Raw genomic sequence first — 57671 nt, 5'->3', positions numbered from 1 at the left:
AAACTCCTAATGGGAAGGTGATTTTAAAAAACAATGCATCGATCTGCATGGGCTTTTTTATTAGGGACACAAATAGATTGAAATTATTGTTATATTATGGATATCGTATAAAAAAGGTGAAAAAAGATGAATGATCATTATGCGCGTGAACTGAAGAATATCAGGATTACACTGATTTTCTTGACTATTATCGTTGCTTTTGTTTCAGGTGGATCCGGGAATGTGACGATTGATCCTATGAATGATGGAGGGTATAATGTGTATCCTCAGGCCAGTTATTCCAATATGGTCGATGGGAAATGGACTTTTTGGCGTGTTGACTGGCAGTACAGATTTAAGCGGAGATGAAACATTCAAAATCTATTATTATGATAGGGAAAAAGATGAGTTGATCTTCAAAAAAGCAAAGATGCTAAGTGATCTTGAATAAGGGTTATTAGTAAGGCAATGAAGTATTATATTATATAATGATAGTAAATAAAAGGAGGGTGTTCAGATGGTATTTAATTCGGCAGCGGAACTTTGTGATGGGATTGAGGTAATGTACCCTTCCTTTCACGTCCAAATGACGATAGAAATCGTCGATAAGAGATTTGGGCCTGTAAGGGCGGAAGCAGAGATTGCCATCAAGCCTGTCAAGTCAAAGGAATATCTAGAAGTATTTGTGGAAGAACTGGAATCGGAGCATATTTTTGCTGATGAAAATGGCAGTATATATGGCAGCTTCGGCATCGATCAAAGCATCCAGATTTATGATGAAGTCCTAACTACCATTCCATTCGAAGAGTTAATCGGAAAAGAAAACTGGAAAGATGTGGTGGGTGTATCCATCACGGAGGATATGCTAAAAGAACAGCTGGAAAAAGCCCTCAATGATTATCAATTCAGTGATTTGAGCGGAAAATATAAATTCAGGAAAAGATGCACGATTACTGAACTCCAATTTTTGAAGTAAAAAAAAATGGAGAAGGTAAAAAGCCTTCTCTATTTTCATTATTCTTGGATCATATTAAAGCTGTTTTGGTTAGCATAACAAGCCTTCTTTCTTCGTATTCGGTCCCATCTATCCATATCAGGTAAACCCTATACACTCCTTATTCTCGTCCTTTAACTAAGAACATCTTCGCATTATGTTTACATCAGATAAAAGTAAGTTCGGCATTGGTTAAAAACATATTCCCATCAAATATCTATTATTAAAAAAATCCACTTTTTTGAATGCGATGGTAAGTATGAATGAAATCGCATCAGACTGTGAAATATGGTTCTATATTTTTCATCATTTGTTAGATATATTGAATGTAAGGCACTAAAAAAGCACAGGAGTTAGCCCCTGTGCCACGAAATTATTTATAAACCTTACTTGGGATTTTTACTGCAGGGCGGCCAAATGCATAAGGAGCTACTTCATATTCCTGGAATACGAGATAGATCCCCCCATTTGTATAATAGAACTGTGAATCCTTATTGACGGGAACATCGCTCTGTTTTTTAACATAAAAACTATCTCTTTTCCTCATGTAGTCAAAAGCATATTTCTGCACCTTCGTATATTTCACTTTGGATGTGAGGATTTCACTGATTTTCACCTGTTTACCGGAAGACACTTTAAAATTATAGGATGTTGTGTATCCCATTCCATGAGCTCCACCGCTATAGGAGTAATCGTCAATAAGAATGCTTAGCTTTTCATCCTGGTTGAATTTCACTTTATACGAAATACTGTAACTATACTGGCAAGTGTATGGGGATTCTTTGCACCATTCCTCATTTTTATCTTTTTCCCTATCCTTTTTTGCTTGCAGATAAAAGGAATAGGCATCCTTGGCATGCTTAGTTAACACCTGATTAATTTTATCCTGAGCTGCTTTATTTTTTAGTCCTGATACTTGCGGATACGACAAGTCACTAATATTTTTATACTTTTTCTTGGTTATCTTCACATTGCTAAATTTTAAATATTTAGTAGATACATAGGCTTTTTTTCCATTGTACCGAATTTCCGACCAGCCGGATTTTGTTTTCGAATAAACGGTTACGGCTTTCCCTTTCTCCAACGATCCTACTTTTTTATAGCTGGTGCCGGGACCACTTCTAACAGATAAAGGGGAATTCTTCGTGTTTACCGTTGCGTTTTCTGTAGTGGCTGCGGAGACAAAGTCGATTTTTATCAGTAAAAAAGAGATGCATGTAAAAGTTAATGCGACAGCAAGGAAAATCTTAGTGAAATTCTTGGATAGCATTCAATTACCACCTTTGTATAATTTTTACATTACCTATTATATAAGTTGGTGGATCAAATAGAAAGTTAATTTTATAATTCAAAAGCTAAAGAGGAGAAAGAAATGAAAATTGGTTTAGTACGGCATTTTAAGGTGGCACATGAATTCCCTACTGGGAAATCTGTGACGGCGGATGATATGAAGCAATGGTTTGTGGACTATGATGCAGCGGATATTATTTATGGAACGACTTTACTTGGCGTGGAGGAATGGCAGGAATGTTATTGCAGTGATATGTCGAGAGCTGTCAAGACAGCGGAACATATTTATCCAGGTACGGTTCATCGGATGGAGGAGCTGCGGGAAATACCTTCTCCCCCTCTCAAAGGGAAGGTGAAGCTGCCGTTCATCCTTTGGGCCATCTGGATTCGCTGCTGCTCGCTGTTCAACAAGGAGACAAGGGCGGAAATTAAGATCGCCGAACGAAGGATCAATAAAGTATTGGATGAAGTTTTTGCAAAGGGGGAAAGGGATGTTCTGATCGTGAGTCATGCCGCCCTAATGGTTTATATGAGGAAAGAGCTGATCCGACGGGGGTTCACCGGTCCAAAATTCAAGATTGCCGGTAATGGAAAGCTGTATGTATTCGAAAGATGATAAGTCAAAAATATAGGGTTTCCCGCCATAGAAGGTAAGTCTGGTATATTGAACATTTTGCTTAAGAAAGATGCAGGCCTTTTCCGATTAGTTATTCTTTTTCCGTTGGTTGTGGTTTATTATTGTAATAGTGTAATTTTTACGAATTCAATAATAGGGAAAGAGGTTGGACAATTTGGTGAAGGCAGTTTTTTTTGATTTAGATGATACATTACTATGGGATCAGAAAAGTGTAAAAGAGGCTTTTGTGGCCACATGTGAAGTGGCTAAGGAGAAATATGATTTAAATGTCGACGAGTTTGAAGAAGCGGTTCGGAAGGAAGCGCGTGAGCTTTATTCTTCTTACGATACCTATGGATTTACACAAATGATCGGAATCAACCCATTTGAAGGACTGTGGGGAAATTTTCAGGATGATCATGATGAATTCCGGAAGATGGCCGTGATTGCACCAAATTATCGGAAAGAAGCATGGACGAGAGGCTTGAAGGCATTAGGGATCGATGACCCGGCATTTGGGCTCGAACTGGCAGAACGTTTCCCTGCAGAGAGACGTAAAAAGCCATTTATTTATGAAGAATCATTCCGTGTGTTAGATGAATTAAAAGGGAAGTACAAAATGCTATTGTTGACAAACGGTTCTCCTGAACTCCAAAATACTAAACTTGAAATTACACCTGAACTAGTTCCTTATTTCGATCAAATCGTCATTTCTGGAGCTTTTGGACGAGGTAAACCGGATGCCTCCATTTTTGAGCATGCTTTGGAGATCATGGAACTTGATAAGGATGAAGTATTGATGGTCGGCGATAATTTAATGACGGATATCCTTGGAGCATCACGGGTAGGTATAAAGTCGGTTTGGATAAATCGCCATGATAAGGAACGGAATGAAGTGCTTCCAACCTATGAAATCAAGCATTTAGAGGAGCTTTTCCCAATCCTTGAGAGCCTGGAAAATTAATTGGTGATCCTTCTCCAAGTAACGAATTTGGAGAGAGTGACCTAAAGTATTAGGACTTTCAAATTATATACAGAATGAAAAGGGTGATATATAGTTACCCTGTAATCAATTAAATTATTCAGACTAGGGGTGTCCAATAACAGTTGGGCTGAGAGAGAAGCGCTTATGCTTCTTAACCCTCAGGACCTGATCTGGTTCATACCAGCGTGGGGAAGTTAGAATCTACTAAACAATGACATTTCATTTGGTCATTTCTGTAGTCATACTAACGTTAGCCGGGTCTTAAATATGAGATCCGGTTTTTTCGTGCGAAATGGATTGGATTTTGTCCTTTTTAAATGAACTTAAAAAGGAGAAATGAAATCATGATGAGTAATTCAGTAAATGACATGAACGTTTCAATTATGTCCAGTTTTGCCGGGAGTAAAAAAGTGTATGTTGAGGGATCGAGACCTGATATTAAAGTACCTATGCGTGAAATTAAACTAAGTCCCACTACAGGTGCATTCGGCGAAGAGGAGAATCCGCCTTTGCGGGTTTATGACACAAGCGGTTCATATACGGATTCAGAATATCCCATTGATATTCATAAAGGCCTTGCCCCGATTAGACGCAATTGGGTCTTGGAACGTGAAGACGTTGAAGAGTATGAAGGACGTGAAATAAAACCCGAAGATAATGGGTATAAAAAAGTGGAGTCACAATCCAAAGCTGAAATTTTTCCGGGATTGAAAAGAAAGCCATTGCGCGCAATGAAAGGGAAAAACGTAACCCAGCTTCATTATGCCCGTAAAGGTATCATCACCCCAGAAATGGAGTTCATTTCAATCAGGGAAAATGTTGCCCCTGAGTTTGTAAGAGAAGAGGTAGCTAGCGGTAGGGCGATCATTCCGGCAAATATTAACCATCCTGAAAGTGAGCCAATGATCATCGGACGTAATTTTCATGTGAAAATAAATGCGAATATAGGAAACTCAGCTGTTAGTTCATCGATCGAAGATGAAGTGGAGAAAATGACTTGGGCTACACGTTGGGGAGCCGACAACATAATGGATTTATCCACCGGAAAGAATATTCACACGACCCGGGAATGGATTATCAGGAATTCACCAGTGCCAGTTGGGACGGTTCCAATATATCAAGCATTGGAAAAAGTGAATGGAGTCGCGGAAGATTTAAATTGGGAAGTTTTTCGGGATACATTAATCGAGCAGGCCGAGCAAGGTGTCGATTACTTCACCATACACGCTGGTGTGCTTTTGCGGTACATCCCTTTAACAGCAAAGCGAGTTACGGGAATTGTTTCACGAGGGGGGTCCATCATGGCACAATGGTGCTTGGCCCACCACCAAGAAAGCTTCCTCTATACTCACTTTGAAGAGATTTGTGAAATCATGAAGGCATATGATGTTTCTTTCTCATTAGGTGACGGCCTCCGTCCTGGATCCATTGCAGATGCAAACGATGAGGCGCAATTTGCTGAATTGGAAACACTGGGGGAACTGACGAAGATTGCTTGGAAGCACGATGTTCAAGTCATGGTGGAAGGACCCGGTCACGTACCGATGCATTTGATTAAAGAAAATATGGATAAGCAGCTGGAAGTCTGTCAAGAAGCTCCATTCTATACCTTAGGACCTTTAACAACGGATATAGCTCCTGGATACGATCATATTACTTCTGCGATTGGTGCTGCAATGATTGGATGGTTTGGAACTGCCATGTTATGTTATGTGACACCGAAAGAGCATTTGGGACTTCCGAATAAAGAGGATGTTCGAGTAGGGGTCATTACTTATAAAATTGCAGCCCACGCAGCTGACCTTGCAAAGGGCCATAAGGATGCACAAAAACGGGATGATGCCCTTTCGAAGGCTAGATTCGAATTTCGTTGGAGAGATCAGTTCAATCTTTCTCTCGACCCTGAAAGGGCGGTTGAATATCACGACGAAACTCTTCCGGCTGAAGGTGCCAAAACAGCCCATTTCTGTTCAATGTGCGGACCTAAATTCTGCAGTATGAGAATCTCCCAGGACATCCGTGATTTGGCAAAAGAAAAGGGCCTGGGTTTTGAGTCGGTAATCGATGAAGGGCTTAAAGAAAAAGCGAATGAATTTAGGAAAACGGACGGAGAAATCTATCAATGATTCGGACGAAAGGGAGAATTCGATGAATCGGGTAATCCAGATAAAAGTTGAAATGAAACAGTTGGAAACTCAATTGGAACAGCTAAAAAGAGAGCTGAACATTTTTCGGGAGAATTGTAATCATGAATTTGTAAAAAATGATTATAGTCAACAATGTACAAAGTGCTACTTAATCGAAAGTCTGCAATGGTAGTGATTCCTTAATCGTCCTTTCGTTATCGGAATTAATCCCTTAATCATGTGGGGCATTCAATCATAAAGTCAACATGATTAAGGGGATATTTCATTACAAAATTTAATCTTAGGAAATGAGCACCCAATGCTGCTTTTTTTGCATTGAATTGTGCGAACATCACTGCGATATCTTCGCGGATGCATTGACCCATGATCTGGCTGCAAGCAACTAATCCTGCATTAATATCGATTGATACTGAAGCAGAGATTTCAGGATCTTGAAGACGTGCCCCAACGGGAATATCCTCTAAATTAGCTTTAGGCCTTTCAGGTGGTGATGGAGGCAGTCCTACGTTATTTTCTTTTAATAATAATTCAATTTGGTCATTTTCCTGTTTCCCTTGATTTATCACTTCTACAAGTAATTTATGCAGGTCCTTGTCACCAGTGTGATTGAGCATTGTTTGATGACATGCAATTAACCCTTTTGTTGTTGTTAGAAATGCCCATGTACCAAATACCTCTCCGTAATGCATAGGCTCTTCTTTTGGGTTTCCGCTTAAAATTCCCATAACCATCCTCCTTGAACTATTTTACGCATTTAAGTTACCCTGTACTAATCCTGAATCCATGAGTTAATGTTTGGAAATGTTAGAGGGTAATTTAGCCTTTTATTCCTTGTAGCCATTCTTGATAACATTCATCACAGAGCATTTCATTTCTATCCGTGTCAGTAACTTGAAATGTTACGACATGGATTTTTTTTTCTTCCGTGTCATCAGTACAATAGAAGCATTTATGAGTCATTTGAAATCCTCCCATACATATAAAGTGTTTATAGTTTAGAACATCAGGCTTTTTTTATACAGACAACATGATGTAGGGCGGAAGAGTTTAAATTGAATAATCCTGTTGGTTTTTAACATACTAAGCTTGTTCACATCATTGATGAAACGAGGAGGGAAATAAAATGCAAAATCAAAATCAACAAGGTCAAGTACACCAGAACATGCAAACGGGTGCTATTCCCCCACAAATGAATCACGGTGGTCACGAAGTATTCGATGTACATGAAGTGTTGTCGGGAACGATTGGAACTTTAAACACTTACATGCTTTTGCGTCAGCATGCTCAGGATCAGGAATTGATGGACATTCTGGATCGTCAATATCAGTTCATCCAAGATGAATATAATATTTCATTGGAGTGCTTCCAAACGGGTCAAGATCCTTCTAAACCAACCCAGAGCTACAAAATGAATCAAGGTAATGATTTTATATATGGATTGACACCAACCCAGCCAAAGAAACCTTTGCAATCCGTGTCGGAAATTACAGATGAGTGCATTGCAGGCTTGATGCTTGGAGCTGTTAAGTCTGCAGCATCCATGAAAGCGATGGCAGCGCTTGAAATAACGAATCCGGTGGTTCGCCGTGTGTTTGCAGATTCCGTTCCGAACTGCATTGAAATGGCATATGAGATTTCGTTATATCAAAACAAACATCATTACTACCAAGTTCCACAGCTTGCACAGCAGGATATGCAACAAATGATGAATTCATATGCACCCGCACAAGGAAATAACAACATAAGTCATTAAATGACATGGTTTTTGGATTCCTTTGTCAAACAGAAAGAAGGGGTAGGACAAATTGTCCTATCCCTTCTTTATCATTGTTTCATCTGATTTATTTCCTGAATGCATTCCTGGACGAGGGTTACAGCCTGACTCATGGTGGCTCCTCCGCCAAATGCTGCGGTCACACCAATGGCTTCAAGAATGTCTTGTTCGGAACAGCCTTGATCAAGACATCCTTTAGTATGATAGATAATACAATATTCATCTTGCGAATATAAGCTTATTCCTAGTGCGATAAGCTGTTTTTCTTTCTTGGATAATTGTCCTTCTTTAAAGCACTCTTCCGTAAACGAATTGAATTTCTCAGCTAAATCAGGCATTTTATGCGTAAAGGCACCGATTCCAGCTTTATAATCACGAAGAGCATTTTCAGTAGAATTGTTAGCTTCAAATTCCATTTTCCATTCAGCTCCATCCTAAATTTTTTTCATCAAAAATTAGTATGAGCTAAACAATGAACGATTAAACAGAAACACAGGAGTTTACCGAAGTAATCATAGAACCGTCCTTCCTACAAGGCAAGTGATCCATTAGGCCGGGTGGCTTTGAACCATTGATAGCATAGGATGCAGATAAGTGTAACGTCGATGGCATCACCGGCATAGTACATTAACATTCCTCCATTTTCCGCTTGGAGGATGGGCAAAAATATATTTAGAAAGGATATCATGGCCGGCCAGTGAAATTGTAAATACGATAGCTCGAAACATGAAGCTGAACCTGTGGGGCGCAGGGTCCATATAAATCATAGACGCAGTGAATAGATAACCCGCTATGAACACGTGAAAATGCACTAATGCATGTAGAAGGGCACTTTGATGCATCAACCCATATAACCCAGTCGTATAAAGTATCCAGAGTCCCCCAATATTTAGCGCGGAAGCAATGGTTGGATTACTTAAAATGCGCAGCGGCCAACTTTTCAACAACTTTGAAAGGCGTCTTGCTGATTGTACATCAAGTGTTCGCAGTGCAAGAGTAATGGGAGCAGCAAGCACGAGTAGGATGGGTGCAATCATTCCAAGCAGTAAATGACCAACCATATGCGCAGTGAAGTCCATATGCGCGCGATTGTCTATGGGGCCAATGATTGCAGAAGCTGCACAGATGATGCCAAGGATCCATAAGAACGTACGGTATAAGGGCCATTTTTGATAGCGGCGGCTCGAAATTACGACAGCTGCAATATAGATCACTATAATAAGCGCGGGTAGAATTAATAAAATCGATTCAAAGAGAGCTCCATTATCATTTTGAATATGACCATTACTGTGCATAGCGGCCTTCTGCTTTCATTTTAAGTAAGCTGCGCCGAGTTCGAATGATAAGGGAAATGCCGATCAAAATCATGACAGTGGCTGCAATGTTCCAAATCAAGTCGTATGGGAGAATATCGACATTGTAACGGATCTGATGAAGACGCATGAGCTTGTGCTGGATGGTACCGTCATCTAACTGAAAAGAACCTGCCCCTAGCAATACTCCCCCTGTCCACCTTTTCAGCCATAAACCCTTTCGGCGGCGAAGGTCAGCGAACATGAACAAAGACCCGACAGTCGCGAACCAGCTTAGAGCATGAAATAAACCATCCGAGACAAGCCCAATATTGGATGTGGACTTGTCATAGAAGTGATGCCAATGCAATAGCTGATGAAAGATGGCCTCATCGATGAATGCAACCAGTCCGATCCCGAATAGAAAACCTGACCATAGATTACGAGCGGAATAAGTATAGCGGATTTTTGAAATAGATTGATCTTTTTGATTTCTGGGCTTGAAATCCATTTTCCTTCCTCCTTTTAGTTTTCTTAGATATAGTATTTTTTCCTTTATTTGGTTCTTTGTACTTTACCCAGTATTGTAAGGTTATAGACAGGGGAAATGGACCTTTAATAACACTTATTTATTGAGACGGTCATGAATTTAGATATTCCTTAGCTTTCAGTTCAGTTATCTTTTTTAACCACATAACAATTTTTTCTAATTCCTGTTCGTTATAACTGAAATCATGTTTCAAGGATGGGCAAGCGGGTAAAAAAAACCGTATTATATAAAAAACCTACTACAATAAAAGGAGGAGTTAATATGTTTCGTCATCAAAAAGAATTGCAATTTGAAGTTAAGGTAGATCGACCAGATCCGATGCTGGCCCGTCAAATCCAGGAAGTTTTAGGTGGACAGTTTGGGGAAATGACTGTCATGATGCAATATCTTTTCCAAGGTTTTAACTGTCGGGGAGAAGAAAAATATAAAGATATGCTGATGGATATTGGTACAGAGGAAATTGGACATGTAGAAATGCTTTGTACGCTCATTAGTCAATTGCTTGATGGCGCTTCTCCGGAAGATCAGGCAGAAGCCGCAAAAGACCCTGCTATAGCAGCGATCATGGGTGGAATCAATCCCCAGCATTTGCTCGTAAGCGGTCTAGGCGGACTGCCAACCAACTCGAATGGGGTTCCCTGGAACGGATCTTATATTGTAGCGAGCGGAAATTTATTAGCGGACATGCGGTCGAATCTGCATGCTGAAAGTCAAGGACGCCTTCAAGTGGCCCGTTTATATCATATGACAAAAGATGAAGGGGTCCGTGCTACGTTCCGTAAAATGTTAGCCCGTGACCGTTACCACCAATATCAATGGATGGCGGCCATTGCAGAACTTGAAGAGAAAAACGGCGTAGTCGTTCCTGCGTCATTCCCTCCTGAAGCGGAAATGGAATCTCAACCGGAAGCGTACGAATTCTGGAACTTGTCAGAAGGCAATGAATCAGGAGACGGCCTGTGGGCAACAGGAAGTGCCCCAGATGGAACAGGAGATTTTGTTTATGTAGCAGAACCAGTTGCAAAAGGGCAGATTCCTAACCCAAAGGTTCCGGCTGCAGAATTGCATAATGACCTTGATAGAAATCAATCGCTTAATAGATAAAGAGATAAAAACTCATCAAGAAAAGGTTGATGGACCTAAAGGGACATCGGCTTTTTTTATTCTACCAGGGTTACGGTTTCATGATGGACATATTTCATTATCTGTATATAGTTGCTCAAAACTTTAATAGTTGCTTGTGAAATTTTTTGGAGTAGCATAGTTTCCAACTTCAAGACAATCCATATCAAAGGCGGTCTCTATTTATATAATAAGGAGTGGGATAGATGAAAGCTGTAGTAGTTAAAGAACCGGGTGGTGCAGAACAATTACTATTCAAAAATTTTTCTAAGCCCATGCCGGAAAAGGGGGAATTTTAATTAAGGTGAAAACCTCTGCAATAAATAGAACGGATATTGTTTCACGAGAAGGAAAATCCGGTTATATGGCCAATCCTATATTAGGGATTGAAGTTTCTGGGGATGTGGGGGAAACAGGGGAAGGAGCAAATATAGAATTGGGTTAGGCTGAATATGCTGTGATGCCAGCTGATAGAGCGATGAATATCCCGGATAGCTTGTTATTCTGGATTTCATCGGTGCTTCTTACTGGGAGAAAAACCTTAAAAGCATAAGGACTGATGGAAGATGATACTGATAGGCATTCTAGGTGGAACTGTAGTCGAGAAGGTGAATTTGATGGAACTTCTCTTAAAACGAGTTCAATTAAAAGGGACTCTATTAACTCCCCGAAGTGATGAATATAAAAAAGAGTTAACGGAATTCGCTACAAAGGCCATGCCGTTGTTCTTCCAAAATGAAATCAGGGCAATCGTAGGTCATGTCTTTCCTTTTGAAGAAATAAAAAGGGCGCATGAACATATGGAAGCCAATAAGAACTTAGGTAAAATCATCTTAAAGGTGAATGAATGAAGAAAGAGAGCTGCTTGGTGTGTGAATGGAGGAGGTTGCCAAAGAAAACAACATTATGGGGCGAATGAAATAAGGCCAAAGTATAATGAATATATACAGAGTCAGGATACTTTTCATCGGTGTCGGACTTAAGGGGGAATCGTAATGAATGAATTGAATGCATTATTCAGGAAAAGAATTGGGCTTCAGAACGATGAGAAGCTGACATTTGATGAATTAGATGAAATTCTTGATAAGACAGCGAAAACCATTCCTTTTGAAAACTTATCAATCATGGCATCCCATTTGAGTGATATCAATAAAGAGAATATCATGAAGAAAGTCCTCGTGAGGAATGAGGGTGGATTATGCTATGAATTGAATACAGCCCTTTATTTTTTCCTGTTGGAAAATGACTTTGATGTATTCTTGGTTCGGGGTGTCATCTATAAACAAGGGTGGATGACCATAGGAAGGACACATGTCACTATTCTTTTGAAACATGAGGGCCAAATATATTTAATCGATACTGGATTTGGTGGGAACCTGCCTTTAAAACCAGTTCCGTTGAACGGAGAAACCGTCATTTCCCAAAATGGTGAATTCAGGATAAAAAAAGAAAATACCGACCATGGGAATCATATCCTTGAATTAAAGCTGAAATATAAAGATCCCGATTGGAAAATTGGGTATGCATTCGATTCTTTAAAACCCGTAGAAAATGTAGTGGAACTTAATGAGATCCAAACGATCATCAGTGAAAATCCCCAATCGCCATTTAATAAGCATCCATTAATCACCCGTCTTACAAACGGTGGTAACATCACTTTAACTGATACATCCTTTACACAGTGGGACGATGGGAAAGTGACGAAAGAAGAAATAGATGGAACACGATTTAAAGAATTAATGAAACAACACTTCGATTGATAAGAGAAACGGTCTGAATATCAAAGGCGTGCTTGACAGTCTTTTTATGATTAGTATGTTCACTTTCGGGACTTCATTGATGTGAAAGACAATCTAATTTTGCTGAAAGCAGGACAAGTGTCAGTCCTTGTTGAATTAGTAGTTGAAAAGAGGCTGATGAAAATGAGTAATGCAAAATATAAATTTTATTATGTGAACGGTGAGACAGAAGAGTTAGAGACGAATGAACAATATTCTGATGAAGCGAATAGTATCCTGAAATTGCAATTAATCCAAAATGCGACGTGGCTGCAAGCCGGTGGCAAACATATCAACTTGGCTAATGTAATTAGTATTGAATATACAGGAGAAAAAGGTAATCGTAAATCGGAGTCGATCAAGTTCAGACCTAATAAGTAAAAACATCCATTATGGATGTTTTTCCTATTTTAGATTCGAATTCAGAGGGGTGAAAAGGGTATGGATAGGAAGAATCGGTTGGTTTTTACTAGATCAAATGCTGGTACTAAACGAAAATTCGATGAAGCGATCACCATTTTGGAATATAGCGTAATGCTAGTTGAATTCTTTGAATTAGAAGAATTCAACAATATAATTGCAGGTCAGTTAATGCTGATTCTATGTGAGACGAAAAATACTCGTATAAAACGGGAAAAAGTCACCATTGACCATTCCTTAATAAAGAAAATCAATCCTTACCCGAAATTGTATCCCATAAAAGATTCCATTCAAATAAGCAATGCTGATATTCCCGAAGACCTCTTCGATTACTCTAAACAGAGGATTGAGCTAAAGCTTTGGAGAAATCAAATTATCTATAAAACCATTATCGAAGGGAAAATCCATGAAATAAAAATCATTGATTTTATAAAGGAAACAGCTAATAGGATTGGTGGGGCGCAAGCTGAATCAAGTCTCCCTAATAATTCCATTATCCCGGATGGGCATACCAAAATCTTATTAAGGAGTATAGCGAAAGGGTTATTCAAATCCATCGGCAGGGATTATAAAGAGCAAACTTCTATGAACCTCTCACATATCATACAAAAAATCGAGGAATCAAAAGGGGGCTCGTGATTAATCCTACTGATGATGGAATTGTCCCGAGTCAGCCATTTAAGTTGTGCGTTTGCGGATAAATAAAACCCTAAGCAATTTAGCTTAATAAAATGAAAGACGATTTTTCTATTTGCGATAGAAAAGTTCGTCTTTTTTTTATTTCCTTTAATTTTCCATCTCATAAGATATGTAGGATCAACGCTATCAGATCACATTCATATAAGGGGAAGACTAATTATAAATTATGTCTGGCTCCATTTCTTTGATCTCGAGTGTTCTCCACAATTTCTGCATATTTAATTGGTAAGGTGGGTTTAACTCGAAAAGGAGGTTTTATCCATGTTGAAAAAAAGAACAAAAATGCCAATCATTTTATCATTATTAACAGCCCTACTTTTAGCCCTCGGCGCTTGTTCCAACAGCGGTGATCAAAACAAAGATAATAAAGTAGAAAAGCAACATGGTGAAATGGACATGAACCATTCTGGCTCAGGAGATGTTCCTAAAGGATTAAAAGCTGCAGAAAATCCAACCTATGAGGTTGGAAGTCAAGCAATTATCGAATCAGGTCATATGGAAAGCATGAAGGGGGCAAAAGCAACAATAGTGGGTGCCTATGATACGACTGCTTATGCAATTTCGTATACGCCTACAACTGGCGGAGAAAAAGTGGAAAATCATAAATGGATCATTCACGAGGAGATCAAAGATGCAGGTGAAAAAGCGTATGAACCCGGAGCGGAGGTTACAGTAAATGCCTCTCATATGAAAGGGATGAACGGGGCAGTCGCTGAAATTGAATCTGCTGAAAAAACGACTGTTTACATGGTTGATTTCACTCCGACTACAGGAGGAGAAAAAGTGAAGAATCATAAATGGGTAACGGAAAGTGAATTATCAGCGTCTGAATGATCTAGCATCATATTTGCACTTGCTTTCAATTCAGAAGAAGAAAAAAGGAATGGCAAACAAATCCATTCCTTTTTTTGAATATGTGTTCTTGAAAATTATTGTTTGGCAGGGATTGTGAATTTGTACCTGTTAATATAGAATTATAAGTTCTTAAAAAATGGTGGTGTAGGTATGGTTACTGGATTAAATATTAGACCTTTTATGGAAAATGATTATACAGCACTGATCAACTATTCTTTACCTATAGAACAAGCAATCTATACTTCTTTACCCTTGAAAGTTATCGAAGACTTCAGGAAGGATAAATATAACCTCCCCATGGTCATATATTTAAATGAGGATTTGATTGGTTGTTTTGCCTTATATACGGATAAAGCGGGAAATCAGTTTACAAGTAATGAGAATGCCATTCTTCTAAAATCATTCTCCTTGGATTCACGCCATCAGAAAAAGGGGCTAGCTTTTAAGGCTTTAAAAGTTTTACCTGAAATGATCAAACTAAGTCATCCAGATAAAAATGAGATTATTCTAACGGTGCATCATTCGAATATTCCAGCGATAAATTTATATAAAAAAGCTGGATTTGTTGACAAAGGATACAGATTTAACGGGGAAGATGGGGAGGAATTTATTTTCCATTTTTCTCTGGATTAAGGGAGCTTTAGATAACTTCCGGTAGGTATCATTAACCTATTGTCATGAAATAGGTTTGTTATGCTTCACATAAGTTCACCAAGCTATGTAAAGCCACTCCCCCAACGAAGTGACATCAATAGCCGTCGGGAAAATCCATGTGGTTCATCAAATAACCAAAATTCCATAAATTTCTTCAGACGGTATATGGATAAAAGATGAAAGTTTCGTAGAGATATCATGAACATAAATCCCGCAATCTAGCAATATGTTCGTATGTTTTTTTAATATAACCGGTATTGTCTACTCACTTTGGCCAATAAACATCGTTTGATTTCTAACTGCCAAACCGCGAGTATAACCAAGGCTTTTAAAAATATCTTCCTCATTTCTTTTTACTATGAAATCACCTGAAACACAATAATACATTTTATCATCATAATGAAGTACACTGTGAGGTTGAAGTAATTTATCATAACAAATCTTAACCACTTTTCTTTCCTGTAAAGAATATTCTAGAATCACACCTTTGTGGATTGTTTTATTAGGGAAATGCAAAAGAGAGCAAATTTTTCCTTGGAGGATTTGAAAACATTGATACATATAACTTATCATTTACGATATACAAATCGTTGACGTGGCAAACATCGTCATGTTCAGGTGAAAATCTAATTTCATCAATTCTTTCCAAATTGTTTTCCAAATTATAAACACCAATTGAGTTAGTTTTGGTTTCAATAATATAAGCTTTATCATTGTCTATTGCTATACCATGTAAATCTAATTCTGTAGATAAAGTTTTATTCTTTATAACCTTTAAGTTTTCATCCAAAATAAAGATTCCATGAGAATTTGAAAGTACGACAAAAGAGCTGCCGTATTTTGTAATACCTGTGCATCCAACATTTAAAACCTTTTTTATTTCATATTCTTGGTTTTTAAATTGGACTAAATAAAGAGCACCTTTATGATTGCAGCATGAAATTAATAATTTACAATCATCTATGGGTATCATGTAATGTCGCACCTCCTTTTTTGGACAATTCCTTTTCTTATAAAGTATGAATTTTTTAAAAAATGGTATAGACAAGCTATAGATTTTTTTAATAGCACCATATATATAAATGTAGTTTGGAAAACATAATAGTGTTGTGTAAACCATTATTCTTTTTATACAAGTTTATAAAGGTGTATTCGTTTTGAAATAGGCTTTATGCTCTACACTCCCAAGTTAATATTTGCATAAGTATCATTGGCCAATGTTCTCTAATGTCATTAATCTTAAGTGATTTCCTCATTGATAGCTTCAGAATACTACCTACTGTAATCACAAAAAATACAATAGTTTATATGTATGAGGGACGATTCTGGTAAATGAATCGTTCTTCTTTATTTTTGCTGGTTTACAATGTTTCCTTTACAAAAACATATAAAAGTTCATGAAAACTTTACTTTTATTTACAGATTTCTTATATTGATGTCAATATTCAGTAATACATGCTTGGTATAATCGATTAACGGTTTTAAAAAGATATTGGAAAAGAGTCTTCTAAAAATCTTTCATTTGCAGATGAGTAAGCAGGCTGATTGGAGATGACTGACTAGTAGGAGTGAACAAAAATGGAGCAATCTATAAATCTAAATGAGCTTACATTTAGTGAAAAAGATAGATATATGATCATTACGAATGCTTATCCACATGAAGAGCAGTTATATCGGAATGGGTTCATCCATCGAAGAGTCAAGGCTTATCTGGATGAGGGTTTGAAGGTTGATGTCTTTGTTTTGCATCCTGCCTATAAAAAAGCAGAAAAGTATACGTATGAAGATGTGCCAGTTTATCGAGGAACTGAACAGCATCTGCGCATTTTCTTAAATCATAAAGTACATAAAAAAGCACTCATTCATTTTGTTAATCCAAAAATGGTACAAGCGATAAAAGAAACAAGCTCAGAATTACCGATTATCACATGGATACATGGATTTGAAACCGAGGCATGGCATAGAAGATGGTTTAATTTTCTTGAAAGCCCTGAAAGCTTACGGAAGATACTTGAAATGTCGGACGACTATTATGTAGAACAGCTTACTTTTATGAATTGGTTTTATCAAACGAATGAATTGGATACTACCTTTGTTCATATTTCCAAATGGTTCAAAGAACATATAGCGGAATGTGACGCGAGAGCGGACTCGAAAAATTCTGTAATCATTCCCAATGTAATAGATGACAATCTGTTCGCCTTTGTAGAAAAACCAGTTGAAATGCGGACAAAAGTCCTTTCAATCAGGCCATACGCTTCACGAAAATATGCAAATGATTTATCGGTGAAAGCAGTGCTGGAACTATCAAAGAGACCATGCTTCGATAAGTTGGAATTTGCTTTTTATGGTGATGGAAAATTGTTCGACCAAACCGTTGAGCCAATCCGGAATTTTGAGAATGTAACTATCCATAAAGGCTTCATATCTCAAGAGCGAATCGCTGCATTACATAAGGAGTATGGAATTTTCCTTTGCCCAACCCGTTTGGACTCTCAAGGTGTTTCAATGTGCGAGGCCATGTCCAGTGGGCTAGTGCCGATTTCAACAGATATCACTGCAATTCCGGAATTCGTTAAACACGACGTTTCTGGCCTTCTTACAAAACCTGAGTCCCCTATCGATATTGCGGATGCAATAGAGCGTTTATATTACAACTCGGACGTATTTTTAAGAGTGTCAAAACAAGCATCGCAGTCGATTCGGGATAAATGCGCCGTAGATGTTGTTATTAAAAGAGAATTGGAGCTTATCCAAGGTTAATGGAGGGGAGTTTTTTCAATATGGACGGACGAAACGAATATTGGAAAACTATGTATGAAGAACTTGAATTGCAAATGAAAGACATGATGTCGATGACATTGGAGCTCATAGAGAGCAATAACACGGAAAAACAAAACATTATTGAGAACGTTACAAAAGAAAATAATATGTTGCGAGTAGAATTAGAAAAAAGTAAGGTAGCCCAAAAAGAAAATATTAAACTTAACAAAGAGATACGGAGACTTAAGTTATTAGAACACAAATTCAACGTTACATATGCAGGGAAATTCACGTTAAAATATCTTGCACTTAAATCATCTATTAAAGAACAAATAAAAAAATAAAATTTTCATATCAGATTTCAGTCATTGGAGTGAAAACTTTGAATTCATATGAACTAGTGGAAAAAGGAAAATTGAAGGTACTTCTATTTGGCTTTATTGACATGAATTCAATGGATGGATCTGCAGTATTTTTATCTTCCTTAGCATCGACCATTGCGTTAGACTCTAACATCGAGGTTGATTTACTATTAGCAAGCCCGGTCAAACGCGATATCTTGATTCAACCTCTTGAGAAATTTGATAATATAACCATTAAAAATCCTTTTGTTGATCCTTTTTTTACTGCCACCGATGCTGAATGGGTAAAAAAAGGGGTCATTGATTTTGATATAGCTGAAATGCTCATTTCTCATTATTGGAGTCAAAAGGAATATGATTGGCTATTTGTTAGAAGTATTGAGACTGTTGAAAAAATAGTAAAACATAAGCATATCATAAAGAATACATTAGTTTATGCTACAGGCTTGACTCATATAGGTCAGGATGTTAATGAAGAAAAATTTGAGAGCATTAAAAATATATATGATCAATGTGCGTATTTCTTATGTCAAACAGAGGAAATGTGCGAATTTGTAATTGAGATTCTTAATTTGAATAAAGACAAAAACAAAGTTTCCCTGCTTACCCCGATGATACCAAATGTTGAATCAGCAGGAGGGGAGACCCGTTTAAAACACAAACTTGTGTATACAGGCAAGTTCGACCCTGATTGGAAGACCATTCCTATCATTACTGCCTTTAAAGAATTAAAACGCGAGATTCCGAATCTTTCACTTGATATCGCAGGGGATAAATTCAAATGGGTTAAAGGTGATTCACAGTTTAAGGAAGAAGCGGAATACCTGCTTAAAAATACAGAAGGGCTTACATGGTATGGGGCATTGACAAGGGAGAATGCCCAACAGTTAATAGTGAACGGTGATATTGGGATAACCTGGAGAAGTGAGGAAATGGACAGCAGTCTGGAACTGTCTACAAAGTTATTGGAGTATGGAATATTAAGAAAGGCTGTAATAATGAATCCAACAAAAATGCATATAAAGCTTTTTGGCGAAGATTACCCGTTATATGCTGTTACAGAGAAGGATTTCCGTAACGCAGTCAAATTAGCTTTATGCAATAAGGATATATATGAGTTTGCGGCAAAACGAATGTATCAAGTTAGCAGGCAGTTTTTGTTTTCGGAAGCATTAAAAAAATTGCAAGGGCTATTATGGAGTAGACGTATAACTGATTATGTAAATCAAAGCGGAAATGTGTATTTTTATATTGATGAAGATGACTTTGATGAACTGAATAAGCATGTACCATCAAATCAGATAAAAAAATTGCCGGCAGATTTTAATGTTGAGGAAGTTTTTACCTATATAGTGAAAAACATACCTGAAGAAGTAAAACGGGGCGAAAAACTTTTTAAACTATCAGGGTATGGTCAAATCATTTCAGCAGAAAAAGCAGGGTGTTTTACCTTCCTCCAAATCCATAAAAGTATTGGAAGCTTTGAACAAGATTTTCAAAATAACTTGCCATATCTAAAAACTATAGGATATGAAACCAATGGCACTCCTAAATTAAAAGCAAAAGACATGGAAATTCCAATAAAAGACCTGATCATTGTTGAAAATAAAAACAATGATTTGAAAGTGAAAAATAAAGAATTTGTTAAACAAGTAAAGCAATTAAAAAAACTGAACGAAGCTCAACTTAAAAAAATTACCAAGTTAGAAAAACAAAACCTGACACTTGGACGTAAATACGATTCACTTTCGAAGTCGAAAATGGGTAAAATGACATTTAAGTATTGGGATTTAAGAAAAAGGCTTAACTTTTAAAAATGCAATGGCAGACACTTCTTAACATATATTAGTCAAAGGAAAGCTCCTGAATGCTGCAAGCATACAGGGGCCTTTGCATTTATATCGAGTAAAGGAGCAAGGAATCCTTGCAAACTTTTTATGTATGTTGTCGATTTCCACAGTATATATAAAGCTGCGTCAGTTTACTATTGCATGAAAATTAAAACTTGGACGTAAGCTTAATAAAGATTCATGGAATGACAAAAAAACTATCTTTCAGCAATTATCCAAATAGACCGATTATCCTTTAATGATGTTATAATATTCTGAAAAAGGGGGAGAGTTGATGGAGGAGAATGTGCTAAAAGCGATTCAAGATGAATATCCAGATGCATTTGCATGGTGTTATGGATGTGGTCGCTTAAACAAAGATGGTCATCATTTTCGAACGGGTTGGCAAGGCGAGCAAACAAGGACAATTTATACACCACGTCCAGAGCATATCGCAATTCCAGGGTTTGTTTATGGCGGCTTGATTGCATCTTTAATTGATTGTCATGGAACAGGTTCCGCTGCTATTGCATTGCATCGTAAAAATGGTCATGAAGCTGGAGATGGAGTGGAGCCTCCCAGGTTCGTGACAGCTTCACTGAAAGTGGAGTTCGTAAAGCCAACCCCAAATGATGTGCCATTAATGGCAGTTGGGACGGTTCATGAAATTCATCCTAAGAAATGGAGAATCGAAACAGAGGTTTTTGCCATCGATAAACTTTGCGCCCGAGGCGAGGTTGTCGCCGTGGTGATGCCAAGTACTTTTATAAGCAAAGAGTGATCGAACTCTTGGAAAAGGCCATTAAATAAGCTAATTAATATGAACGCATTCAAAAGGGAATTAAGATTTTGCAAAGGGCCGTCCAACTAGTTGGACGGTTATTTAGTGTATCTGAGTATCCATTTCAAGCATATCCATAACCATGAATGGAATCAGAAGTGCAGGAACAGATGGAGCGCTTTAAGGATAAGAAAAGACCGTGTTTTGTTGGCAGGAAAGAAGAAAGCAGCATGTCTTCCAGGTAATCAGTTTGTGCGATTTTCCTACTTAGTGATTTTCAACCTTGGATGAGTTAAGCTGATCCGGGGCATCTTTCAACGGAATTGATAAAAGAAGAAATTGAGAGGACACAATGGATTGTTCAATTAGATTAAATGTTTATTTACTAAAGAGACACCGCTTCCTGCTGTATCGGTGCCTCTTTATAATTTATCAATTTTGTATCATTAACATTTCATCATAGATTAAGTTTTGTCTAAGCTCAGTCGCTGTTTGCATGGATATTTGCTCCTCTTCAACCATTTGCTGAATGATATCACGTTCGATTTGCATCGCATTCAACTGAAAATGACTCACCATCTCTTTAAAGCGATTTGCTTCTTTTTCACTTAATGTTCCGAATGGACTCAAATAACGATTATATCTTTGAATGACAAGCATGACTTCATGACGGTTCTCAGTTGTAGTTTGTTGTTTGATCAATGAAATAGCTTCCTTTGAAGCTTCTTTTTGTGCTTTACGGAACTCCCGGATCAGGTCAGCATTTTTAACGATGGAGTTCTCTAATTTCGCTTTCCATTTCTTATCCCATTTGACATTGAGCTTTTTCTTGAAAAGGATTGCCTGCAAATTAATCCAAGCTCTTTGCAATGATGATTTTTGCATATAATTTAACGTTCTTGAAATATACACTTTATAAAGCTCAAAGGCTGTTTCAGATATAATCCCTTTTTCGACTAATCCAGAAACGACTTCCAATTCCTCATTGGCCCCTAGCTCCACTAATTCCAGTATGGTTCGATTATCCGGTCTATTTGTTATTCCCCGCTCCAAATCTATCAGTTGATCATTTAAATCTTCCATCACTTGATGGACAGCTTTCTGATTATCGATGGTTGCTTCTTTGCTCAGCTGATTGATCGTTTTATTTAAAACAATTTTATAAGCCTCCTCAGGGGTTAGGCGTTCATCTTTGAATTCAATCGGTGTCTTCACCAGTAATGGCAAGAGAACCGTAGCCAATATGACGCTTAACAATATAACGCAAGCTGCGATAAACAAGACAGTATTACGCATCGGGAATAAAGTGTCATCCGGCATAAAATATGGTATGGATAAAGCTGTAGCTAATGTAATGGTTCCATGAATGCCGCTAACGGATGTCAAGAAGGCAAATCGTGATCTTGAAACATTCTCCTCATCGGTGTCATGGCTATCTTCTGGATGAACCCTTGACATGATGAATTGCTCTAATGGATTCACTCTGTTTTTCGTAAAAGTATCATGCAGAATGTATACCCAAATAAAACGGATCACCAATAATAAAAGAACAATCAAAACACTTATCCCAAAAAGATTACCCCTATTTAAGCCGGACTCAATTTCCTGATAAACAATCGGCAACATGAATCCTAACAAGGCAAATACAAGTCCATTCAAAACATAACCTAATACAGACCATGTATTAGTTGATACAATTTGCAATTTAGTTGTGGAACTCTGAAGGCGGTCCCGCTCGATGCCATGAATTACACCTGCAGCAACCACTGCCAAGATGCCGGATACATGGAATTCTTCAGCTACCATATATATGGCAAAAGGCGTAATCAGTTCAATAACAATGGACATGGAGACTTCTTCAAGTCCATGAACCCGTAAAAATAATCGTAATTTAACGATTAAATAACCTAATAGGATACCTATAAAGATACCCCCTAAAGCTACGAATATAAAATTAAGCGAAGCATCTTTTATAGAAAATACTCCAGTTAAGGCAGCTGCCAAGGCAACTTTAAAAGCAACGATTCCAGCAGCATCATTGAAAAGTGATTCACCTTCAAGGATGGGCATCATATTTCCGGGCAATTTCAATCCTTTTGTAATCGATTGTACCGCTACGGCATCCGTAGGGGTAATCGTGGCTGCTAAAGCAAAAGCAACAGCCATGGGCATATCGGGTATTACCCAGTGGATGAAAAAACCTCCTGCAAAAACGGTCACGAATACTAACCCAAAGGCCAATAACAGAATAGGCTTACGCAATTCAAGCATTTCTTTACGGGACGTATTTTTTCCTTCTGTAAAGAGCAGCGGAGCAATGACACAGATCATGAATAATTCTGAATGAAAATCCAACGATAATTGAAATGGCAATAATGAAAGCACTGCTCCCATGACTATCTGATATATTGGAAGCGGAATACGAGGCCATATGGCATTCAAGATGGTTGCAATTATTGTGGCAACCAATAATCCGAGCAAAGCGATTAAGAATGACATAGAATCCCCTATCTTCTAATGTTTTACTCTGAGTGTCCATGAAACTACTATAAAAAGATAAAAATGCAGAGGTATTTTAAAGCGAATATCCATCCTTTAAAAAGTATCTTCTTTATGGTCTTGCATATCTTGGTCAAAATCCATACTTAAACAGAGACAGTATTTTTCACTAATATGTAGTCTCGGTTTTTGATATACCCCTTAGTCATTAATTACAAACAGGATATCACAAGAGTTTACGGTTTATTCAATATCAGCTTATAACATAGCTTTTTAATTCTTCTAAATATAAGTTCATGCTGGAATCAGGATTTTCTGTATAAAATACCCTTAATGAAGAAACATAGAAAAATGGAGTTAGAGCGACCTGCAAAAAAATGGGGGTAACCAGCTTGATTCGTAATGTTGGCAAATTGTTAAGAAAAAAGAAAGAAAAAAAATCCCTGGTGCAAAATGATTACCTAGATTCCAAGCCTGCAGATTCACTTGATGCGAATTTCAGTCAAAATGTAGAAACACTTCGTTCTGTTTATGATAATTGCTCGGATGTCATGTTTCGCTCTTTCTTACTTTTCGGAAAAACGCGGGCGATGCTCATTTACATTGCGGGACTCTCAGACATAGAGGCGATAGAGCAATATGTGCTATCTCCACTCATGCAGGAGTCATCAAAAGAATCACAACCATTAAATGATTTTATTGAACATAAATTGCCCGTTCCTAAAGTGGTAAAAGTGAGTATGCTGGCAAATTGCATTGAATCGATTTCCTCTGGAAACCCGATCCTTCTATATGAAGGGGGAAGCGATGGATTTTCTTTAGGATTGTCCAAATGGGAAAAGCGAGCGATTGAAGAACCTGTGGCAGAGAGTGGAGTTAGGGGGTCGCGAGAGGGATTTATTGAATCGCTAGAGGTAAATACGTCCCAATTGCGACGCATTATTAAAAGTCCTGCCCTTAAAATACAATCGATGAAGATCGGAACTCTTACCAGGACGAATGTTTCAATTGCTTATATTGATGGACTTGCGGATAAAACACTGATTGAGGAGATTACAACTCGGTTGGAACGAATTAAAATAGACGGTATTTTAGAAAGCGAGTACATCGAGGAAATGATTGAGGACAATCCGTTTTCACCTTTCCCTCAGATCATGTCGACAGAACGGCCGGATGTAGCCTGTTCTAGTTTGCTGGAGGGACGAGCTGTCATTCTTGTAGAAGGGACCCCTTTTACTTTAATTGCACCAATATCCTTCTTTTCTTTGATTCAATCACAAGAGGATTATGCTCAACGTTTTATGGCAGGCACTTTTATCCGTTGGTTGCGTTATTTTTTTATGGGATTATCTCTTTTGCTTCCTTCACTTTATGTTGCCATTTTGACGTTCCATCATGAGGCGGTCCCAACCGCCCTCCTGCTAAGCGTAGCAGCATCACGGGAATCGGTCCCTTTTCCTGCAATAGTAGAGGCATTGGCTATGGAAATTACGTTTGAAGCACTAAGAGAGGCAGGGGTTCGATTGCCGAAGCAGGTAGGTTCTGCCGTCAGCATTGTTGGAGCGCTAGTGATTGGTCAAGCTTCCGTACAAGCGGGCTTGGTTTCAGCGCCAATGGTCATTGTGGTTGCAATTACGGGGATCGCTTCTTTTATGATGCCTCGTTATATTGCCGGAATTGCTTTCCGGATGCTGCGTTTTCCAATGATGCTGCTTGCCGGTACCTTAGGACTGCTTGGCATCATGATGGGGATCATCGCCATAGTAATTCACTTATGCAGCTTACGTTCCTTTGGCGTTCCATACTTGGCGCCACTGGCACCGTTAAAAGGTAAAGAGCTGAAAGATGTGCTGTGGAGAGCCCCTTGGTGGATGATGGATTCACGCCCGCGTCTCACAGGGGATTCTAATGTATACCGTCAAGCCCCGGAACTGAAACCAAATCCAAAAAGGGGGAGTGAAACGGAGTGAATAATAGCTGGAGGCGAAAAAGGATATTGGAGAAAGGAAAAAGGCGTCATTTCATGAAAAGCGTCCTTCTTTTGCTCGGTATTTGTGGAACGACCCCTTTTCTAAGCGGTTGTTGGGATCGAGTGGAAATCACTGATTTGGCGGTTGTCACAGCCGCCGCCATCGATAAGAAGGATGATAATCAAATCGAACTATCAGTCCAAATCTTTATTCCAAGTTCAATAAGTAGCGGAGGAGGTCAAGGAGGGTCCAGTCAAGGAGGGGGTGCGGTTACGACATTGGTGAGATCTGAAAAAGGCTCCAATATTTCAGATGCATTGTCTAGGCTTCAAAGCAAGCTTCCGCGAAAAGTATTTTGGGGACATTGTAAAGTATTTGTATTCGGTGAAAAGTTAGCGAAGGAAGGAGTTCAAGAGCAGCTGGATTTTTTGCTGCGCCATCCGCAGCCAAGAGAGAAAGCAAATGTGTATGTAAGCAAAGGGAAAGCAAAGCCTATCCTTGAATCTTTGCCGCCCCTGGAAAACTATTCAGGGGAAGTGCTTAGAGAACTATCTGATTTACATATCGGGATGCTGGTCACACTACAGGATTTAGATGAAATGTTAACGGGTACGCCTCAAGCGGCCGTAATTCCATTCATTAAAATATTACCTCCAGGGAAAGGGCAAACGAAATTACAGGGGATTCCTTACATTGTCGGATCAGCCGTGTTCAAAAAAGATAAAATGACTGGAACGATGACTGAAAAGGAAACTAGAGGGCTATTGTGGTTAAGGGATGAAATAGAATCATATACCGTGACATTACAACCAAAAGGTGTGAAAGGGGAGATTTCTTTAAATCCAGTGACAGCCAAAGTCAAGATCATTCCGCAAATTATCAATGACAAATGGAAATTGTTGGTGAAGGTAAATACAGAAGGAGCTGTTATACAAAATGGAACGAATTTAGACCTTTCAAGTCCAAAATCTTTAAAAATGGCAGAACGAGCCTTTCAAAAAGATATAGAAAAACGCATCGAGCTGGCTTTTCTGAATACTCAGCATAAGAAATCGGACATTTTAGGGTTAGGTAAAGATTTCTATAGGAAATATCCTAAACAGTTTAATAAGGTCAAAAACCACTGGGATGAGGTATTCGCGGAAATGGAAGTGGAAATCGATGTTATGGCCTATATTCGAAGACAGGGCTATATTATCAAACCGGCAGGTTTGTCTGAAAATGAGGTGAAGGACAAGTGAGATGGGGGACTTTTTTGTGTACAACCGTGATTGTAATTCTAATCATTTTGTATGAATGGCCGAAAATGAAAAAAAATCCTAAAAAAGATAAAGTGGCATTTGTTACACTGCTCCTCACTGGCTTGGTTCTGTCCATGTTCAATCTCCCACAGATGTCAGGGCCCACTCAATGGGTGGAGACTCTTTTCAGGCCATTTGCAGAGTTTATGGAAAAGTGAGTCTATTAGTGGGTGTTGCGGGATTAATTTCATTCTATTAAGAAAGGAGGAAGCAGATGGAGAAAGGGAAAATTTCATCTCTGCAGATGGCATTCATGTTGTATCCGGCGATTGTGGCAACGGCTATTCTCGGTGTTCCAAGCATCACAGCGAAATATGCCAAAACTGATTTATGGATTTCCCCCATTTTTGCTGCGCTTATAGGGTATCTGACGGTGTATATCGCTTATAAACTGCACCAACTTTATCCAAAACAAACGGTGATCCAATTCACTGAAAAGATCATTGGTCGGATTCTGGGGAAAATTTTCGGTTTTTTACTCTTGCTTTTTTATATCCAGAACACGGGGCTAATCCTTAGATCCTACGCAGAATTTGTTGTCGGCTCTTTTCTGGTACGTACCCCGATTAGTGTGATCATGATATCGATGGTGATTCTGTGTGCGTTCATCGTACGCGGGGGAATAGAAGTGTTGGGGAGAGCTGCTGAATTGTTTGTACCTGTTTTCATTTTTCCAATCTTTGTCTTAATCCTCTTGCTGATTCCTGATCTCGAATTTAAGAATATATTCCCGGTATTGGGGGATGGTATAATGCCCCCAATCAAGGGTGCGATTGTACCGGGTGGATGGTTCAGCGAGTTTTTCCTGATCATTTTTCTTTTCCCTTTCTTGGCAGATATGAAAAAAGGGATGAAATCAGGGATGATGACTGTTTTTACCGTGATGATGACGTTAATTGTGGTGAATCTTATGGTTCTATTTGTACTTGGGTCAACCACATCCACAAAACTTTACCCCTTGATGAATGTATCTCGATACATCAGTTTGGCCGACTTTTTTGAACATGTAGAGTCCGCCGTCATGGCGGTATGGATAGTGGGGGCGTTTGTGAAAATTTCCGTTTTTTATTATGTATCTGCTTTAGGTACAGCGCAGTGGCTGAATCTCTCCGACTATCGGCCTGTTGTATGGCCGATAGGGATTTTGATAGTGGAATTCGGTTTTTGGTCGTTTCCTAGCTCTATGGATGTCAGTCGTAATGATACCAACGTCTTCCCTTTTCAAGGAATTTTAATGCAGACGATCATTCCGCTTTTATTATTGGTGATAGCTGTTGTAAGGAAAAGAAAGCGTAAAGGAACCGAAACCAGCTGACTGGGCATTTTTTATGCTAAATATCCTATCAAAAAGGTGCTATCTATGTTCGTACTCGCGCAGAGGGCAGGACTAACTGAATGGATTGCATCTCTTTTTTTAGCCGTTTGAAGAGTTTATGAAAAAGTAAATCTATCAGTGGGCTACGTGATTCCAAATTTACATACCATCACAGAAAGGAGGAAGATGATGGAGAAAGGTAAAATTTCATCACTACAGATGGCATTCTTGATGTATCCAACGATTGTGGCAACGGCTATTCTCGGTGTTCCAAGCATCACAGCGAAATATGCCAAAACTGATTTATGGCTTTCCCCCATTTTGGCGTCTCTCATCGGGTATGCGACGGTATATATCACTTATAAACTGCACAAACTTTATCCGAAACAAACGGTTATCCAATTCAGTGAACATATCATAGGTCGGATTCCTGGGAAAATTCTCGGTTTTTTATTCTTGTTTTTTTATATCCCGATAACAGGGCAAATCCTAAGAAGTTACGGAGAATTTATTGTCGACTCTTTTCTGGTCAAAACCCCGATTAGCGTGATCATGGCATCGATGGTACTCCTCTGTGCCTTTATGGTACGCGGAGGGATAGAGGTGATGGGGAGAGCTGCCCAATTGTTGGTTCCTGTTTTTATCTTTCCAATCCTCATTTTAATTGTCCTACTGGGCCCAGATCTTGAATTTAAGAATATATTCCCGGTATTGGGAAATGGAATTATGCCTCCAATCAAGGGTTCAATTGTACCGGGGGGATGGTTCAGCGAGTTTTTCCTGATCATTTTTCTCCTCCCTTTTGTAGCTGATATGAAAAAAGGAATGAAATCCGGGATGATGACTGTTTTTGCCGTGATGATGACGTTAATTGTGGTGAATCTTACGGTTCTTTTCGTACTCGGGTCAACAACAGCCACCAAGGTTTATCCCCTGATGAATGTAACTCGATACATCAGCATCGGCGACTTTTTTGAACATTTGGAGTCAGCCGTCATGGCCATATGGATAGTAGGAGCGTTAATCAAAATTTCCGTATTTTATTATGCGGCTGTATTGGGTACTGCCCAGTGGCTGAATCTCTCCGGCTATCGTCCGGTTGTATGGCCAATAGGGATTTTGATTGTAGAATTCAGCTTTTGGTCGTATCCTAGCTCTATGGATGTCAGTCGATATGATATCATCGCCTTCCCTTATCAAGGAGTTTTGATGCAAACGATTATACCTCTGTTATTGTTGGTGATTGCTGTGATTGGGAAAAGAAAAATACAGAAAAAGGGAAGCAATTCAAGCTAACCTTTTCTTCCAATTCTTTGATTTAAGATGATTGAAAAAAGTATGGGCAAGAAAATAGGCAAAAGGAGCTCTATCTTAATGTTAAAACAAAGTTGATTGGAACGAAAGGTTCGAGACTCCTGCTTAGAAAAGCGCTTCCATGGGAGAACCCGCAGGCGCATGGCGCCGAGGGCTCTATGTTCCAATCAACGGCAAAATTTTAAAAATCTTATAAAAATTATAGAAAGACTCAATCATTATGGAGTTTGTCTACAGTCTGCAACCATTCCGTTTTCGAATGGTTTTTTTGTTGAGTGAAAAACTTAAAAACTGGAGATCATCAGATGTACTTTGCAGCAAGTTAAAAATAATTAACAATCTTTTTCAAACCGTTTTGAGGTTTGTCCCGTTATCTATAGTACAAAGTTTTTTTTAGAAAGGAGAGAAGAAAGAAGTGAAGAAAAAGGTCATTTTTGTTGGGTGGATATCATTGATGTTAGTCCTTGTAGGATTTTCACCGGAAATGAATTCGAAACCGGGGCAAGCAGTCAACGATGTCGTAAAAGTATACGGTCCAGGTGGCCCTCTTGGACCAATCAAGGAAGTAGCGAAGCAATTCACCAAAGAAACGGGAATAAAAGTTGAGGTAACAGCGGGACCCGAAGAAAAATGGATTGATCAAGCCAAGCAAGATGCCGATATCATTTACGGAGGTTCCGAGTATATGCTAACTGATTTCATGCTTAACCATCCAGGTATCATTAATGAAAAAAGCCGTACTGAATTGTACTCGAGGGCAGCTGGAATTCTGGTTAGAAGAGGAAACCCAAAGAATATACAGTCATTGGAGGATTTAACGAAGAAGGGCGTAAAGATTGTGGATGTTAATGGAGCCGGGCAACTGGGGCTATGGGAAGATTTGGCGGGAAGAAAAGGACTTATTCCTGGAATTAGCAGGAATATTGCCATTTCAGTGAAGTCCAGTGCAGAAGCTATCGAGCTATGGAAGGCAAATTCTAAATTCGATGCTTGGATAACATATGAATCCTGGCATTACCGTCTATCGGATGTGACAGACCTGGTTCAACTCCCTGAGGAAGACAAGCTATATAGGGGAACTCCGGTAAGCATAACAAGTAAGAGCGAAAACAAGAAAAAAGCAAAACAATTCATTGACTATCTTAAAACGGAAGAATCCCATCAAGTATTTCAAAAATGGGGATGGAAGTAAAAATTATGAGGAGTGAGAGTATATGAAAAAGTGGTTGGTATTTTCAGTTTTTATGATGGTCCTAGTTTTGACGGCGTGTGGAAATGAAGCTGATGATTCACCCAAAAAGGATCAAGTTGTTAGTGGTACTGCCGATGAAAAAGCAGTAACCCTAAAATTATTGGAAAGTGAAACAACAGGCGAATACTTGGCTGATTCCAAGGGAATGACACTTTATTTTTTCAAGAATGATAAATCCGGTAAAAGCAATTGCGCGGATGAATGTCTGGAGAAATGGCCGCCGTTCATGGAAAGGGATTTTGCTGTTCCAAAAGGATTTGAGGAAAAAAACTTTGGAACCATTAAAAGGGAAGATACAGGAGAAGAACAGGTAACGTACAAAGGATTTCCACTCTACTATTTTGTGAATGATAAGGCAGCGGGAGATGTCAATGGTGAAGGAGTGAAAAATGTTTGGTATATTGTAAATAATGAGACGGTTTTTCCAAAATAAGAAAAAAAGGGACGATCACTGGTGGTCGTTCCTGTTGTTCGTTTTCCAAATTTACATGGTGAGGAGTTGCAGGTGCGATTGAAAGAAAAACTTGATAAGGAATTGATGGCATTAGTAATGAAAAAGCATCGTCCTGCCCTTGAAGAACTTTATGACCGGCATATTAAATTAATCTATGGTTTTATTTTTAAATTCACAAATGGAAATGCTGAAAAAACTAAGGAGATTGTGCAGTTGGTCTTTTTAAAGCTCTGGACCACAAAAAGCAGCTACAATTCCGAAAAGGGGCACTTTTTAAGCTGGCTTTTGACGGTTACACGAAATGTGTGTGTCGATTATGTCCGTAAAGACAGTGTTCATATCCGGAATAACAAACACATGGACATGAGTCATCCAATTGACATAGAAGATCCGAATAATGATATAGAAAATGGGCTATTACACAGTGAAATTGCCAATGCAAAAAGTAAGTTAAGCAAGCCGCAAAAAAGGCTGATTGATTTACTGTATTGGAAAGGGTACTCGTTAACGGAAATTGCCAAAATTGAAAATGAACCGGTTGGTACCATCAAGAGCAGACTTCATCAGTCGCTTAAATTGTTGAAAAAGCATTTGGAAGTAGGTGGTTTGTAAATGAATACAAAATGCGCTAACCTGCTTTCATTTTTATCGGGTGAACTGGGGGAAAAAGAAAAAAAGGCATTCACGGAACACTTAATTCACTGCTCTGAATGCACTAGGGAGTATGAACAAATGACGGAAGCCTGGAATTCATTGAAATGGGATTTCGAAGAAATCGAACCTTCTTCTTCCATGAAATCAGAGGTTATGAATTTTGTCTTTGAGACTGATGATGAAGTTCCGGTGACAAAGGAAAAGAAATGGAGTAGTTTTTTCCTTAAGCAGTTTACACCTGTAACTTCAGGTATCTTGCTGGTCACTCTAGTTTTGTCATTTGTGCTGTTGTATTCCAATATTCAACTAAAAAAAGAACTTGCAGCCATCAATCTGCCAATGGAGGTTAAAACGTCACTATCTTTGCAGCCTGCTGATAAGACGGCTATAAGGATGAATACGGATGGTGCTGCATATATTTTGCAGCAAGGTGAAGAAAGAAGGTTAATCGTTCAGATTCAGAATTTGCCTAGCCTTCAAGAGTCCGAGGTGTATCAGGTATGGTTGCTGAAAGATGGAAAACGGACAAATGCAGGAACCTTCAAGCCTGATGAAGCAGGCACAGGATCGTTGACATACAAACTGTCCATTAATGATCAATTCAATCAAATTGGCATCACAAAAGAACCAGATTCAAATAGTACAAAGCCGAGAGGTGATAAAATAGTTGGATCTTCATAAAAATAAGAGACTTGCCCGCAAAGGGGAAGTCTCTTATTTTCTGTTCGTACCTGAATTTAATAGCTAAGTGAAATATGAATTGGAATATAAGTGTTTACCATTCACTATCGATCACTAGCAACGAATAACCAGCATGTTTCGGTTGGGGGCAAATGGACTTGTTTAAGGTAAGACAAATATTGTCCTTTTCATGATACCTATTTATTCATTAAATTCCAACAGTACTCCCGGATCAATGCCGAAGCTTTCGTTTGATTGATAGAGAGGTCCTTCGCGACTTTCCTTGATGATTTGTATGTTTGGTAAGATTTCCTGATCAATATTCGTTTCGTTTCATCAAGTGCTTTATCGAAGTTTGTAGTATATCTTTATCATGAATCTACATAAGTAATACGTATTTAAAGGAAATGTGTTAAGTTGGACTAAAATGATTATGGAGGCAGCGATGAAATACGAGATTATCCTATTTGATGTTGATGATACATTGCTAGACTTTAGAATATCGGAAAAAAAGGCACTGCATGAAGCCTTTTTGGAGTACGGTTTGCCCACAGGGGCAAAGGATTATGTGGTAGGCTATCAAGAAATCAGTAGAGGATTATGGAGAGATCTGGAACAGGGACTTATTGATTTAACTGAACTGGGAGTGGAAAGGTTTAAGCGGTTATTCCTTAAGCATGGTCTTAATATCCATGCGGATTCATTCAGCCGTGCGTATCTGGGATATTTGGGAAAGGAAATACATCTAATGCCAGGGGCTGTAGAGGTTTGCGAGAAGCTTAAAGGATGCCGGCTGGCTATTATAACAAATGGCTTTACGTCAGTGCAGACAGCAAGAATCGGGGGTTCTCCTCTTAGCCATACTTTTGAGCATTTGATAGCTTCCCAAGAGGCTGGGTTTCAGAAGCCTGATAAAGGGATTTTTGATTATGCATTTTCCAAGTTAAAGATCACAGATAAATCGAAAGCATTGATAGTGGGTGACTCCTTGACATCAGATATACAGGGTGGATTGAATTATGGAATGGACACCTGCTGGTACAATCCCCATCAAAAGGATAATAATCTAGGAATCAAGCCAACCTATGAAATCCGGAAGCTGACTGATCTTTTAGGGATTATAGGAAGTAAGCAAGTTTAGAGAGTTATCTGCGTTCTAAAAAACAGAGGCCGCTTGTCCAAGTGATAGGACATGCAGCCTTTGTTTTTATTTATGCCAAGGATTTTAGAATCAGTTCAAATCCAGCTCATTGGGTTTAAGAGTTTGATCCGTTTCGATCATTCTACTGGAATGCGGTAATAGCAGACAGAGTGCTAGGGAGATTATGAGGCCTGTCATCATGAATCCGCCAAATACCAAAGGGGATGGTCCATATGATTCCGCCATGGTGGTCCAGATGAGGGGACCGAAACCTGCAATGGCTGCCGCGACCTGATATCCGACGGATAATCCGGTATAACGGACCTTTGCTGGAAAGAGCTCTGAGAATAATGTTCCTTGTGTAGAAAAAATGGCTCCCCAGACGACTCCGAGCACAATTGCCTGCATAAAATAGAACCAGCCTACCCCTTGCCCAATCATTGTGAAATATGGGATAGCCAAGATGAAAAGGAGAATCAGGCCCCCAAAATAAATAATTTTTCGACCGATAAAATCAGAAATGTAACCAATGACTGGAATGGTAACTAGCATTGTAGCACAGCCAACCGTTAAAGCTGTCAAGGCTGAATCTCGTGAATAACCAAAATACATTGTAGTAAAGACGAGAACATAGGACATGATGAATACATTGAAGAACCCGTCCCCAATTTTTAGTCCGATTACTTGCAGTACACTTCTCCAATCGTGCTTCAACGTTTCAATAATGGGGACTTTTGCAAGATTACCGCTAACTTTCTGTTGCTGGAACTCCGTCGTTTCCTCAATTCCACTCCTTACCCAGATTGCCAATGCAATCAGTACACCGCTTAAAAGGAAAGGAATTCGCCAACCCCAAGCTAAAAATTGGGCATCGGTTGTCAAGGAACTTATAAGGATTAGGCTGAACGAACCGGCAACTAAACCGATGGGTACCCCTAGTTGGGGAATGGATCCATATAACCCACGGACACCCTTTGGAGCAGATTCCGTTGCCAATAGGATGGCTCCGCCCCATTCACCTCCCAGGGAAATTCCTTGAATCAACCTCAGCACCACCAAGATAGCGGGTGCCGCCAAACCAACCTGGGCATAAGTGGGCAGAACACCGATAAGCATTGAACTCCCGCCCATGCCAATTAGTGTAAACATGAGTGCTGCCTTCCGGCCGATGCGATCACCCATATGACCGAAGAGGATGCTCCCGATTGGACGGGCTGCGTAACCTGCCCCGAAAGTGACAAAGGCGAGAAGAAGTGAAATGGCAGGATCATGATTGGGGAAGAATAGAGTTGTAAAAACTAAGCCCGTTGCTGTCCCGTATAAATAAAAATCATACCACTCGATAACGGAACCGGCTAAACTAGCGAAAAGAACTCGACTTTTTTTCATGGATAATGCTCCTTTAATGCATAGTTTTACTCAAAAATGGTTTCATAAATAAAGCACTTACATTGAATGAACAAAATCGCTGGTTAGGAATATAAGTAAAAAACTGGATTATTTAGATTATTTTAGAGGGGTTATACATCACAGTCAATGTATTTCTGAATTTTCAGAAAAAATGAATCAATTAACTTAGCTCTTATCAGCTGTATTCGAATATAATTAATTCTAAAGTAATGGAAATAAACAAATTCAGACCTTAACGGATAAAATGGTGAAGCCAGTAAGGGGAAATTTTTAACTAAAGATGAGAACAACATTCACTTAAAATTATTTAGTATTTTTTATGTATAGAAGAGTGGCGATGTGGAAATCATGTGGATAAGGAAATAAAAAAGCGGAAAGGATAAGATTTTAATAAATAATAATAATCTCCAAGTTACTTAGTATAATAGAAAAAAGGTTAAGGAGTTGGTTTCGTATGGAGAAGCAATTGCCAGGAACATCGCTTGAACCTGAAGAGATGGCTGAATTGGTTTTGAAAAAGGCCCTTAGTGATTACCGGAAAGCACAAATCGAAAAAGAGATCGATGATTCATTGAAGAATCATGATAAGGATGAGTTCATACGTTTAACTGAAATATTGAAGGGCATTTCATGAAATTTTGCACACTGTAAAAAAGACAAGTAGCTTTGAAATAAAAGAAAAGAAAAGCTCATACGCACATAGAAGCCAGTGCAGCTTGATAATATAAATATGATGAAGATGAAATTTTATTTAATCTGAAACATAAGTAAATAGGAATCTATAGTATTATAATATTTTACATTGTAAGCGCTTTCTTGTATAATCATGATAATCAAATAAAGAAAACGATGGAGAGAAGATATTGTAAGTGCGCCAATGACTGAATTCACAGGTAGTGGAGGCTGAGGCTGGAAGGTATATGCATCAGGATAGAATGCTAAAAGGGGGAGAAGATATGAAAAAGAATGGAGTGTCGTTAGCTGAATTTATTCAGGAGGATCGATTCGAGCTCAACTCCTACATTACTTCTTTATTTAACAAACTGAATGACTATGTTCCCAAAAGCATTAAAGATAAAAAGTAAATGAATGTCAAAAATGAATTGGGAAATTATGCATGACTTCCTGATTCATTTTTATTTTTTTGCATTTCCAGTTTTAAGTCCGTGTCCTTAAGTCAAAGCCTGATTAAACGCATTAAAAGGCTTAAAGAGATATCTCTAAAGTGACTGGGTGAATATCTTATTTCTCAACTATCGCATCGGATAGGGATGCGAAAAGGTTTCAGTTTACATACAATAGCTTTACCTTCACTAAAATTCAGGCTCCCATTATGGGTGCCTCTTTTTTTGATGTATTCAGCTTCGATTAGGATATGTAATTCTTATTCTGTTGATATAGTAAAATATCTTTTGTTTTTTAGGCGGAACCGTTGAAATGAAAAAATTCGTTCTGATATATGTATTCAAGATTAATCCAATCATAAAAACCTGATATTCAGCAATAATGTCTTGATATATCTAAAAAAAGAAAAAGGAAAAATACAGGAACAACCGGAGCAACGGGATTAACTGGGCGACAGGATCAACAACAGGTCAACTGGAACAATTGTTGTTGGTTCGAGGTTGATTTTAAAGGGTGCTTCGCCTATTCGCAGCTCCATATTATCAACAGCAGTCTTAAATTTCTAATTATAATAATGATGTGGGTGTTAATTTATCAGCAGAGAATACAATCTCCTTCATGTATTTGATTTAGAGGCCACAGTTGTCTTTACAGGAGGAGCAGCAGGAGCCTCACTGACGATTATTCGTTGAATTAATTTAAGCCTGGAAATCTTACTTATAAAAGATATTTGTGAATCCCATTCATCTTGAATGTGGATTTTTTTATTGATTGTTTGTATTATGGCTTTTTTATTGTTATTGGGTTTATGGCAACTGGCATTTCATTACTAAAGGCTAAGGACCACCATCTATCGTGTCTAGGGGATTTTAATCCAGATGAATTTAAAAATACTTTTTGTATTTCTTTAATTTATAGATGACCGTCGGCTGACTGATGCCCAAATGGTCTGCCATTTCGTAGGTGGTTTTACATTGTTTCCATGCTTTAGCAATCAGTTGCATTTCAACCTTTTCCAGTGTCTTCTTTAAATCGAAATTCTCTTCACATTCTTTTTCGATTGCCAAGAAAGTGGAGTCTTCAGGCTGTTCTATTTGCCCTGTGATGGATTGTGGAAGGTGTTCGGGAAATATATTTGGCACTTCAATGGTCAGGATTAACCGTTCAATTAGGTTTTCTAATTCTCGTATATTCCCGGGCCAATTATAATGGGTCAAAACTTCATAAGTCGATGGATGGATTTTTTTGAATTTCTGGTATTTATCATTCGTTTTCTTTAAATAATGTTGTATTAAGAGAGGTATATCTTCTTTACGTTCATGCAAAGCCGGAATTTGGATGGGAATCACATTCAAACGATAAAATAAGTCTAATCTAAATTTACCTTGACTAACCATCCCCTTCAGATCTTGATTAGTTGCTGCAACAAGGCGGAAGTTAATATAGTTTTCTTTTTTTCCGCCGATGCGCTTTATCTTTTTTTCCTGTAATACTTTCAGTAATTTAGCTTGCATGGCAAGTGGGAGTTCCCCGATTTCATCCAAGAAAAGAGTTCCGCTGTCAGCCTGCTCAACCAGGCCTTGCCTTCCTTGTTTATCGGCCCCTGTAAATGATCCCGGCTCATAGCCGAATATTTCGGATTCAAACAAACTATCAGGTATCGTGCTGCAATTCACTTCGATAAAAGGTTCTTTCTTTCGGTTGCTTTGGTCATGAATAGCACGGGCAAAAGTGCTTTTCCCTACCCCGGATGGTCCTAATAAGAGAATCGTGGCATCGGTTTTTGCAACATTATGGATCGTTTTTAAAATCTGCTTCGTTTCATTACTTCTAGCGATCATATCATGGTAATCCAGTTCCTTTTCTCTTAAATCCTCGACTTCGGTTTGATAGCCTTTTACTTTTCGTTGTAATTGCTCAAATTGATCTTGCAATTGCAGAATCTCGGTTTGATCCTGGCCATAGCTGATTACCCTAACGAGAAGTCCGTCCTTATTAAAAATGGGATAGCCAGTCGACATGACAACATGACCTGTTTTTGTATGTTGCATTATACGCTTCGCTTTCTTTTCTTTTAAAACAATCGCATTGATGGATGGTGTGAGAAGGCCCTCACTTTCTAATTGATAGACAGAGGTACCGATATAAGAATCACTTTCCATACCATAAATCTCCCAAAGCTTTGGATTGGAATATAAAATGATTCCATCTTGATCGGTAATGAGGATGTTATTATTCGATGTTTCAATGATCTTATTAAGTTCTTCCTCCAGCATATCGTCATACATGAGTTCCGCTCCTTTGGGATGTTGATTAATTAAAATATAAATCAAAGAGTCAGAATAATCAAAAATTAAATTAAAAAATAAGAAAATGATTAAGTCTTTGATCATTTGATGAAACAGAATATCGAAAAGCCTTATAAACCGCAGCGAAATAATTGGCGTGAATCTTGCTTATGTAAAAGGTAAGAAGAGAACTTCCAAACAAGGGTGCTATATATTTCCATTCTATTAGTGTAAAAAAGATGGAAGTTCATTTAACATCATGAAATTGCAATGTAGTGAAAATAATAGTTGAAATTTAGGAGGATGTTACATGATGAAGTATCAACCGAAAGACTCATTCAAATCACCCCGTTTTTGCGGAGTACGTACGTTTATGCGGCTTCCATTTGTTGAACAGGTAGATGAACATATGGATTTTGTCATTACGGGAATTCCTTTTGATTCCGGGCAATCATTCAGGACGGGTGCGAGATTCGGTCCAGAAGCCATTCGCGATTTTTCAATCCTTTTACGTCCTTATAATCCAGAACAAGATATTAATATTTTTGACTATATATCAGGAATTGATTATGGCGATGTTCCGATCATTCCCGGTTATATCTCTGAAACATATAAAAAGATCGAAGAAGAGCTTACCCCCGTCATTGAAAAAGGGATCATCCCCATTTCATTAGGAGGCGATCATTCTATTACTCTAGGGGAGTTACGCGCAATCGTAAAAAAGCATGGACCAGTGGCCTTGCTTCAATTCGATGCTCACTCCGATACTTGGGATAGTTATTTTGATCAAAAGTATAATCACGGAACGGTTTTTCGCCGGGCAATAGAAGAGGGTCTCATCGATGTATCGCGATCTCTTCAAATTGGAATGAGGGGTGGTCTTTACGGACCGGAAGATCTTCAGGATGCCCAGGATTTAGGTTTGGGGGTTTATACGACGAACGATTATAAACGCATCGGGGTCCAAAAGATGCTAGAGGTCATTCATGAACGTGTCGCGAAGGGCCCGGTGTTTTTATCTTTTGACATTGATTTTTTAGATCCCGTCTATGCCCCTGGAACGGGGACCCCGGAGGTTTCAGGGGCCAGCATTGATGATGCTTTAGCCTTTGTAAGAGGATTGACGAATATAGATTTTGTAGGATTCGATCTTGTTGAGGTTTTACCTTCATACGATCACGGACAAATCACGGCTGCCGCAGCAGCTAATATTGTCTATGAATTCATCACACTCATCGCTCTCGCAAAAAAAGGTAAACTGGAGAAAAAAGAGAGAACGGGAGATCTGGAAACGCAGCTTAACAACTAGTTCTCTCATATAAATTGAAGGGAGGAACGGTGAAATCCAATCCTTCCCTCTTTAAACACAAAGCGATAAAAACAAAACAACCCCAAAAGGAGATGTGTACATGCATATTTTGGATATATCGATCATGATTCTATATTTTTCTGTTTTAATCATTGTGGGAGTAATCGGATCCAAACGGGCAAAAACGGCAGATGATTTCATTGTAGCAGGGCGTAATCTAGGGCATTTTATGTATTTATCCTGTTTAGCTGCTGTGATATTAGGGGGGGCTTCCACTCTAGGTACAGCAAAGTTAGGTTATCAGTTTGGGATATCCGGTATTTGGCTAGTGGTGATGATTGGACTCGGCATTATCGCTATCGGGTTATTTTTAACAAATAAGATATTTGATTTAAAAGTACTGACGATCAGTGAAATGCTTGAGAAGCGTTACAATTCTCAAACAAGATTGATTAGTGCCCTTGTCTCTGTTATCTATACTTTCATGCTGACTGTAACGCAAGTGATTGGGATGGGGACGATATTACATGTTTTGGCTGGCTGGAATTTAACGGTTTCCATGATAGTCGGGGGTGGGATCGTTTTATTTTATACAATATTAGGAGGTATGTGGTCAGTCACCATGACTGATGTCGTGCAATTCGTCATCATGACGATCGGTATTTTCTTTATCATGCTTCCATTGAGCATCTCTAAGGCAGGAGGGTGGGGATCGCTTAAAGAAAATCTCCCTGCATCCCATTTCGAGTTAGGCAACATTGGCGGAGAGACAATTTTTCAATACTTCTTACTATTTACTTTAGGGGTTGTTGTTGGCCAAGATATCTGGCAGCGTCTTTTTACTGCACGAACCAAAGCGATATCTCGTGGCGGAACGGTTGGAGCGGGAATATATAGTGTTTTTTATGCGATAGCAATCAGTATCATTGGAATGTGCGCTTTTATTATCCTTCCTAATTTAGGTGATCCACAAAACGCTTTTACTAGTATAGCGATGGAAACTTTGCCTCCTGGTCTATTGGGGGTCGTCATTGCGAGTGTGGTATCTGCCCTAATGTCCACAGCTTCAGGGACATTGCTTGCTTCTTCCACTTTAGTTGTTAATGACATCATTAAAAAATATATCGGTCCAGGAATGAGTGAACATCAATTTTTAAAAACATCCCGGATTACGACTTTAACGATTGGTGTATTGACCATTATCGTTTCGATATGGATTCAGGATATTTTAGTTGCATTGGATGTAGCTTACGCAATTTTATCTGGTGCTGTGTTCTTTCCAATCATCCTTGGATTCTTTTGGAAGAGGGTAACGGCTACAGCCGCATTTTACTCCATCCTGGCCAGCATGGTCGTTATTATTGTTGGATTGGTGATAAATGGACCTTCCTCCACTCAACCAATTCTGTACGGGCTCGCTACTAGTTTTGTCGTCATTACTACATTTACTTTCCTAAGTTCGAAAAATCATCTCGAGAACAAAAGCGAGGAAATGCAAGATGTTAAGGGTAAAGCTGACATGGACACCATGGCTAATTGATGGTTCACCAAAAAAACAGAAAAAGAATCAAGGAGGAAAGAAAAATGACAAAGACAATTTCCCTGCAACCCGAAACATTCAATACAATGGAAGAAGAGCGCAATCACCGGAAAGAACGGTTGGCAGCTTCATTCCGGCTTTTTTCAAAGTTTGGTTTCGATGAAGGGATAGCTGGCCATATTACGGTCCGTGATCCAAAATATACAGACCATTTCTGGGTCAATCCGTTTGGGATGCATTTTAGTCAAATTTCCGTTTCAGATCTTATATTGGTTAATCATAAAGGTGATATTGTAGAGGGTGAACATTCAGTGAATGGTGCTGCCTTTGCCATCCATTCGGAAATTCATAAAGCACGACCGGATGCAGTTGCAGCGGCACATGCTCATTCGGTCTATGGAAAGACATGGTCTTCTTTAGGGAGACTGTTAGATCCGATTACGCAAGATGCCTGCCAATTTTACAATGACCATGCATTATTTGATGATTTTACTGGTGTGGTTTATGCATCTGAAGAAGGGAAACGCATTGCCAGGGCTCTAGGTCAATACAAAGCTGTCATCCTCCGCAACCATGGATTGTTAACGGTGGGCCAATCTGTAGATTCAGCTGCTTGGTGGTTCATAACGATGGAACGTTCATGTCAAGCACAGATAATGGCTGAATCTGTAGGCAGGCCCATTTTTATAGAACAGGAGTATGCAAAGTTAACTGCAGAACAAACGGGAACTGAATATGAGGGATGGCTGAGTTTTCAGCCTCTTTGGGATAGAATTAGAGAAGAGCAACCGGATTGCTTGAAGTGATCATAAAGCACGGGGATAGACACGAAACATGAAACGGATTGCTTTCATCAAAGAGGGAAAAAGGGATTGCAGGTTCTTGAGGAGGTTTAATAATGTCCGATTCTAAGAAAACAGCACCTTCACTTTATATCAGGGTCGATATACCGGAGAAATACATCAATGAGTTTAAGGAGATTTGTTCTGAAGTTGTTATCGAACCATGGGAATTCGGCGAAACTGAACCGCAGCCAACAGTGGATCTATCAAAGTTTGATATCCTTTATACGCTGGGACTTCATGATAATCTTAGCATTTTAAAAAAAGCTCCAAAAATTAAATGGATACATTCAGACAGTGCGGGAGTGGAGGCCATGCTGAATGAAGACATCAAAAAAAGCGATGTCATCATCACTAATGTCAAAGGCTGCTCATCTGTCCCGATAGCCGAGCATACAATTGCGATGCTATCTTCGTTAGCAAGGGGTGTGCCGACAATGATCAGAAATCAAATAAACAAAAATTGGGTTGAAATCCCTGTGAAAGACCTTGAGAATTCAACAGTCGGGATAATTGGGTATGGTGATATTGGCTTTGAGATAGCAAAGAGATGTAAAGGACTAGGAATGACCGTTATTGGCTGCCGCAGAAATCCCGCCCAGAGGAAGGAAGAATATGAACCTGCTGATTTGATAATGGGTATGGATCAAGTGGATGAGGTCCTTTCTAGGTCCGATTTTGTAGTCTTGGCACTCCCGTTTACGAAAGATACCTCTTATTTTTTAAATGAAGAACGCATAAATAAAATGAAAAAAGGCAGCCATTTAATTAATGTCGGCCGTGGTAATACGATTGTGGATGAAGATTTAATTGAATCATTGAAAAATGGGCACATATCAGGAGCGGCGCTCGATGTGTTTGAAGTAGAACCTTTACCTGAGGATCACCCTTTCTGGCAGCTGGAAAATGTCATGGTATCCCCACATAATGCTTACAACTCTGCCAAACATCTAGATCGTGTAATGGAGTTATTCCTGAAAAATTTAAAGCTGTTTTCTGACGGTAAGCCGCTCAAGAACGTTGTGGAAAAAAGACTGGGTTATTAACAGGAATGGGTTATGAAAAGGAAGCTCTCAACGAATGGGAACTTTCAAACTTTCAATGATATGAATGGAGTAGGAGGGCAGACCTTGATTGGGGTTTGCTTTTTTTTTGAATAAAAGGTGCTGCCTTCATGTTTTTCTTGTATAGGACAATCTCTGATCAGGAAAAGCTGGTTGTAAGGAGGCGGTGTGAATGGGTACTTTCGAAGTTATTTCCCTAATGCTAAGCTTTGGCATGTTTGTAATTGCTATTCTTGGTTTCAAAAATCATGACAGGAATCCTTGAAGATAACGATATGTTTATGATAAGCCAGGCCGCTGTGTTTGATAATGGAAGCGTTTTAAAAAATACCGGGATTTAATAGAAGGTATGATTTCCTCGAACTTGCAGAGAACACCGAGTATAAGGTGTTCTTTTTGTTGTATAAGTATTTCACATGCGTTCATAAGCAAATCCCATCCATTCATTGGAAGTCATCTTTGACAAAACAATAATATACAAGTATAGTCCTAATAGACTGGTTGATATAATTTCAAGGAGTGATCCAGCTATGGCAGACAAACGAAACTCTAAAGACATTCTTATTGAAGCTGCTTCCCGACTTTTTCGCATACGTGGATATTATGGTGTAGGACTTAAGGATATTATTGAGGAAAGTGGTATCCCAAAAGGTTCGCTGTATCATTATTTTCCGAAAGGCAAAGAAGAATTGGCGATAGAGGCGATTATTCATACAAAAGAATTCGTGATAGATGAAATTCAACGGGGATTTGATGAAATCGAAGACCCTATTAAAGCGATTCAGGCTCATATTTTTCAATTATCCGAGGTTTTTGGTGAAAGTGAAAATCTATTAGGACTGCCAATCGGGACGATAGCGGCGGAAACATATACGACGAGTGAGCCGATAAGAACGGCCTGTCAAGAAGCGATAGAAGATTGGCAATCCATATATGTGAAGAAATTACTCGAGGCGAAATTCAGTGAGAAACGGGCAAAGGAATTGAGTATCGTAATTAATGCTTTAATTGAGGGCGGTATCCTTTTATCCTTAACGGCGAAAAACGGGAAACCTCTCCAAGCCATTGCGGAACAGATACCATTATTGTTGATAAATAAATAAGTCATACGGAAAAATTATTTTATGCTTACATCGAACAGTCAGTAATTGGAGGAATCATTTTATGTCTTTAGATGCAACACAGCAACAAAACCAAGTCATTAGAACTACCCCCATTTTAATTGCATTTTTAATTGCAGGGTTCATTGGGTTATTCAGTGAGACGGCTTTAAACATGGCGCTGGGGGATTTAATCCAGGAATTCAATGTCAGTCCTTCCACCGTGCAATGGCTGACAACGGGTTATTTATTAACATTGGGGATATTGGTTCCCGTTTCGGGACTCCTGATTCAGTGGTTCAATACCCGTCAATTATTCATTGCATCAATGGTGTTCTCCATCATTGGGACGCTCATTGCAGCAATTGCACCTGGGTTCGGCATCTTGATGCTAGCTCGTGTCATCCAGGCAATCGGAACAGGTCTTTTATTGCCTCTCATGTTCAATACCATTTTATTGATTTTCCCGATCCATAAAAGGGGAGCGACGATGGGATTGATGGGGCTGGTGATCATGTTTGCCCCAGCCATCGGACCGACAGTTTCAGGTTTGATTATTGAAAATTTGAAATGGAATTACATTTTTTGGGTGTCTTTGCCATTCTTTGTGATTGCTTTACTATTCGGTCTCAAGTATATGCAAAACGTTTCAACAATCACCAAACCTAAAATCGATGTACCATCCATTATTTTATCGACCATCGGTTTTGGAGGAATTGTTTATGGCTTTAGTATTGTTGGGGAACATGGATGGAGTAATGCGATAGTTCTATCCTCGCTCATTGTCGGCCTTATAGCGCTATTCCTGTTTGCTGTAAGACAATTCAATATGGATAAACCGATGATTGACTTGCGCGTTTTTAAATATCCCATGTTCACTTTAGGGTTAATAACCGTCTTCATCACCTTCATGATCATCATGTCATCCATGATCCTCTTACCGCTATACCTGCAAACCGGGCTGGCATTAGCTGCGTTTTCAGCTGGTCTGGTACTTTTACCGGGTGGAGTGCTTAATGGTATCATGTCTCCGGTTACTGGACGTATATTTGATAAGTTCGGACCAAGAGGGCTAGTGATTCCAGGCTTTATTATCATGATTGCCATGTTATGGACTTTGACGAACGTAACGACTGAAACATCCATCATTATGGTAATCATCATGCATACTCTCCTTATGATTGGTGTTTCGATGGTCATGATGCCCGCCCAGACAAATGGGCTGAATCAACTGCCGAAAAATCTTTATCCGGATGGAACGGCTCTTATGAATACATTGCAACAAGTATCGGGAGCTATCGGGACAACCGTTGCCATTACCATCATGTCAGCATCCCAAAAAAATTATATGGCAAATGCAGAAGATCCGTTCGATCCATCAGCCATTAGCGGTTCATTGACTGCAGGCGTTCAAGATGCCTTCATTTTCGGTCTAGTCCTTGCAATCATTGGTTTGATCATATCGTTTTTTATCAGAACAGCACGTGACTAAAAAGGTAATGAAAAAAGATCCATTAGCCAGCAGGGAAAAGGTTTTCTCTGACTGGCTTTTTTGTTTGGAAAAAAGCAATTTAGAACCATCCATTTATTGGTAATGAATAAGTGCTTTTTTATTGGTCTTTAATACCATTTTTTATCAAATGGTATTAAATTCAGAGTGAATTATTTGAAAATTAACCACTTATCGGATAATCTTACACAATAATAGTTACTAAAAGTTAGCTCAGGTAAAGTGGTTAACAGGAGGAATTCAAATGAAAAAAATAACTAAACTGTTGGAACCTGTAACAATAGGTGCATGGAACTTAAAAACAAGAACGGCAATGGCTCCTATGACCCGCTCGTTTGCCAATAACGAAACTGGTGTTGTGAATGACCTGACCGTAGAATACTACCGAAAACGGGCTCAAGATGGAATCGGGCTTATCATTACAGAAGGTGTCGTGATTTCACCAAGAGCAAAGGGTAATCCTGGGGTGCCCGGGATTTATACTCAAGAGCAAATAAATGGGTGGAAAAAAGTAACGGAAGCTGTACACGCTGAAGGCGGAACGATCATTGCGCAAATCTGGCATGTTGGCCGTGCAAGCCATCATGAAATTGCAGGAGGACCTCCGCAGGCCCCTTCTCCTATCGCTGCTGAAGGAAAGGTTTCAAGATTCGGAAAACCTTTTGATATTCCTGAAGAAATGACAGAGACGGATATTGCAGAAGTAGTGAACCAATATAAACAAGCTGCAAAGAATGCGATGGATGCTGGCTTTGACGGCGTTGAAATTCATGGTGCACATGGCTACTTAATAGACCAGTTCAATTCTGACACTTCCAATAAAAGGGCGGATCGATACGGCGGTGATTTGAAACAGCGTCTGACATTTATGAAGGAAGTGCTAAAAGCTGTTATTGATACGGTTGGAGTGGAACGTACCCTTATTCGTTTCTCGGCTTTGAAAATTGACCAGCAGTCTTACATGTGGGAAGACCCTGAAACAGCGATCCAAACATTTATTGAAGCGTTTAATGAAACAGGAGTCAAAATGATTCACCCGTCCACGATGGAATTTACCAAACCGATTGCAAGGGGACTGACCATGCATGAATTGGTACGCAGCCACTGGGATGGAATTATAGTTGGTGTGGGAGGGCTTGATCCTGAAACAGCAGAAGCCGCACTGGAAAAGGGCACAATTGACGTTGCGGCGATTGGACGTCCGCTTATCGCCAACCCGGATTATCTGGCACGAATTAAGCATGAAGAAAAACTTGTTGATTACGAGGCAAAGAAACATTTAGGGCAACTTATTTAATTGAGAAAAAACATAGCCTTTTTTAAATGTCAGTGTACAAAATACCAATCATTTTTTTCTTTCAATTTACTGATGCGATTCTTCATTAAGAAGGGTCGCCTTTTCCATATGGAGCTAAAGGGAAGAAAGAATGATGAGACAACAATTCATTCCCAATACCCAAAGTAGAAAGCTGGTATATCAATGGAACGTATTATGGTTATAGGAGTATCCGCGGGCGTCGGAAAATCTACTTTTGCAAGAAGACTAGGAGAAAATTTAAATATTGATGTACATCATTTGGATACATTCTACTGGAGGCCTGGCTGGGTGGAAGCTCCTTTAGAGGATTTTATTTCTGCTCAGAAGGAAGTATTGAGTGATGGCAAGTGGATAATGGATGGTAATTATAGTAATTCTTTTGACTTACGTTCTAAGCATGCCGATACGATTATTTATTTAGAACTCCCTCTCCGTGTTTGCCTTTACCGTGTTGTAAAACGTTGGCTGTCTTATATAGGGAAAACAAGACCTGATATGGGTGAGGGCTGTTATGAAAAATTAGACTGGCAGTTTGTTAAATTTATAATGACCACCTACTTTCCACGTAAGAAAAAAATGAAAAAAAGACTTGAAGATCTTCAAAGAAGTGAGCCTGAAAAGATAATGGTTATTTTAAAAAGCAAGCAGGAAATTGAAGAATATTTGTTAAACTGAGCCGGGGTGATCAACAGATGCAATGGTTCATGAAAAGGCTGTGAAATCAGCTCTTTATCTTATGCAATAAAGGGAAAGGCTAGTCAATTTCAGTAATACGAAACTTAAGGAAAATACTTATTAACTTTAAATGTTAGATAATCACTTTAATAATTGGTTCGAAGAGTTTATCACAGATGCAAAAAGCCTTCCTAGTCCTAGGAAGGCTTTAAGCCTGATGATAAAGGTTTTTTAATATAAATGATAGCAAAAATGGGAATTTCCAAAGAGTGAAGTGTACAAACAAAGCAGTTTTACAGGAGGAAATTAGTTGGCATGGTTTTTGCTTGATATAAATGATGAGTAAATAGAGAAAGTAGGGAGTGATGAATCGCCAATTACTAAAGCTTTATTGGAAAGAGTTTGCTGCAGGAAGTGGATGTATGGATGCTCTGGATTGCGAAAGATATCTTGAAGCAAGAGCGATCAAGTAATGAAGACAATCAGTATAGCATTGAGAACAAAATATAGGGAGGATTGTAATTATGAAAGAGATAAAAACAAAGAAAGAGTTTGATGAGGCGATTTCATCAACAAAACCAGTTGTTGCCAAATTTTATGTTGAATGGTGCCCAGACTGTCAGAATACCAATTTATTCATGCCAATTGTAGAAGAAGCGTATAAAGAAAAAATAGATATGATCGCAGTAAATCGAGACCATTTTCCGGAATTATTAGAGAAGCTAGATGTGTATGGAATCCCAAGCTTTATTGCTTTTCAAGAAGGGAAGGAACTTAATCGCTTTGTAAGTAAACTCGGAAAAAGCCAGGAGGAGGTTGAACAGTTTCTCAATCAAATCGTAGTGGAAAGTGAAAAATTAGAAAGATAATCATTTACTGACATTTAATTGGGAGGGCGCCTATCGAAAAAGATTTCGGCGCCGCTTCCAATCTGAAGCGTTAAATTGATGAGCTTCTTTATAAAATTGATATGAGGTGATTAAGAATGGCAAAGATGAAGAATGAGACACATTACAAAATTTTGATTGTAGGAGGCGGCAGTGCCGGAATTACGGTCGCGGCACGTCTCCTCCGTGAATCACGCACTCTGAGCGGAAACATTGCCATCATTGACCCTGCGACGAAACATTATTATCAACCTTTATGGACGCTTGTAGGAGCAGGCGAAGCTGACAAAACTGTGACACAAAGGGAGGAGGCATCTGTTATTCCGAAAGGAGCCGTATGGGTACAGGATGCGGTTACCACATTTCAGCCAGATGAAAACGTTGTTGTAACAGCATCCGGAAACAAACTGCACTACGAATATTTAGTTGTCGCTGCGGGGATTCAAATTAACTGGCATGAAATCAAGGGGTTAAAAGAGAGTATAGGAAAGAATGGGGTATGTAGTAATTACTCTTATGATTATGTTGATAGCACTTGGGAGGCGATCCGAAACTTCAAGGGCGGGACTTCCATCTTTACCAATCCGAACACTCCGGTAAAATGCGGTGGTGCTCCTCAAAAAATTATGTATTTGGCGGAAGAATATTTCAGAAAATCAGGAGTTCGCCAGCAATCTTCGGTTATTTTTGTTTCAGGCAGCCCATCCATATTCAATGTAAAAAAATATGAACAGGCACTAAACAAAATAATTGAACGAAAAGAAATCGCAACATGTTTTATGCATCATCTCATTGAAATTGATGGTGATAAAAAACGAGCGACATTTGAAAATCTAAATACAAATGAGCGCGTGAATATGCAATATGACATGATTCATGTGGTACCGCCGATGAGCGCCCCGGATTTCATCAAGAATAGTTCCCTTGCTGCTAGTAATGGCTGGCTGGCAGTGGACAAATATACGCTGCAGCATGAACACTTTGACAATATATTCGGCATAGGGGATTGTACAAACCTGCCTACGTCAAAAACAGGGGCTGCTATTCGCAAACAAGCACCAGTGCTTGTGCAAAATTTACTTCTTCGAATACGTGCCAAACAAATGGTTCATAAATATGACGGCTATACATCATGTCCACTTGTTACTGGATACGGGCGGCTTATACTGGCTGAATTCAATTATGATTTACAGCCTCAAGAAACCTTTCCTATCGATCAATCCCGTGAGAGGTTCAGTATGTATGTATTGAAGAAAAACTTGCTTCCCGTTATGTATTGGAATGGGATGCTTAAAGGTATGATGTAATAGCATTTCTGATATCCATAAAATAAGGAGGAAGATTTATGCTGCTCAAATATTTTTATGATGAGAAACTGGCCCAAGCTTCATACCTTGTGGGATGTCAAGCTACTGGCGAAGCGATCATTATTGATCCGTCACGTAATGTAGAACCTTACATAAAAACGGCAAGAGCAAATGGTGTGAGGATCGTGGGTGTAACGGAAACACACATCCATGCCGATTTTTTGTCTGGTTCACAGGAGCTGGCTTCAAGGCTTGGGGCAACATTGTATTTATCTGATGAGGGAGGGCCGGACTGGAAATATGAGTACGTTACTGGGGATGAACACCGCTTTCTAAGAAATGGAGATGTATTTACGATTGGAAATATCCATTTTGAGGTGATTCATTCACCAGGACACACACCTGAACATATATCACTGCTTATAACAGATGGGGGTACAGTTACCAAGGATCCACTCGGGATATTTACTGGAGATTTTGTATTTGTCGGTGATGTGGGTCGTCCCGATTTATTAGAAAAAGCCGCAGGGGTGCACGGGTCCTCGGAAAAAATGGCACGCAAGATGTATCGGTCTCTGCAGCAGTTTAAAAATCTTCCTGACTATCTGCAAGTATGGCCAGGGCATGGAGCGGGCAGTGCCTGTGGAAAAGCGCTAGGAGCAATCCCATCATCAACCATCGGATATGAAAAACGGACAAATTGGGCACTGCAATATGATAATGAGGAGCGCTTTATAGAAGCGCTGTTGGCTGGACAGCCGGAGGCACCCCCTTATTTTTCAATGATGAAGCGGTTGAATAAAGAGGGTCCGCAGCAAATTCGAAGTATAGCAGCACCACTTCGTATGGCGGTTTCAATAGATATTGTACAGGAATGGGCGAAACAGGGAATTGTCATTGATACACGTCCGGCCAGTGAATTTGCTAAAAAGCATATACAAGGTGTAATTAATATCCCTTATAACAAATCATTTATAACCTGGGCGGGATGGCTGTTGGACTATGACCGACCTTTATATCTTCTCGCAAGCAATGATGTTGTGGAAATTATTGTGAATGATCTCCAGTCCATTGGATTGGATCACGTCGTTGCAACAATGGAACCATATATCAATGAGATGGCAGGAGAAATTGATTCGCGTGTAATGAAGTATAAAGAAGTGACAATGGACAAGATAGATGGTGCTATTCAATCAGACCGTATATATGTCCTTGATGTCCGAAGCATGGGCGAATGGGAGGAAGGCCATATTCCGCAGGCGAAGCATGTGATGCTTGGTCATTTACAAGAACAGGCACACAAAATTCCGCATGATAAACCAATTTTGGTTTATTGCAAAACCGGCGGAAGATCGGCCATCGCTGCAAGCCTTCTACAAGTTCATGGTTTTAAAGAAGTACAAAGCCTTGTAGGCGGATATGAGGAATGGAGAAAACAGCAGAAGTTGCGCCCTGCCAGAGATGCTAAATGAATTCTTTGAATTTTATCATACATGCGAAAATACTTACCATAGTTGCAAATGTGCCAATGCTTAGGATGAAAAGTTTTTTAAATAATCACCGCGGTATAAGGAGATTTTATAGAAGAAATAGGTTGGCATGGCAATTGCATATATAAAGAGGCAAGGTACACAAGCGAACATGAGAAGGAGAGATACTCGATGAAATATAATTTCGACCAAGAAATCCGTCGACTGAACACTGATTGTGAAAAATGGGATAAACTTGAAAATCAATTTGGGGTAAAGGATGTTATACCGATGTGGGTGGCCGATATGGATTTTCAGTCTCCACAACCTATCATCGAAGCATTAAAACAGCGTGTGGAGCACGGTGTATATGGCTACACACTTAGACCGGACTCGTATATGGAATCGATTGTAAGTTGGCTAAAAAGAAGACATCGATGGTCCATTGAGAAAGAATGGATTACCCACAGCCCAGGCGTGATTCCAGCCCTATCGTTGGCGATTCAGTCCTTCACTCAGACAGGGGACAAAATAATTATCCAACCTCCTGTATACCATCATTTTGCCCGTGTGATTCAAGCGAACGGCCGTGAAATTGTAAACAACCCGCTTAAGCTTGAAAATGGACATTATTCCATAGATTTCGCAGACCTAGAGGCAAAGATAGATTCAACGGTAAAAATGCTGATTTTGTGTAGTCCTCATAACCCGATTGGAAGGGTATGGAGCAAAGAAGAATTGACGAGATTGGGACAGATTTGCATGAAGCATAACATTCTCGTTGTGGCAGATGAAATTCATTGTGACTTTGTTTATAAGACACATACTCACATTCCATTTGCCTCTATATCAGAAGAGTTTGCAAATCATTCTCTTACCTGCATTGCGCCAAGCAAAACTTTTAACCTGATGGGTGTACAGACGTCAAGTATCATTATTCCAAATCAACAACTGCGCGATAGGTATGATCGAGAACTTAATACATTATCCATTGGTTCGCCGAACATATTTGGCGTTGTTGCGTTAGAGGCTGCTTACCGACACGGAGAAGAATGGCTGGATCAGCTCCTTGAATATTTGCAGGGGAATTTGGAATTCACTCTGAATTACTTCAGCAAAAACATCCCGCAAATTAAAGTCATCCAGCCGGAAGGCACATACCTTGTATGGCTGGATTGCCGGGAACTGGGTTTTTCAGTTAAAGAATTGGATGAATTTATGTTACGTAAAGCAAGGGTTGCAATGAATGAAGGGCTCATTTTCGGTATGGAAGGTGAAGGCTTCATGCGGCTCAATATTGCTTGTCCGCGTTCGATGTTGAAAAATGCTTTGGATGGCATAGAAAAAGCTATCTCCTCTTTGTGTAAAGCGTAGAATTTATGCAATAATAAAATTATTTTATTATTGCATATAACGTTATAGCAGAGGAGGATAATATGGCAGGCTTTATCGGCATACAGCAGTTTATTCAAGATTACGCGGAGAACACAGCAGGAATCCTTGGTCTGGATATAACCGTGCTTGATGAAAAGGGCGTTCGGATTAGCGGAACTGGCTACTATAAAGATCTCATTGGCAAAACCGCTCCGGAAGGCTCCTTTTTCAGAATGATATTGGAAACAGGGGAGCCTGGAGTGGTTTACGACGTGAAAAGAGATGAGTCGCAGTGCAGGAGTTGTAAATTCGTGAATCAATGCAAAGAACTCGCTACCATCGGGTTTCCTATTGTAAAGCAAGACAAACCAGTTGGCGTCATCGGCATGATTGGTTTTTCCCATGAACAAAAGGAGAAAATGATTATTGAATCAGAGAATCTAATACAGTTTTTACGCTATGTTAGTACATTGTTGGTCAATAAATTAGCAATGCTGGACCCTGAGAAGGAACCGGGTTGCAAAATTCAAGAAGAGATTCCGATTCCCCCGAAGGTTTTTACTTTTGAAAACATTCTTGGAAAAGATTCCGGGCTTAAAGATGTTATTAAGAAAGCTAAAAGGATTATAAACAGCCCTTCCACTGTTTTGATCAGGGGAGATAGCGGTACGGGGAAAGAATTAATAGCCAAAGCGATTCATTTTGAAAGCAAGCGGCGGATGCATTCATTTGTGGCAGTTAATTGCGCTGCCATTCCTGAGAGCTTGTTGGAAAGTGAGTTGTTTGGTTATGAGGGTGGCTCATTTACCGGGTCAAAGCGGAATGGGAAAATGGGGAAATTCGAATTAGCACATAACGGGACCATTTTCCTTGATGAAATTGGCGATATGCCGCTTTTCTTGCAGCCAAAGTTATTACGGTTTTTACAAGAAAGAGAGTTTGAAAGAATCGGTGGAAAAAAAGCAATCCAGATTAATGTACGGGTGATTGCAGCCACTCACCAAAACCTGGAGGAAATGGTGCGGAACGGCACTTTTCGCGAGGATTTATATTATCGTCTCAATGTCATCCCTCTCCATACCAAACCTTTAAGAGAGAGGCGTGATGATATCGCTTTGTATCTTGAACATTTCATGCATAAACATTGTAAGATCATGCAAAGGCACCCATTGAGATTTGACCCCATGCTGGAACGATGGCTTATAAGCTATGATTGGCCGGGGAATATACGGCAGTTGGAAAACGCCGTAGAATATATGGCAAATATGGCTGAATCAGATATCGTATCTTTCCATGATTTACCTGACTATCTGTTTCAACAGGATCCTCTTTCTGTAGAGTGTAGAGGGTTAAGTTTAGAACAAATGATTTCTGAATATGAAAAAGACGTAATCCAGAGCTATTTCCTGGCTGAAAAATATCGGCATGATAAGGAACAAATTGCCCGGGAACTACAGATTAGCCTCTCTACTCTTTATCGCAAGTTGGAAAAATATAAATTATGTTAACTTCATAGAAAATATCTATTTTTCTCAATTAAAGTTTCTTAAAATAAAAGCGGGAGAGTGCATATCATTTTCTCGCCTGAATTTTAGAAGGATGAGGACAAAAGCGGAAGGTAGAATATTTTATAAAATAACTGAAAGTTCTGTAAAAAATTGATAAAGAAATTTTTTGAAATAACAGCCAGATGAACCTTTCATACAAATTGTATTTGAACGATGAGTAAAAAGGGGGATACACTATGGGGAAATTAGAAGCAGAGATAAGTAACACCCTAGAAGAGCGAAATTCAAAAGGATCATTACAAAGGAAGCTGCAATCCAGACATTTAACGATGATGGCTATAGGTGGCGCTATTGGAACTGGATTGTTTGTATCCAGCGGATCGACGATTAGCACTGCGGGGCCGGGGGGAGCGCTTGCTGCATACATTCTGGTAGGGATCATGGTCTATTTTGTTATGAATAGTTTAGGAGAGCTATCGGCCTTCTTACCGCTCCCGGGGGCCTTTGACATCTATGCCTCAAAGTACATTGATCCTGCATTAGGCTTTGCGTTAGGTTGGAACTATTGGTATACAACCGCGATAACGGTTCCTGCAGATTTGGTGGCCTCTACTCTTATTATGAAGTATTGGTTTCCGGACTCACCTTCTATCTTGTGGAGTGCACTATTTCTGGGTTTGTTGCTAATATTAAATGTTTTATCAGTCAAGGCATATGGGGAAAGTGAATACTGGTTTGCCGGCATTAAGGTCATCTCAATCATCGTATTTCTCGTTATTGGGGTTGCCATGATTTTTGGAATTATGGGAGGACATGCGGTCGGGTTCAGTAACTTTACCCAAGGAGATGCTCCTTTCCATGGCGGGCTTGTATCTATCTTTAGTGTAGTGCTCATCGCGGGCTTTGCGTTCCAGGGAACTGAGGTGATTGCGACGGCAGCCGGTGAAACCGAAAATCCATCGAAAAACGTACCGAAAGCGATTCGGTCAATCTTCTGGCGAATCCTTATTTTCTACGTGTTGACGATTTTTGTTATCGGTTTAATTATTCCTTATACGGATCCAAACCTGCTTAAATCGGGTGTTCAAAATGTATCTATCAGCCCTTTCACGCTTGTTCTTCAAAGAGCTGGGTTGGCATTAGCCGCTTCCGTCATGAATGCCGTGCTTCTTACATCTGTTTTATCAGCAGCAAATTCAGCAATGTATGCTTCTTCACGTATGCTATGGGCACTGGCGAAAGAAGGAAAGGCACCACGAATCTTTGCACGGCTTAACAGAAAGGGAATTCCCATGTGGGCCCTTTGTACAACTGCTTTTATAGGACTTGCCTCTTTTTTGGCTTCCCTTTTTGGAAATGGTTCAGTTTTCATTTGGTTGATAAATGCTTCAGCCCTTACCGGATTTATCAAATGGTTCGGGATTGCCGTTAGTCATTACCGCTTCCGTAAAGCCTATGTAGCCCAAGGCAGGGATCTCAATGAATTGCCGTTTAAAGCCAAATGGTACCCGCTGGGCCCGGTCATCACACTGTTATTTTTTGTGGTTTTCATTTTTGGGCAGACTTTTTTTTACGGAGATCAAATTAGCTGGGCAGAAATTATAGCGACGTATATAGGTCTTCCTATTTTCTTGCTTCTCTGGCTTGGTTATAAAATCATTAAGAAAACAAAAATAGTTCCTCTGATGGAGTGTGATTTTGAGCGCAAAGAATAAGAGGGAAGGCTTGTGTGAATGTAAGCGTTTTATTCAAAGGAGAATTAAATTCAATTCCGTTTTTTAATAGGATTACAAAAAAAAAAAGAGGTGGTTTATATGTTAAAAGAAACAATCATAACCAATGAAGCCCCCAAGGCTATCGGTCCTTATTCACAAGGTATAAAAGTAGGAAACGTAGTGTATACTTCTGGGCAGCTTCCCATTCATCCAGAAACTGGAGAAATGCCTGATAATATTGAGGAGCAAACAAGGGTGTCATTGGAGAATCTTAAGAAGGTTATAGAAGCGGCGGGAGCAAGCTTACAGCAGGTAATAAAAACAACGGTTTTTTTAAGCGATATGAGTCACTTTGCTGCAATGAATCATGTATATGGAGAATTCTTTTTGGATGATTATCCTGCTAGAAGTGCGATTGAAGTTGCTCGTTTACCTAAAGACGCTTTGATTGAAATCGAAGCAATTGCTATAATCTAATAATAATTGAAAAGAGAACGTCAAATTGATATTCTCTTTTCTTTACTTTACATAGGGTAGTCCTAGACAGAGAATACAGGAGGAGAATTAATATGAATTTAGCGCAATTTCCCAGACGTCGATATACACCAACAAATACACCCATGGAGAAATTACATCATTTTTCTGAAGTACTTGGGGGCCCTTCTATTTATATTAAACGAGATGATTTACTTGGGCTGACGGCTGGTGGAAATAAAACAAGAAAACTAGAGTTCCTTGTAGCCGATGCAATGGAAAAAGGTGCGGATACGTTAATTACATGTGGGGGCATTCAATCAAATCATTGCCGCTTAACACTAGCCGCTGCCGTTAAAGAGAAAATGAATTGCATCCTTGTGTTGGAAGAGGGCCTTTCTGAAAGTTCAGAGCCGGATTTTAACGGTAACTATTTTCTGTATCATTTATTGGGCGCTGAACAAATCAAGGTTGTTCCTAATGGAACAGACTTGATGAAAGAAATGCAGAAAGTAGCTAAAGAGGTAACGGAAGAGGGATATAAACCTTATATAATTCCGGTAGGGGGATCGAATACCATTGGTGCAACGGGATATGTTGCTTGTGCTCAGGAGATTTTGACACAGTCCTTTGATCAAGGAGTCAATGTGAATGCTGTTGTTTGTGTAAGCGGCAGCGGGGGAATGCATGCAGGTTTGGTGACTGGATTTTATGGAAATCAAAGTAAAATACCGGTAATCGGAATAAACGTAAGTAGAGGAAAAGCTGAACAAGAAGAGAAAGTTTTTCAGCTTGTGAAAGAAACTTCAGCACACATCGGCGTTCCGAATTCAATCCCTCGTGAGGCTGTTGTGTGTTTTGATGAGTATGTCGGACCTGGTTATGCTTTACCTACGCCTGAAATGGTGGAAGCTGTCAAGCTCATGGCCAGAACAGAAGGGATTTTACTGGATCCGGTTTATACGGGTAAAGCGGCTGCGGGACTCATTGATTTAGTAAAAAAAGGCACATTTAAACCGGAGGATAACATTCTATTCGTACACTCTGGCGGCGCCTCTTCGTTATACGCCAATACTTCCCTCTTTTATTGAAGTATAATTATATTATATAGTGTACCCATCAAAACAAATAGAAAGATGGGCAAGGGGATATCCTCTCTTATAGGGAATAAACTCCAAACTGAGGGAGCCAATAAATTTGGCTCCCTGCAGACTGTAGACAAACTCGATGAAAATCGAGTTTGTCTATTTTTTATGAGTTGTACAATTTGGCCGTTGATTTTCCA

At 39.3% G+C, this 57671-nt stretch carries 55 protein-coding genes, 3 pseudogenes and 1 riboswitch; of the genes and pseudogenes, 47 read left to right on the top strand and 11 right to left on the bottom strand.

What is annotated here, in order from left to right; translation table 11 throughout:
* The first annotated feature begins 126 nt into the window (after positions 1-126).
* Positions 127-348 carry a hypothetical protein gene (locus ACFX4X_RS14115; RefSeq protein ID WP_284471707.1) on the top strand — a complete coding sequence of 74 codons (222 nt, stop codon included), beginning with the start codon at positions 127-129 and terminating at the stop codon, positions 346-348.
* Positions 349-496: 148 nt separating this feature from the next.
* The gene (locus ACFX4X_RS14110; protein ID WP_284471706.1) at positions 497-955 is read left to right on the top strand and encodes a hypothetical protein; all 459 of its coding nucleotides are present in this window, start codon (positions 497-499) and stop codon (positions 953-955) included.
* 391 nt (positions 956-1346) lie between these two features.
* Here ACFX4X_RS14110 and ACFX4X_RS14105 read toward each other — a convergent pair whose 3' ends face one another.
* Entirely contained in the window at positions 1347-2243 is an 897-nt protein-coding gene (locus ACFX4X_RS14105; RefSeq protein WP_377384314.1) for a PdaC/SigV domain-containing protein, read from the bottom strand.
* 102 nt (positions 2244-2345) lie between these two features.
* Between ACFX4X_RS14105 and ACFX4X_RS14100 the strand changes: the two genes are divergently transcribed.
* The 3 genes from ACFX4X_RS14100 to thiC all read left to right on the top strand — a co-directional run bounded on the left by ACFX4X_RS14100 (position 2346) and on the right by thiC (position 5990).
* Complete coding sequence (locus tag ACFX4X_RS14100; RefSeq protein WP_284471704.1) at positions 2346-2879, top strand: histidine phosphatase family protein; 534 nt, start codon at positions 2346-2348, stop codon at positions 2877-2879.
* Between the two features lie 175 nt (positions 2880-3054).
* Positions 3055-3843 (top strand): HAD family hydrolase, encoded by a 789-nt coding sequence (locus ACFX4X_RS14095; protein WP_089363508.1) that lies wholly within the window; start codon positions 3055-3057, stop codon positions 3841-3843.
* Positions 3844-3958: 115 nt separating this feature from the next.
* Positions 3959-4073, top strand: a riboswitch (TPP riboswitch).
* Between the two features lie 135 nt (positions 4074-4208).
* Positions 4209-5990 carry a phosphomethylpyrimidine synthase ThiC gene (gene thiC / locus ACFX4X_RS14090; protein ID WP_089363509.1) on the top strand — a complete coding sequence of 594 codons (1782 nt, stop codon included), beginning with the start codon at positions 4209-4211 and terminating at the stop codon, positions 5988-5990.
* Between the two features lie 236 nt (positions 5991-6226).
* Here thiC and ACFX4X_RS14085 read toward each other — a convergent pair whose 3' ends face one another.
* A complete protein-coding gene (locus ACFX4X_RS14085) occupies positions 6227-6736 on the bottom strand; it encodes a DUF3231 family protein (protein WP_377384310.1) in 510 nt (169 codons plus the stop codon).
* A 91-nt stretch (positions 6737-6827) separates the two neighbouring features.
* Complete coding sequence (locus ACFX4X_RS14080; protein ID WP_167555965.1) at positions 6828-6971, bottom strand: hypothetical protein; 144 nt, start codon at positions 6969-6971, stop codon at positions 6828-6830.
* Positions 6972-7134: 163 nt separating this feature from the next.
* Here ACFX4X_RS14080 and ACFX4X_RS14075 point away from each other — a divergent pair, with 163 nt between their 5' ends.
* A complete protein-coding gene (locus tag ACFX4X_RS14075; RefSeq protein ID WP_377384307.1) occupies positions 7135-7764 on the top strand; it encodes a spore coat protein in 630 nt (209 codons plus the stop codon).
* A 71-nt stretch (positions 7765-7835) separates the two neighbouring features.
* Here the strand turns inward: ACFX4X_RS14075 and ACFX4X_RS14070 are convergent, their stop codons facing one another.
* From ACFX4X_RS14070 to ACFX4X_RS14060, 3 genes and pseudogenes are all read right to left on the bottom strand, one after another.
* On the bottom strand, positions 7836-8201 hold the full coding sequence (locus ACFX4X_RS14070) for a carboxymuconolactone decarboxylase family protein (protein ID WP_377384304.1): 366 nt from the start codon (positions 8199-8201) through the stop codon (positions 7836-7838).
* Positions 8202-8314: 113 nt separating this feature from the next.
* Positions 8315-9005 (bottom strand): annotated as a pseudogene (locus tag ACFX4X_RS14065) (cytochrome c oxidase assembly protein).
* A gap of 64 nt (positions 9006-9069) precedes the next feature.
* Positions 9070-9588, bottom strand: a complete 519-nt coding sequence (locus tag ACFX4X_RS14060) for a DUF2243 domain-containing protein (protein WP_377384302.1) — start codon at positions 9586-9588, stop codon at positions 9070-9072.
* A gap of 300 nt (positions 9589-9888) precedes the next feature.
* Here ACFX4X_RS14060 and ACFX4X_RS14055 point away from each other — a divergent pair, with 300 nt between their 5' ends.
* From ACFX4X_RS14055 to ACFX4X_RS14020, 8 genes are all read left to right on the top strand, one after another.
* On the top strand, positions 9889-10731 hold the full coding sequence (locus ACFX4X_RS14055) for a manganese catalase (RefSeq protein WP_377384299.1): 843 nt from the start codon (positions 9889-9891) through the stop codon (positions 10729-10731).
* Positions 10732-11053: 322 nt separating this feature from the next.
* On the top strand, positions 11054-11194 hold the full coding sequence (locus ACFX4X_RS14050) for a hypothetical protein (RefSeq protein ID WP_377384296.1): 141 nt from the start codon (positions 11054-11056) through the stop codon (positions 11192-11194).
* Between the two features lie 121 nt (positions 11195-11315).
* Positions 11316-11600, top strand: coding sequence for a zinc-binding dehydrogenase (locus ACFX4X_RS14045; RefSeq protein WP_377384293.1), 285 nt, complete (start codon positions 11316-11318; stop codon positions 11598-11600).
* Positions 11601-11744: 144 nt separating this feature from the next.
* A complete protein-coding gene (locus tag ACFX4X_RS14040) occupies positions 11745-12509 on the top strand; it encodes an arylamine N-acetyltransferase family protein (RefSeq protein WP_377384290.1) in 765 nt (254 codons plus the stop codon).
* A 162-nt stretch (positions 12510-12671) separates the two neighbouring features.
* Complete coding sequence (locus tag ACFX4X_RS14035) at positions 12672-12908, top strand: hypothetical protein (protein WP_061461780.1); 237 nt, start codon at positions 12672-12674, stop codon at positions 12906-12908.
* A 60-nt stretch (positions 12909-12968) separates the two neighbouring features.
* Entirely contained in the window at positions 12969-13586 is a 618-nt protein-coding gene (locus ACFX4X_RS14030; protein ID WP_377384287.1) for a hypothetical protein, read from the top strand.
* 321 nt (positions 13587-13907) lie between these two features.
* The gene (locus ACFX4X_RS14025; protein ID WP_377384285.1) at positions 13908-14480 is read left to right on the top strand and encodes a YdhK family protein; all 573 of its coding nucleotides are present in this window, start codon (positions 13908-13910) and stop codon (positions 14478-14480) included.
* A gap of 171 nt (positions 14481-14651) precedes the next feature.
* Positions 14652-15134 carry a GNAT family N-acetyltransferase gene (locus tag ACFX4X_RS14020; protein WP_377384282.1) on the top strand — a complete coding sequence of 161 codons (483 nt, stop codon included), beginning with the start codon at positions 14652-14654 and terminating at the stop codon, positions 15132-15134.
* Between the two features lie 523 nt (positions 15135-15657).
* Here the strand turns inward: ACFX4X_RS14020 and ACFX4X_RS14015 are convergent.
* Positions 15658-16128 carry a YncE family protein gene (locus tag ACFX4X_RS14015; protein ID WP_377384279.1) on the bottom strand — a complete coding sequence of 157 codons (471 nt, stop codon included), beginning with the start codon at positions 16126-16128 and terminating at the stop codon, positions 15658-15660.
* Between the two features lie 605 nt (positions 16129-16733).
* On the opposite strand from ACFX4X_RS14015, the gene ACFX4X_RS14010 reads away from it, so the two are divergent.
* From ACFX4X_RS14010 to ACFX4X_RS13995, 4 genes are all read left to right on the top strand, one after another.
* Positions 16734-17918, top strand: a complete 1185-nt coding sequence (locus tag ACFX4X_RS14010; RefSeq protein WP_377384276.1) for a glycosyltransferase family 4 protein — start codon at positions 16734-16736, stop codon at positions 17916-17918.
* A gap of 20 nt (positions 17919-17938) precedes the next feature.
* Positions 17939-18262, top strand: a complete 324-nt coding sequence (locus tag ACFX4X_RS14005) for a hypothetical protein (RefSeq protein WP_284471693.1) — start codon at positions 17939-17941, stop codon at positions 18260-18262.
* A 38-nt stretch (positions 18263-18300) separates the two neighbouring features.
* Positions 18301-20094, top strand: a complete 1794-nt coding sequence (locus tag ACFX4X_RS14000) for a glycosyltransferase family protein (RefSeq protein WP_377384273.1) — start codon at positions 18301-18303, stop codon at positions 20092-20094.
* A gap of 310 nt (positions 20095-20404) precedes the next feature.
* Entirely contained in the window at positions 20405-20890 is a 486-nt protein-coding gene (locus ACFX4X_RS13995) for a PaaI family thioesterase (protein ID WP_377384271.1), read from the top strand.
* A gap of 432 nt (positions 20891-21322) precedes the next feature.
* Here ACFX4X_RS13995 and ACFX4X_RS13990 read toward each other — a convergent pair whose 3' ends face one another.
* The gene (locus ACFX4X_RS13990) at positions 21323-23389 is read right to left on the bottom strand and encodes a Na+/H+ antiporter (RefSeq protein ID WP_377384268.1); all 2067 of its coding nucleotides are present in this window, start codon (positions 23387-23389) and stop codon (positions 21323-21325) included.
* Between the two features lie 377 nt (positions 23390-23766).
* Here ACFX4X_RS13990 and ACFX4X_RS13985 point away from each other — a divergent pair, with 377 nt between their 5' ends.
* From ACFX4X_RS13985 to ACFX4X_RS13945, 9 genes are all read left to right on the top strand, one after another.
* Positions 23767-25359 (top strand): spore germination protein, encoded by a 1593-nt coding sequence (locus tag ACFX4X_RS13985; protein WP_377384265.1) that lies wholly within the window; start codon positions 23767-23769, stop codon positions 25357-25359.
* On the top strand, positions 25356-26600 hold the full coding sequence (locus tag ACFX4X_RS13980) for a Ger(x)C family spore germination protein (RefSeq protein ID WP_377384263.1): 1245 nt from the start codon (positions 25356-25358) through the stop codon (positions 26598-26600). The genes ACFX4X_RS13985 and ACFX4X_RS13980 overlap by 4 nt, the downstream gene beginning before the upstream one ends.
* A 14-nt stretch (positions 26601-26614) precedes the next feature.
* Positions 26615-26818 carry a hypothetical protein gene (locus tag ACFX4X_RS13975; protein ID WP_250211754.1) on the top strand — a complete coding sequence of 68 codons (204 nt, stop codon included), beginning with the start codon at positions 26615-26617 and terminating at the stop codon, positions 26816-26818.
* Between the two features lie 56 nt (positions 26819-26874).
* A complete protein-coding gene (locus tag ACFX4X_RS13970) occupies positions 26875-27975 on the top strand; it encodes a GerAB/ArcD/ProY family transporter (RefSeq protein ID WP_377384260.1) in 1101 nt (366 codons plus the stop codon).
* Between the two features lie 189 nt (positions 27976-28164).
* Positions 28165-29271: a GerAB/ArcD/ProY family transporter gene (locus ACFX4X_RS13965; RefSeq protein WP_377384257.1), complete on the top strand. Its 1107-nt coding sequence runs from the start codon at positions 28165-28167 to the stop codon at positions 29269-29271.
* A 433-nt stretch (positions 29272-29704) separates the two neighbouring features.
* A complete protein-coding gene (locus ACFX4X_RS13960) occupies positions 29705-30481 on the top strand; it encodes an extracellular solute-binding protein (protein ID WP_377384255.1) in 777 nt (258 codons plus the stop codon).
* A 22-nt stretch (positions 30482-30503) separates the two neighbouring features.
* Positions 30504-30974, top strand: a complete 471-nt coding sequence (locus ACFX4X_RS13955) for a COG4315 family predicted lipoprotein (protein ID WP_377384252.1) — start codon at positions 30504-30506, stop codon at positions 30972-30974.
* A 78-nt stretch (positions 30975-31052) separates the two neighbouring features.
* Complete coding sequence (locus ACFX4X_RS13950) at positions 31053-31607, top strand: RNA polymerase sigma factor (RefSeq protein WP_061465967.1); 555 nt, start codon at positions 31053-31055, stop codon at positions 31605-31607.
* Complete coding sequence (locus ACFX4X_RS13945; protein ID WP_377384249.1) at positions 31608-32330, top strand: anti-sigma factor domain-containing protein; 723 nt, start codon at positions 31608-31610, stop codon at positions 32328-32330.
* Between the two features lie 197 nt (positions 32331-32527).
* Here ACFX4X_RS13945 and ACFX4X_RS13940 read toward each other — a convergent pair.
* Positions 32528-32659 (bottom strand): annotated as a pseudogene (locus ACFX4X_RS13940) (hypothetical protein); the annotation flags it as partial.
* Positions 32660-32775: 116 nt separating this feature from the next.
* Between ACFX4X_RS13940 and ACFX4X_RS13935 the strand changes: the two are divergent.
* Positions 32776-33471, top strand: a complete 696-nt coding sequence (locus ACFX4X_RS13935; RefSeq protein ID WP_284471682.1) for a YjjG family noncanonical pyrimidine nucleotidase — start codon at positions 32776-32778, stop codon at positions 33469-33471.
* Between the two features lie 90 nt (positions 33472-33561).
* Here the strand turns inward: ACFX4X_RS13935 and ACFX4X_RS13930 are convergent, their stop codons facing one another.
* Positions 33562-34860, bottom strand: a complete 1299-nt coding sequence (locus ACFX4X_RS13930) for an MFS transporter (protein WP_377384247.1) — start codon at positions 34858-34860, stop codon at positions 33562-33564.
* Positions 34861-35335: 475 nt separating this feature from the next.
* Here ACFX4X_RS13930 and ACFX4X_RS13925 point away from each other — a divergent pair, with 475 nt between their 5' ends.
* Both ACFX4X_RS13925 and ACFX4X_RS13920 read left to right on the top strand, forming a co-directional pair.
* Entirely contained in the window at positions 35336-35515 is a 180-nt protein-coding gene (locus ACFX4X_RS13925; RefSeq protein ID WP_089363541.1) for an IDEAL domain-containing protein, read from the top strand.
* Between the two features lie 322 nt (positions 35516-35837).
* The gene (locus ACFX4X_RS13920) at positions 35838-35966 is read left to right on the top strand and encodes a hypothetical protein (RefSeq protein WP_260398923.1); all 129 of its coding nucleotides are present in this window, start codon (positions 35838-35840) and stop codon (positions 35964-35966) included.
* 924 nt (positions 35967-36890) lie between these two features.
* On the opposite strand, the gene ACFX4X_RS13915 is transcribed toward ACFX4X_RS13920, so the two are convergent.
* Positions 36891-38294 (bottom strand): sigma-54 interaction domain-containing protein, encoded by a 1404-nt coding sequence (locus tag ACFX4X_RS13915; protein WP_377384244.1) that lies wholly within the window; start codon positions 38292-38294, stop codon positions 36891-36893.
* A 310-nt stretch (positions 38295-38604) separates the two neighbouring features.
* Between ACFX4X_RS13915 and speB the strand changes: the two genes are divergently transcribed.
* From speB to cuyA, 17 genes and pseudogenes are all read left to right on the top strand, one after another.
* Positions 38605-39603 (top strand): agmatinase, encoded by a 999-nt coding sequence (speB, locus tag ACFX4X_RS13910; RefSeq protein WP_377384241.1) that lies wholly within the window; start codon positions 38605-38607, stop codon positions 39601-39603.
* 100 nt (positions 39604-39703) lie between these two features.
* The gene (locus tag ACFX4X_RS13905; RefSeq protein WP_377384239.1) at positions 39704-41143 is read left to right on the top strand and encodes a sodium:solute symporter family protein; all 1440 of its coding nucleotides are present in this window, start codon (positions 39704-39706) and stop codon (positions 41141-41143) included.
* Positions 41143-41949, top strand: a complete 807-nt coding sequence (locus ACFX4X_RS13900) for a class II aldolase/adducin family protein (protein WP_377384237.1) — start codon at positions 41143-41145, stop codon at positions 41947-41949. The genes ACFX4X_RS13905 and ACFX4X_RS13900 overlap by 1 nt, the downstream gene beginning before the upstream one ends.
* A gap of 92 nt (positions 41950-42041) precedes the next feature.
* Complete coding sequence (locus ACFX4X_RS13895; protein ID WP_377384235.1) at positions 42042-43031, top strand: D-2-hydroxyacid dehydrogenase; 990 nt, start codon at positions 42042-42044, stop codon at positions 43029-43031.
* 190 nt (positions 43032-43221) lie between these two features.
* Positions 43222-43314 carry a putative holin-like toxin gene (locus ACFX4X_RS13890; protein ID WP_289320953.1) on the top strand — a complete coding sequence of 31 codons (93 nt, stop codon included), beginning with the start codon at positions 43222-43224 and terminating at the stop codon, positions 43312-43314.
* Positions 43315-43579: 265 nt separating this feature from the next.
* Positions 43580-44152, top strand: a complete 573-nt coding sequence (locus ACFX4X_RS13885; RefSeq protein ID WP_284471676.1) for a TetR/AcrR family transcriptional regulator — start codon at positions 43580-43582, stop codon at positions 44150-44152.
* Between the two features lie 61 nt (positions 44153-44213).
* Positions 44214-45641 carry an MDR family MFS transporter gene (locus tag ACFX4X_RS13880; protein ID WP_377384232.1) on the top strand — a complete coding sequence of 476 codons (1428 nt, stop codon included), beginning with the start codon at positions 44214-44216 and terminating at the stop codon, positions 45639-45641.
* A 274-nt stretch (positions 45642-45915) separates the two neighbouring features.
* A pseudogene (locus tag ACFX4X_RS13875) lies at positions 45916-46956 on the top strand (alkene reductase); the annotation flags it as partial.
* A gap of 183 nt (positions 46957-47139) precedes the next feature.
* The gene (locus ACFX4X_RS13870; protein WP_377384230.1) at positions 47140-47652 is read left to right on the top strand and encodes a P-loop NTPase family protein; all 513 of its coding nucleotides are present in this window, start codon (positions 47140-47142) and stop codon (positions 47650-47652) included.
* A gap of 524 nt (positions 47653-48176) precedes the next feature.
* The gene (locus ACFX4X_RS13865; protein WP_377384227.1) at positions 48177-48521 is read left to right on the top strand and encodes a thioredoxin family protein; all 345 of its coding nucleotides are present in this window, start codon (positions 48177-48179) and stop codon (positions 48519-48521) included.
* 125 nt (positions 48522-48646) lie between these two features.
* Positions 48647-49846 carry an FAD/NAD(P)-binding oxidoreductase gene (locus ACFX4X_RS13860; RefSeq protein WP_377384335.1) on the top strand — a complete coding sequence of 400 codons (1200 nt, stop codon included), beginning with the start codon at positions 48647-48649 and terminating at the stop codon, positions 49844-49846.
* A gap of 38 nt (positions 49847-49884) precedes the next feature.
* Positions 49885-51318 (top strand): MBL fold metallo-hydrolase, encoded by a 1434-nt coding sequence (locus ACFX4X_RS13855; protein ID WP_377384224.1) that lies wholly within the window; start codon positions 49885-49887, stop codon positions 51316-51318.
* Between the two features lie 189 nt (positions 51319-51507).
* Positions 51508-52689, top strand: coding sequence for a MalY/PatB family protein (locus ACFX4X_RS13850; RefSeq protein WP_377384221.1), 1182 nt, complete (start codon positions 51508-51510; stop codon positions 52687-52689).
* A 62-nt stretch (positions 52690-52751) separates the two neighbouring features.
* Complete coding sequence (locus ACFX4X_RS13845) at positions 52752-54197, top strand: sigma-54 interaction domain-containing protein (RefSeq protein WP_377384218.1); 1446 nt, start codon at positions 52752-52754, stop codon at positions 54195-54197.
* A gap of 236 nt (positions 54198-54433) precedes the next feature.
* The gene (locus tag ACFX4X_RS13840) at positions 54434-55912 is read left to right on the top strand and encodes an amino acid permease (protein ID WP_061461815.1); all 1479 of its coding nucleotides are present in this window, start codon (positions 54434-54436) and stop codon (positions 55910-55912) included.
* A gap of 99 nt (positions 55913-56011) precedes the next feature.
* The gene (locus ACFX4X_RS13835) at positions 56012-56389 is read left to right on the top strand and encodes a RidA family protein (protein WP_089363567.1); all 378 of its coding nucleotides are present in this window, start codon (positions 56012-56014) and stop codon (positions 56387-56389) included.
* 92 nt (positions 56390-56481) lie between these two features.
* Positions 56482-57477, top strand: coding sequence for a D-cysteate sulfo-lyase (gene cuyA / locus ACFX4X_RS13830; protein WP_377384213.1), 996 nt, complete (start codon positions 56482-56484; stop codon positions 57475-57477).
* The last annotated feature ends 194 nt before the right edge of the window (positions 57478-57671 follow it).

It is taken from the genome of Peribacillus sp. YIM B13481 (genome assembly GCF_042787985.1).
Taxonomy (GTDB): domain Bacteria; phylum Bacillota; class Bacilli; order Bacillales; family DSM-1321; genus Peribacillus; species Peribacillus simplex_A.
The sequence above is the reverse complement of the archived record's forward strand: the minus strand, read 5'-3'. Positions and strand labels throughout refer to the sequence as shown.

Excerpts from the sequence above, each read along its gene's own strand:
- ACFX4X_RS14110 (WP_284471706.1), top strand. The coding sequence starts at position 497 with ATGGTATTTAATTCGGCAGCGGAACTTTGTGATGGGATTGAGGTAATG.
- ACFX4X_RS14105 (WP_377384314.1), bottom strand. The coding sequence starts at position 2,243 with ATGCTATCCAAGAATTTCACTAAGATTTTCCTTGCTGTCGCATTAACT.
- ACFX4X_RS14005 (WP_284471693.1), top strand. The coding sequence starts at position 17,939 with ATGGACGGACGAAACGAATATTGGAAAACTATGTATGAAGAACTTGAA.
- ACFX4X_RS13935 (WP_284471682.1), top strand. The coding sequence starts at position 32,776 with ATGAAATACGAGATTATCCTATTTGATGTTGATGATACATTGCTAGAC.
- ACFX4X_RS14085 (WP_377384310.1), bottom strand. The coding sequence starts at position 6,736 with ATGGGAATTTTAAGCGGAAACCCAAAAGAAGAGCCTATGCATTACGGA.
- ACFX4X_RS13995 (WP_377384271.1), top strand. The coding sequence starts at position 20,405 with ATGGAGGAGAATGTGCTAAAAGCGATTCAAGATGAATATCCAGATGCA.
- ACFX4X_RS14020 (WP_377384282.1), top strand. The coding sequence starts at position 14,652 with ATGGTTACTGGATTAAATATTAGACCTTTTATGGAAAATGATTATACA.
- ACFX4X_RS14045 (WP_377384293.1), top strand. The coding sequence starts at position 11,316 with ATGATACTGATAGGCATTCTAGGTGGAACTGTAGTCGAGAAGGTGAAT.
- ACFX4X_RS13955 (WP_377384252.1), top strand. The coding sequence starts at position 30,504 with ATGAAAAAGTGGTTGGTATTTTCAGTTTTTATGATGGTCCTAGTTTTG.
- ACFX4X_RS13985 (WP_377384265.1), top strand. The coding sequence starts at position 23,767 with ATGGGGGTAACCAGCTTGATTCGTAATGTTGGCAAATTGTTAAGAAAA.
- speB (WP_377384241.1), top strand. The coding sequence starts at position 38,605 with ATGATGAAGTATCAACCGAAAGACTCATTCAAATCACCCCGTTTTTGC.
- ACFX4X_RS13890 (WP_289320953.1), top strand. The coding sequence starts at position 43,222 with ATGGGTACTTTCGAAGTTATTTCCCTAATGCTAAGCTTTGGCATGTTT.
- ACFX4X_RS14060 (WP_377384302.1), bottom strand. The coding sequence starts at position 9,588 with ATGGATTTCAAGCCCAGAAATCAAAAAGATCAATCTATTTCAAAAATC.
- ACFX4X_RS13945 (WP_377384249.1), top strand. The coding sequence starts at position 31,608 with ATGAATACAAAATGCGCTAACCTGCTTTCATTTTTATCGGGTGAACTG.
- ACFX4X_RS14030 (WP_377384287.1), top strand. The coding sequence starts at position 12,969 with ATGGATAGGAAGAATCGGTTGGTTTTTACTAGATCAAATGCTGGTACT.
- ACFX4X_RS13925 (WP_089363541.1), top strand. The coding sequence starts at position 35,336 with ATGGAGAAGCAATTGCCAGGAACATCGCTTGAACCTGAAGAGATGGCT.
- ACFX4X_RS13840 (WP_061461815.1), top strand. The coding sequence starts at position 54,434 with ATGGGGAAATTAGAAGCAGAGATAAGTAACACCCTAGAAGAGCGAAAT.
- ACFX4X_RS13930 (WP_377384247.1), bottom strand. The coding sequence starts at position 34,860 with ATGAAAAAAAGTCGAGTTCTTTTCGCTAGTTTAGCCGGTTCCGTTATC.
- ACFX4X_RS14070 (WP_377384304.1), bottom strand. The coding sequence starts at position 8,201 with ATGGAATTTGAAGCTAACAATTCTACTGAAAATGCTCTTCGTGATTAT.
- ACFX4X_RS14055 (WP_377384299.1), top strand. The coding sequence starts at position 9,889 with ATGTTTCGTCATCAAAAAGAATTGCAATTTGAAGTTAAGGTAGATCGA.
- ACFX4X_RS13870 (WP_377384230.1), top strand. The coding sequence starts at position 47,140 with ATGGAACGTATTATGGTTATAGGAGTATCCGCGGGCGTCGGAAAATCT.
- ACFX4X_RS13920 (WP_260398923.1), top strand. The coding sequence starts at position 35,838 with ATGAAAAAGAATGGAGTGTCGTTAGCTGAATTTATTCAGGAGGATCGA.
- ACFX4X_RS13850 (WP_377384221.1), top strand. The coding sequence starts at position 51,508 with ATGAAATATAATTTCGACCAAGAAATCCGTCGACTGAACACTGATTGT.
- ACFX4X_RS13845 (WP_377384218.1), top strand. The coding sequence starts at position 52,752 with ATGGCAGGCTTTATCGGCATACAGCAGTTTATTCAAGATTACGCGGAG.
- ACFX4X_RS13970 (WP_377384260.1), top strand. The coding sequence starts at position 26,875 with ATGGAGAAAGGGAAAATTTCATCTCTGCAGATGGCATTCATGTTGTAT.
- ACFX4X_RS13885 (WP_284471676.1), top strand. The coding sequence starts at position 43,580 with ATGGCAGACAAACGAAACTCTAAAGACATTCTTATTGAAGCTGCTTCC.
- ACFX4X_RS13895 (WP_377384235.1), top strand. The coding sequence starts at position 42,042 with ATGTCCGATTCTAAGAAAACAGCACCTTCACTTTATATCAGGGTCGAT.
- ACFX4X_RS13880 (WP_377384232.1), top strand. The coding sequence starts at position 44,214 with ATGTCTTTAGATGCAACACAGCAACAAAACCAAGTCATTAGAACTACC.
- ACFX4X_RS13990 (WP_377384268.1), bottom strand. The coding sequence starts at position 23,389 with ATGTCATTCTTAATCGCTTTGCTCGGATTATTGGTTGCCACAATAATT.
- ACFX4X_RS13905 (WP_377384239.1), top strand. The coding sequence starts at position 39,704 with ATGCATATTTTGGATATATCGATCATGATTCTATATTTTTCTGTTTTA.
- ACFX4X_RS13855 (WP_377384224.1), top strand. The coding sequence starts at position 49,885 with ATGCTGCTCAAATATTTTTATGATGAGAAACTGGCCCAAGCTTCATAC.
- ACFX4X_RS13835 (WP_089363567.1), top strand. The coding sequence starts at position 56,012 with ATGTTAAAAGAAACAATCATAACCAATGAAGCCCCCAAGGCTATCGGT.
- thiC (WP_089363509.1), top strand. The coding sequence starts at position 4,209 with ATGATGAGTAATTCAGTAAATGACATGAACGTTTCAATTATGTCCAGT.
- ACFX4X_RS13900 (WP_377384237.1), top strand. The coding sequence starts at position 41,143 with ATGGTTCACCAAAAAAACAGAAAAAGAATCAAGGAGGAAAGAAAAATG.
- ACFX4X_RS14115 (WP_284471707.1), top strand. The coding sequence starts at position 127 with ATGAATGATCATTATGCGCGTGAACTGAAGAATATCAGGATTACACTG.
- ACFX4X_RS14040 (WP_377384290.1), top strand. The coding sequence starts at position 11,745 with ATGAATGAATTGAATGCATTATTCAGGAAAAGAATTGGGCTTCAGAAC.
- ACFX4X_RS14100 (WP_284471704.1), top strand. The coding sequence starts at position 2,346 with ATGAAAATTGGTTTAGTACGGCATTTTAAGGTGGCACATGAATTCCCT.
- cuyA (WP_377384213.1), top strand. The coding sequence starts at position 56,482 with ATGAATTTAGCGCAATTTCCCAGACGTCGATATACACCAACAAATACA.
- ACFX4X_RS13865 (WP_377384227.1), top strand. The coding sequence starts at position 48,177 with ATGAAAGAGATAAAAACAAAGAAAGAGTTTGATGAGGCGATTTCATCA.
- ACFX4X_RS14015 (WP_377384279.1), bottom strand. The coding sequence starts at position 16,128 with ATGATACCCATAGATGATTGTAAATTATTAATTTCATGCTGCAATCAT.
- ACFX4X_RS14080 (WP_167555965.1), bottom strand. The coding sequence starts at position 6,971 with ATGACTCATAAATGCTTCTATTGTACTGATGACACGGAAGAAAAAAAA.
- ACFX4X_RS14010 (WP_377384276.1), top strand. The coding sequence starts at position 16,734 with ATGGAGCAATCTATAAATCTAAATGAGCTTACATTTAGTGAAAAAGAT.
- ACFX4X_RS13965 (WP_377384257.1), top strand. The coding sequence starts at position 28,165 with ATGGAGAAAGGTAAAATTTCATCACTACAGATGGCATTCTTGATGTAT.
- ACFX4X_RS13860 (WP_377384335.1), top strand. The coding sequence starts at position 48,647 with ATGAAGAATGAGACACATTACAAAATTTTGATTGTAGGAGGCGGCAGT.
- ACFX4X_RS14035 (WP_061461780.1), top strand. The coding sequence starts at position 12,672 with ATGAGTAATGCAAAATATAAATTTTATTATGTGAACGGTGAGACAGAA.
- ACFX4X_RS13915 (WP_377384244.1), bottom strand. The coding sequence starts at position 38,294 with ATGTATGACGATATGCTGGAGGAAGAACTTAATAAGATCATTGAAACA.
- ACFX4X_RS14025 (WP_377384285.1), top strand. The coding sequence starts at position 13,908 with ATGTTGAAAAAAAGAACAAAAATGCCAATCATTTTATCATTATTAACA.
- ACFX4X_RS14075 (WP_377384307.1), top strand. The coding sequence starts at position 7,135 with ATGCAAAATCAAAATCAACAAGGTCAAGTACACCAGAACATGCAAACG.